Source organism: Nonomuraea africana, assembly GCF_014873535.1.
Classification (GTDB): domain Bacteria; phylum Actinomycetota; class Actinomycetes; order Streptosporangiales; family Streptosporangiaceae; genus Nonomuraea; species Nonomuraea africana.
In genome coordinates, this window is record NZ_JADBEF010000001.1 from 5365362 (window position 1) to 5421781 (window position 56420).

The following is a 56420-nucleotide window of genomic DNA, read 5'->3' on the forward strand; positions in this document are numbered from 1 at the left end:
CCCGAGGACCCCGTGCCCACGCCCACCGACATCGCCAGCCCGCTGTCCAGCCCCTGACCGCCGGTCACCAGCGCCCGGTGCGCGCCTGCACGACCGCGGCCGCCGCCACCCCCGCCGTGGAGGTGCGCAGCACGGTCGGGCCGAGCAGCACGGGGACGGCCTTCGCGGCCGTGAACCGGTCGAGCTCGTCGGCCGAGATCCCGCCCTCGGGCCCCACGACGAGCACGATGTCGCCGCTCACCGGCAACTCGGCCGTCGCGAGGGACGTGGCGGCCTCCTCGTGCAGCACCAGCGCCAGCGCCGCGTCCGACAGCAGCTCGGCGACCCGCGCGGTGGAGTGCGGCTCCGCCACCTCCGCGGCGTGGAACCTGCGGGCCTGCTTGCCCGCCTCACGCGCGGTGGACCGCCACCTGCCGAGCGCCTTGGCGACCTTGTCGCCCTTCCACTGGGTGATGCTCCGCGAGGCCGACCACGGGACGATCACGTCGACGCCCGCCTCGGTCATCATCTCGACCGCCAGCTCACCCCGATCGCCCTTGGGCAGGCCCTGCACGACGATCAGCCGTGGCGCGGGCGCGGGCACCTCGTAGCGGCGCAGCACCTCCACGCGCAGGGAGTCCTTGAAGACCTCGCGGGCCACGCACTCGGCGACCTGTCCCGCGCCGTCGGTCAGGTCGAGCCGCTCCCCCTCACGCAGGCGCCGCACCGCCGCCGCGTGCCGCCCCTCGGGTCCGCCCAGCACGAACTCGCCGCGCGCGAAGTCGGCGGCGTCGGCCAGGAACACGGGAACGGTCACACGCATCTCCCCCTACACGGGCGATGTGACGGCGGCCCGCCGAAGTCGCGCTGGAGCAGCGTGATGGACGGGCGCCAGCCCCGTGACCGCACTGGCGCCGGACCGGCGGGCCGTACAGAGAGAACTATCGGTCATCGGCCGTTGAAAGCATCACGGAGCCGGGAGAAAAAACCCTGTTGTCCAGGGGCGAACTTGCCGGGGGGCCGTTCCTCGCCGCGGAGCTTGGACAGCTCCCTGAGCAGGTCCTCCTGCGCCTGGTCGAGGCGCATCGGGGTCTCGACGTTGACGTGGATCAGCAGATCGCCCCTGCCGGTCTCGTTGAGGCGCTGGACGCCGCGGCCGAACATCGTGATGACCTGCCCCGACTGGGTGCCGGGCCGCACGTCGATCTCCTCGGCCCCGTCGAGGGTCTCGACGGTCAGCGACGTGCCGAGCGCGGCCGCCGTCATCGGGATCTGCACCGTGCAGTGGAGGTCGTCGCCGCGCCGCTCGAATATCTCGTGCGGCTTCTCGACGATCTCGAGGAACAGGTCTCCGGGCGGGCCGCCGCCCGGACCGACCTCGCCCTCGCCGGCCAGCTGGATGTGGGTGCCGTCCTCGACGCCGGCGGGGATGCGGACCTTGATCGTACGGCGGGTGCGGACCCGGCCGTCGCCCGAGCACTCCTGGCAGGGGTGCCTGATGATCGAGCCGAAGCCGCCGCACTGGGGGCACGGCCTCGAGGTCATGACCTGGCCCAGGAAGGACCTGGTGACCTGGGAGATCTCGCCGCGCCCCTGACACATGTCGCAGGTGTCGGGGTGCGTTCCCGGCGCCGCGCCCGAGCCCGTGCAGACCTCGCACAGCACCGCGGTGTCGACGTTGAGCTCGCGCGTCGTGCCGAACGCCGACTCGCGGAGGTCGAGCTCCACCCTGATCGTGGCATTGCGGCCGCGCCTGGCCCGGCTCCTCGGCCCGCGGGCGCCGCCCGCCGAGCCGAAGAAGGCGTCCATGATGTCGCTGAAGGGGAAGCCCGCGCCGAAGCCGCCCGCACCCGCTCCCGCACCGGCGCCGGCGAAGGGATCGGCGCCGAGGTCGTACATCTGGCGCTTGTTGGGATCGGACAGGACCTCGTAGGCCTGCGTGATCTCCTTGAAGCGCTCCTGCGTCTCGGGATCGGGGTTCACATCGGGGTGCAGCTCGCGGGCCAGCCGACGATAGGCCTTCTTGATCTCGTCCTGACTGGCGTCACGGCGCACCCCGAGGGTGCCGTAGTAGTCGTTTGCCACTTATCGACCTCTTATGAAGCAGCCAGGATCTGGCTGACGTAGCGTGCCACGGCGCGCACAGCGCCCATTGTCACGGGGTAGTCCATCCGGGTGGGGCCGAGCACGCCGAGGCGGGCACCAGAACCGTAGCCGGTCGCGACGAGGGAGGTGCCACGCAGTCCGGTGTAGGGGTTTTCCGAGCCGATCCTGACGGTGAGGGCGGTCGGCATGTCGGAGGTCTCACCGAGCAGGCGCATGAGCACGACCTGCTCCTCGAGCGCCTCGAGAACGTCTCGCAGGCCCGTGGTGAAGTCGGCGCCCGCCAGGTTGGCGGCCCCCGCGAAGACGATCTTCTCATCATGGCGCTCGACGAGGGTCTCCAGCAGCACCGACAGGATCGTCGCCGCGGCCGGGCGGTCTTCGACGGGCAACCGTTCGGGCAGGTCGGAGATCTGGTCGGGCACCTGGCTGAGCCCGCAGCCGTCGAGGCAGGCGTTGAGCATCGCGCGCAGGTGCGCGATCCTCGACTCCTCGATCCGCTCGGGCAGCTCGATCACGCGCTGCTCGACCCGGCCGGTGTTCGTGATCAGCACGAACATCACCCGCCGGTCGGTCAGCGGCACCAGCTCGAGGTGGCGCACCGTCGACTGCGACAGCGTGGGGTACTGCACCACCGCCACCTGCCTGGTCAGCTGCGCGAGCAGCCGGACCGTGCGGGTCACCACGTCGTCGAGGTCGACCGCTCCAGCGAGGAAGGTCTCGATGGCCCTGCGCTCGGCGGCGGACAGGGGTTTGATCTGCGAGAGCTTGTCGACGAAGAGCCGGTAGCCCTTGTCGGTCGGCACCCGACCGGCGCTCGTGTGCGGCTGGGTGATGTATCCCTGCTCCTCCAGCGCGGCCATGTCGTTCCTGACCGTGGCCGGAGAGACGTTGAGGTTGTGGCGATCGGCCAGCGCCTTGGATCCCACCGGTTCATTGGTTGAGACGTAGTCCTCGACAATGGCGCGGAGCACCGCCAGCTTCCGATCATCGAGCACGTGCTCACCTCCCTGCCTCTTGAGGAAACGACAGGTCTAGCACTCTGTGTTCCCGAGTGCCAAGTGTACGGCTCTCGCCCACAGGGTGCGATAACGCGCACAGTCAAGCCGGCTGCAAGCCGTACGCCGACAATACTGCCCATGACCGACGTTCCCTCCCGTGCCGGCGGCACCCGCGACGACGGGGTGATTTGCTACGGTCCCCCCATGTACGAGCGCGACGTGCTTGCGGGGAACTGGCGGCGCCCCGGCAAGGGAACCATCCCTTCGGTGCCCGCCGAGCGCGACCTGGTCGTGGAGGACGCCGACAGCGGCTTCTGCGGCGCGGTGGTGGCCTGCGACAAGGAGGCGGTCACCCTGGAGGACCGCTTCGGCAGGCGCAGGCTGTTCCCCCTCGCTCCCGCCGCCTTCCTGCTCGAGGGCAAACCCGTGACGCTGGTACGGCCGGCCCCTGCCTCGGCGGGGGCTCCCCGCCGCAGCGCCTCGGGCTCGGTCGCGGTCGAGGGCCTGCGCGCCCGCGTCGCCAGGGAGAGCCGGATCTACGTCGAGGGCGTGCACGACGCGGCGCTGGTCGAGAAGATCTGGGGCCACGACCTGCGCGTGGAAGGCGTGGTCGTGGAGTACCTGGAGGGCGTCGACGACCTGCCCGCCATCGTCGAGGAGTTCGGGCCTGGGCCGGAGCGCAGGCTCGGCGTGCTGGTCGACCACCTCGTCGAGGGCTCCAAGGAAAGCCGCATCGCCGCCCGGGTCACCTCGCCGCACGTGCTGGTCGTCGGCCATCCCTTCGTCGACATCTGGCAGGCGGTCAAGCCTTCCGTCCTGCGCATCCCCGCCTGGCCCGACGTGCCGCGCGGGGTGCCGTGGAAGGAGGGGGTGATCGCGGCGCTGGGATGGCGGCTCGAACCCGCCGACGCCTGGCGCAGGATCCTCGGCGCGGTGTCCACCTATTCCGACCTCGAACCCTCGCTGCTGGGCAGGGTCGAGGAACTGATCGACTTCGTGACCAGTCCTGAGGAGGACGGATGACGAACCAACCGCCCGAGGGCACTCCCCCGCCACCCGGCTACGGGCAGACACCGCCGTCGAGCCCGGGATACGGCCAGGCGCAGGGCTACGGCTCCCAGCCCGGGTACGGCTCCCAGCCCGGATACGGCCCGCCGCCCGGTTACGGCGCGCCCCCTGGCTACGGCGCGCCGCCCCCCGGCTACGGCCCGCCCGGTTACCAGCGCCCGCCGCACGTGCCGGGCCAGTACGGCCCCAGGCCGGGCAGCGACGACACCAACCTGGCGATGCTCGCCCACCTGCTCGGCATCCTCACCGGCTTCGTCGGCCCGCTCATCCTCTACTTGGTCAAGAAGGACGAGTCCCCCTACGTCCGCGACCAGGCGGCGCAGGCGCTCAACTTCCAGATCACGGTGTTCATCGGCTACATGGTCTGCACCGTGCTGGCGTTCGTGCTGATCGGCTTCTTCCTGATCCCGGTGCTCTGGATCGCCGCGCTGGTCTTCGAGATCATCGCCGCGATGGCCGCCAACAGAGGCGAGAACCACCGCTACCCGATCAACATCAACTTCGTGACCTGACGGTCCTGAAGCCGCAGTTGCCGCTGGCGGAGTCGGGCGTGTTCGCCGAGCGGGCCGCCACGCGGTAGCGGTGGCAGTAGGAGTCGTGGCAGAGGTAGGAGCCACCCCTGATCACCCTGCGCCAGCCCGTCTCGGGGCCGCGCGGGTCCAGGTGGGCCGAGGTGGCGTAGGCGTCGGCGGCGAACCAGTCCGCGCACCACTCCCACACGTTGCCCGAGACCTCGTGCAGGCCGTACCCGTTGGGCGGGTAGGCGCGCACCGGCGCCGTCGCGAGCCATCCGTCCGCGCCGGTGTTGCGCAGGGGGAAGTCGCCCTGCCAGATGTTGCACCGCCACCGCCCGTCAGGCGTCAGCTCGTCGCCCCAGGCGAAGCGGCGGCCGTCGAGCCCTCCCCTGGCGGCGTACTCCCATTCCGCCTCCGTCGGCAGTCTGCGGCCGGCCCACTCGCAGTAGGCCATGGCGTCGTGCCACGAGACGTGCACCACGGGGTGGTCGGGCTCCGCCTCCGACAGCGGCCCGAACGGGTGCCGCCAGTCGGCCCCTCGCACCACCGTCCACCAGGGCGCCCCGGGGTCGACGCCGACGATGTCGGCCCTCCTCGCCGCTACGGCGAGGCCGAACACCGCCGAGGCGCCGTCGCGCTCGGCGCCGGTGACGTGGCCGCTCTCCTCGGCGAAGTGGGCGAACATCGCCACCGTTACCGCCGTCACGTCGATCAGGAACGGCGCCAGCCGTACGGCGTGCACGGGGGTCTCGCCATCGGCGGGATAGCCCTCACCGAACGCATCGCCCATCTGGAACTCCCCGCCGGGCAGCGCCACCTCGTCGTGTTCGGGAGGGGCCGCGGACCGGCGCACGGGGACGGCGGGGGCCGCGCGGGAGCCGCCCTCCGGTGAACAGCAACCCATTGACGTCGCCATCCCTTCAGTATATGAATCGATGCACATAGGTGCTCACACACATAAGGACTGATGGGTGAAGTTCGAGTACGTCCTGCTCGCGTTGCTGTCGTTCCGCCCGTACAGCGGCTATGACCTGCGGAAATGGCTGGAGGTCGAAGGGCAGTTCCTGCGGTCGCGGGCCCACCACAGCCAGATCTACCGGCTGCTGGCCCGCATGGTGGCCGACGGCTGGGTCGAGTTCGAGGTGGACCCGCGCGAGGGACGGCCCGACGCGAAGGTCTACCGGCTGACCAGCGAGGGCCGGCGGGTCCTGCTGGAGTGGGTGCGCTCGCCGTACGAGCCGCCGAGCAGGTTCCAGGACGCCGACTTCATGGCGCGCTTCGGCTTCACCGTGGCCCTGGACCGGCAGGCGGCGATGGTCCTGGTCGGCACCGAGTTCGACTACCGGCGGGCGCAGGTGGCCAGGTTCAGGAACCGGCCGAGGACGCTGCGGTTCGAGCAGCCCGTCCCCGAGGTCGACCCGGAGATGGCGCGGGCGGCCTTCGAACGCATGCACGAGCACGGGGCGCGCTCCGTCGACCTGTGGATCACGTGGCTGGAAGAGACGATGCGGTGGCTGGAGGCCGGATGAAAGCGATCATGGTGATGTTCGACAGCCTCAACAGGCACCTGCTGCCGCCGTACGGGGGCGACTGGACCCACGCGCCGAACTTCGCGCGACTGGCCGAGCGGGCGGTGCGCTTCGACAACTGCTACGCGGGCTCGATGCCGTGCATGCCGGCGCGCAGGGAGATCCACACGGGCCGCTACAACTTCCTGCACCGCAGCTGGGGGCCGCTGGAGCCGTTCGACGACTCGATGCCCGAGCTGCTCAAGCACAGCGGCGTCTACACCCACCTGGTCAGCGACCACCCGCACTACTGGGAGGACGGCGGCGCGACCTACCACGGCCGCTACAACACCTGGGAGTTCTTCCGCGGCCAGGAGGGCGACCCCTGGAAGGGCCAGGTGGCCGATCCGCCGATGCCCGACGACCTGAAGCAGATGCGCTTTCCCGTCTACCGCCAGGACTGGGTCAACCGGCAGCACATGGCCACCGAGGACCGGCACCCGCAGACGCTGACCTTCGACGCGGGGCTGGAGTTCGTCCGGCTCAACCACGGCGAGGACCGCTGGTTCGTGCAGATCGAGACGTTCGACCCGCACGAGCCGTTCTTCTCCCACCAGCGCTTCAAGGACCTCTACCCGCACGAGTACGCCGGCCCGCACTTCGACTGGCCCGACTACAAGCGGGTGGTGGAGACGGCCGAGCAGGTCGAGCACGCCCGGATGGAGTACGCGGCGCTGCTGTCGATGTGCGACCACTCCCTCGGCAGGGTGCTCGACACGATGGACGAGCTGGGCCTGTGGGACGACACCATGCTCATCGTCTGCACCGACCACGGCCTGCTGCTCGGCGAGAAGGGCTGGTGGGGCAAGAGCGTGCAGCCCTGGTACAACGAGCTGGTCCACCTGCCGCTGTTCGCCTGGGACCCCCGCGCGGGGGTCGCGGGCGAGCGGCGCGAGTCGCTGGTGCAGACCATCGACCTGGCGCCGACGCTGCTCGACTTCTTCGGCGTGGACCTGCCACCCGACATGCAGGGCCTGCCCCTGCCTGTCGGGACGGACGAGCCGGTACGCGAGGCAGGGCTGTTCGGCATGCACGGCGGGCACGTCAACGTCACCGACGGGCGCTACGTCTACATGCGCGCCCCCGTCGCGGCCGAGAACGCGCCGCTGCTGGAGCACACGCTGATGCCCACGCACATGCGGGGCCGCTTCTCCCCCGCCGAGCTGGCCGACCTGGAGCTGGCCGAGCCGTTCGGCTTCACCAAGGGGGTGCGGACGCTGCGGATGCCCGGCCGTACCTTCTTCAACCCGCATCGGCACGGCACGCTGCTGTTCGACCTCGAGACCGATCCCGAGCAGCGCACGCCGATCGTGGACGACGCCGTCGAGCTGCGCATGGCGCGGTTGCTGGTCGAGCTGATGCGGGCCAACGAGGCGCCGCCGAGCCAGTACGAGCGGCTCGGCCTGCCGTCCACGGGGGAGGTCACCGAGGCGCACCTGCTCGCCGCCGCCCAGCGGGAGCTCGCGGCGCAGGCCGCCGAGCCGCTGCCCGACCCCGACGACTACCCCTCGGGACGCTTCTCCCTGCGCAGCCCGGTCGCGGCGCTGCTGGCCGACCCCGTCGCCGTCGAGGTGCTGCGCAGGCACGTGCCCGGCGTGGCCGACTCGGAAATGCTGCAGATGGTCGGCGCGACACCGCTGATCGGGCTGGCCGCCATGGCGGGCGGCCTGCTCCCACCCCCCAGACTCCGCCTGATCGCCGAGGAGCTCGCCACGCTCTGACGCATCACCGGAGCCGGTGACGGGGCTGCATCCCCGTCACCGGCGCACCTTCCCCCTCCGGTCAAGAAAGAGGTGGCGCGTGACAACTATCGCACCTCCTGCCAAAGTCAACGGACGCTGGCCGCAGCTGTCGCTGCTGGGCGGCGCCATGCTCGTCGACAACACCGAGGCGAGCCTGGTCAGCAGCCTCTTCCCGGTGATCAGACAGTCCCTGGGCATGTCGTTGAGCGCCCTCGGCGTCCTCACCGCGGCCAGCAAGATCGTCGGGGTGTTCACGGGACCGTTCTGGGTCTGGGCGGCCCGCCGCTGGTCCCGCAAGGGCGTTCTGGTGCTCGCGACCGGCCTCTGGGGCGTCTGGGGCATCGCCGCGGGCTTCTCACAGAACTTCGAGCAGCTGCTGATCTTCTACACGATCCTGGCCGCCGGCTACGCCGCGGCCCATCCGATCATCACCGAGATCATCGGCGACCTGTTCGACTCCTCGGCCAGGGGCCGGGCCGTCGGCCTCCTGTACGGCACGATCGCGCTGGTCGGCTCGGTGCTCGGGCCGATCAAGGGCCAGCTGTCCAACGTCGACGACGGCTGGCGATGGGGCCTGTGGGGCGTCGGCGCGTTCAACGTGCTGCTCGGGCTGGCCATCTGGGTGTGGTTCCGGGACCCTGGCACGGGCGCGGCCGAACGACAGCTCGCCGACCTCGACGTGGCCACCCGCGAGGCGCACGCCAAGCTCACCTGGGCCAAGGCGGTCGCGCTCGTGCGGATCCCCAGCTTCGCGATCCTGTTGGTCTCCAGGTTGCTCTCGGGGCACCTGCTGGTGGGCACGTTCGGCGTGGTCTTCCTCGTCGACGTGTACGGCTTCAGCACCGCGGTCGCCTCGGTCGTGCTGCTGCCGTTCGGGGTCGGCTACTTCCTCGGCAACCTCGTGGGCGGCTTCCTCGGCGACGTCGCCGAACGGCGCAGCCCGCGCCACGGGCTGGTCGCGGTACTGCAGGGCGCGCAGTTCGCCTTCGCGATCGTGGCCTTCCTCGGCACCCAGTTCGACTACGGCGACATCGCGGTCTTCGGCCTGTTCTTCGCGCTCATGGGCGCCGCGCAGGGCGTCAACCCGGGCATCAACCGGCCGATCGTCATGGCGATCACGCCGCCCGAGCTGCGGGGCGCCGCGTTCGCCATCTACATCTCGATCTTCGAGGCGATCGGCTGGGCGGTGTTCAGCCTGGGCGCGGGCTTCCTCGGCGACCAGCTCGGTCTCAAGACGGTGTTCCTGTGGGTGCTCGTCGTGCTCATGCTGGTCAACGGCGCCGTGCTGAGCCTGCTCTACCGCTGCTACGCGCGCGACGTGGACCGCGTGCAACACGAGCTCGACGCCCGCAGGGCCGCCGCGCTACATGGTCAGGTCACGGATCAGGGCATCGGCTAGCAGCCGTCCGCGCAGGGTGAGGACCATGCGTCCCGCCTTGAACGGCTCGGTCTGCAGCAGCCCGTCGCCCAACGCCCTGGCGACGGCGGTGCGGGCGTGGGCAGCCACGTCCGCCACCGGGTAGCCGGAGACCAGCCGCAGCTCCAGCATCAGCCGCTCCACCTCACGGTCGTCGGCGGTGAGCACCTCGCGCGCGTGCGCGGGCGAGGTGCCCGCCGCCAGGCGCTGGGCGTACGCGGCCGGGTGCTTGACGTTCCACCAGCGGGTGCCGCCCACGTGGCTGTGCGCGCCCGGACCGACGGCCCACCAGTCGCCGCCCGTCCAGTAGAGCAGGTTGTGCCGGCAGCGCCCCGCCTCGGAGGTGGCCCAGTTCGACACCTCGTACCACTCGAACCCGGCCGCCGACAGCATCTCGTCGGCGATCAGGTAGCGGTCGGCGGCCACGTCGTCGTCGGGCATCGGCAGCTCGCCGCGCCTGATCCTGGCGGCCAGCCTGGTGCCGTCCTCGACGATCAGCGAGTAGGCCGAGACGTGATCGGGCTCGGCCTCGACCGCCTTCTCCAGCGACGCCCGCCAGTCGTCGTCGCTCTCCCCCGGTGTGCTGTAGATCAGGTCGAGGTTGACGTGGTCGAACCCGGCCTTCTTCGCCTCCTGTACGGCCTGCCCGGCCCGTCCGGGGGTGTGGTGCCTGTCGAGGACCTTCAGCACGTGCTCCCGCGCGCTCTGCATGCCGAAGCTGACCCGGTTGAACCCGCCTTCGCGCAGCTTCTCCAGGTAGGCGGGGTCGACCGACTCGGGGTTGGCCTCGGTGGTCACCTCGGCGCCCTGGGCGAGACCGAACTCCTCGTCGATGGCGCGCAGGATCCTGGCCAGGTCGCCGGCGGGCAGCAGCGTGGGGGTGCCGCCGCCGAAGAACACCGTCTCGACGGGGAGACTCGCGTCGCCGAGCACGCGGCGGGCCAGCCGTACCTCCTCGATGGCGGTGTCGGCGTAGTCGCGGTGCGACGCACCCGGTCCGAGCTCGGCCGCGGTGTAGGTGTTGAAGTCGCAGTAGCCGCAGCGGGTGACGCAGAACGGGACGTGGACGTAGAAGCCGAAGGGCCGCTCGCCCAGGCCGCTCAGCGCGCTCGCGGGCAGCTCACCTGAGGCGGGCGCGGGATCGCCGTCGGGAAGGGTGGATGGCACGCTTCCAGTCTGCCCTGTGCCGCGGACCACCATTGACGTGCCGATCGACCCGGCCTACGATCCGGTGAACTTAAAGGAAAGTTTCCTATAAGTTGCGCATCGGGAGACGCCCGTGAAGAAAGCCCTCATCACCCTCTCGGTCTTACTTCTGGCCCTCACGGCCACCGCGCTGCCCGCCGAGGCCCGCGGCGGCTTCAAGCGGGTCGCCTACTTCATCCAGTGGGGGATCTACGGCAGGAACTTCCACGTCAAGGACATGGACACCAGCGGCGCCGCCGCCAAGCTGACCCACGTCAACTACGCCTTCGGCTTCGTCGGCGCGGACGGCACCTGCATTTCGGCCGATCCGTGGGCCGACTGGCAGCGTCCCGTCCCCGCCGAGCAGAGTGTGGACGGCGTCGCCGACGCGCCGGGCCAGGCGCTCAACGGCAACCTCAACCAGCTCCGCAAGCTCAAGGAGAAGCACCCCGGCCTGCGCGTGCTGCTCTCCCTCGGCGGCTGGACCGGCTCCCGCCACTTCTCCGACGCCGTGCTCACCCCCGAGTCGCGCGCCAAGCTCGCCACCTCCTGCGTCGACATGTGGCTGAAGGGCAACCTGCCGGGCCTGGCGGCGGGCGCGGGCGAGGGCGTGTTCGACGGCCTCGACCTCGACTGGGAGTGGCCGGGCTCCGAGGGCGCGCCGGGCAACGTCATCCGGCCGGAGGACAAGCAGAACTTCACCCTCTTCCTGTCCGAGCTGCGCGCCCGGATGAGTGCCTTCTCCCGTACGGCGGAGCTGACCGCCTTCCTCCCCGCCGCCACCACCAAGATCGACGCCGGCTTCGACGTGCGCCAGGTCTTCCGGCACCTCGACTTCGCCACCATCCAGGGCTACGACCTGCGCGGCTCCTGGGAGACGCGGACCGGGCACAACGGCAACCTGCTCACCGATCGCCGCGACCCCAACCCCGTGCGGTACAGCGTCGACCAGACCGTGCGCGACTACCTGTCCCGCGGCGCCCCGGCCCGCAAGATCGTGGTCGGCGTGCCCGCGTACGGGCAGGGCTGGACCGGCGTGACCGCGGGCGGCGACGGCCTCTACCAGCCGGCCACGGGCCCCGCGCCCGGCAGGTGGGCGGCCGGGTCCGAGGACTACAAGGACCTGGTGACCAAGCCGGGCAAGCGTTACCGCGACCTGCGGACGGGGACGCTGTGGCTGTATGACGGGAACGAGTTCTGGTCCTACGACGATCCTGCGGTGATGGCGCAGAAGGCGGCCTACATCCGGCTCAGGGGACTCGGCGGCTCCATGATGTGGTCGATCGACCAGGACGACGCCCAGGCCTCCCTCACCTCCGCCCTGTACCGCATCCTCCGCTGACCGTCTCGCCGATGTACCGCATCCTCCGCCGACGTCCCCTCCGGTCGCCCAGGCAACCCCGCACGGAGCGGGTTCCGCCTGCGCGACCGTCTCGACGTCACCGCGGGTTCGACCCAGCGGAGGAGCGGCACGGAGCAGTTCGACCCGGCGAAGGCCCTGCCGATCGCGCAGCCGATCGGCGAGCCGGAGCCGATCAGGCGCGTCCGTCTCGACATCGCCGCAGGATCGACCCAGCAGAGGATCAGCCCCAAGGTTTCGCACGCTGTACGGCCCCACCGCTGGGTCCGGCTCCCTCTGGGATCCGGCACCCCTCGACTCGCGGGGACGGCGGCCGGGTTCACCCCGTCCCCGCGACTCATCCCAACGCCTCCCTCTGACCGACTTGCTCGTTGGGTTGTGACAGGGTCAGCAGGCCGGGCGGTTCAGGAGGGAGTCGTCTTCGAAGCCGGCCAGTTGTAACAAGCTGTCGAGCGCCTCCTGGTGGTTCTGGCCGAAGCACTCGGCCGCCACCTCCAGCACCGTCTCCACCACCGCCGAGTCGGGATAGGGCACCTCGACGTGGACCCTCCCATCGGCGCCCACCTCGGCCGGGGCGAAGTGCAGCCGGAGCAGCCGCCTGGTCTCCTCGGCCACGGCGACCCCCAGCAGGGCAGCCTTGACGAACCGCTCGGATTCGGCGCTGTCGCCGTCCATGCCACCTCCACAATCGGACACCTGTTCGATCCGAGAAGCTACGGCACGGCACCGACAGAATCGGGGACGCTCAGAAGCCGACCCGTACGTCCAGGCCCCCGAGGGGAAGGGGCGTGGCGTGGAGGTCCGCGTCGTGGACGGCATGAGAAAACGACTGGCGCTCTACGCCGCCGCCCTCCTGGTGGCCTGCGTTCCCACGGCGGCCCAAGCCACCGCCCACGCCGATCCCGCCAAGGACTTCAGTGCCTGCGTGCGCTCGAACGGGGTCCCCGACTTCCCCGACGTCAGGATCGTCAACGGGGCGATCCAGCTCGGCAAGGGCGTCGACCCGTTCGCCGAGAAGCTCAGGGCGGCGGTGGAGTCCTGCGACCACCTGCTGCCCGAGGGCACCACGCTGCCCGCCCGTCGATCCCTGAGGTGGAGCTCGGCAAGCCGCCCGAGATCACCTGCTCCTGAACGCGACGGGGTCCGGCGCTCGGAGCGAGCGCCGGACCCCGTGAGCGGCCGGTGTTACTTCTTCGGCTTGTCGGTGCTGGACTCGGTGGACAGCGCGGCGACGAAGGCCTCCTGCGGCACCTCCACGCGCCCCACCATCTTCATCCGCTTCTTGCCTTCCTTCTGCTTCTCCAGCAGCTTCCGCTTACGCGAGATGTCACCGCCGTAGCACTTGGCGAGGACGTCCTTGCGGATCGCCCTGATGTTCTCGCGAGCGATCACCCGCGCCCCGATCGCCGCCTGGATCGGCACCTCGAACTGCTGCCGCGGGATCAGCTCGCGCAGCTTCTTGGCCATCTCGACGCCGTAGGCGTAGGCCTTGTCCTTGTGCACGATGGCGCTGAAGGCGTCGACCGGCTCGCCCTGCAGCAGGATGTCGACCTTGACCAGGTCGGACTCGAGCTCGCCCGCGGGCTCGTAGTCGAGCGAGGCGTAGCCGCGCGTGCGCGACTTCAGCTGGTCGAAGAAGTCGAAGATGATCTCGCCGAGCGGCAGCGTGTAGCGGATCTCGACGCGGTCCTCCGACAGGTAGTCCATGCCCTGGAGCTGGCCGCGCCTGCCCTGGCAGATCTCCATGATCGCGCCGATGAACTCGGAGGGCGCCAGGATCGTGGACTTGGTGACGGGCTCGAAGACCTGCGCGATCTTGCCGCCGCTGGGGAACTCGGACGGGTTGGTGACGGTCAGCTCCTTGCCGTCCTCCATGACGACCCGGTAGACCACGTTCGGCGCGGTGGAGATCAGGGACAGGCCGAACTCCCGCTCGAGGCGCTCGCGGATGATCTCCATGTGCAGCAGGCCGAGGAAGCCGACGCGGAAGCCGAAGCCGAGCGCGGCGGAGGTCTCTGGCTCGTAGACCAGGGAGGCGTCGTTGAGCTGCAGCTTGTCGAGCGCCTCGCGCAGCTCGGGGTACTCGTCGCCGTCGATGGGATAGAGGCCGGAGAACACCATCGGCCTGGGGTGGTCGTAGCCGGCCAGCATCTCGGTGGCGCCGTGCGCGGCCGAGGTGACGGTGTCGCCGACGCGCGACTGGCGCACGTCCTTCACGCCGGTGATGAGGTAGCCGACCTCGCCGACGCCCAGGCCCTTCTCGGCCGGCTTCGGCTCGGGCGAGATCACGCCGATCTCGAGCGTCTCGTGGGTGGCCTGCGTGGACATCATGGTGATGCGCTCGCGCTTGCCGAGGTGGCCGTCGACGACCCGGACATAGGTGACGACGCCCCGGTAGGTGTCGTAGACCGAGTCGAAGATCAGCGCGCGGGCCGCCGCGTCGGCGTCGCCCACGGGCGGCGGCACGGTCTCCACAACGTGGTCGAGCAGCTCCTTCACGCCGACGCCCGTCTTGCCGGAAACCCTCAGCACGTCGGAGGGGTCGCACCCGATGAGCCCCGCGAGCTCCTCGGCGAACTTCTCCGGCTGCGCGGCGGGCAGGTCGATCTTGTTGAGCACCGGGATGATGTGCAGGTCGTTGTTCATGGCCAGGTAGAGGTTGGCCAGCGTCTGCGCCTCGATGCCCTGGGCGGCGTCGACCAGCAGGATCGCGCCCTCGCACGCCTGGAGGGAGCGCGAGACCTCGTAGGTGAAGTCGACGTGCCCCGGCGTGTCGATCATGTTGAGGACATGGCCGTTCCACGGCAGGCGGACGGCCTGCGACTTGATGGTGATGCCGCGCTCGCGCTCGATGTCCATCCTGTCGAGGTACTGCGCGCGCATGGAGCGTTCGTCGACCACGCCGGTGATCTGCAGCATCCGGTCGGCAAGCGTCGACTTGCCATGGTCGATGTGCGCGATGATGCAGAAGTTGCGGATCAACGCGGGGTCGGTCTGGCCAGGCTGAGTGCGCACCGAAGTCCGTTTCGACAGGGTTGAGGTCAAGCGTCTTTCATGGTGACATGCCCGGGTGAATCCCCGAACCGTCATCCGCCGCGGCCTGCGCGCCCTCGCGCTGGCTTTAGCCGTCGTAGTCGCGCTCGCCGTCGTGGTGGCAGTCGCGCTCCGCCTTCAGTTTACCGGGGCGCCGGAGGCGTGGGCGAAGAGCACGGGCAACGACGCCCTGTGGCTGGGCCACGCGTGGGTCGACGGCCGCCGCACGGAGCACGATGTCGAGAAGATGGCGGCACGGCTGCGGGCCACCGGCGTCAAGGATGTCTTCGTGCACGCGGGCCCCTTCGAGTGGAACGGCGCCCTCGACCCCGCGAAGCACCCCAACGCGGCAAACTTCCTGAAGTGGTGGCGCACGCACCTGCCTGGAGTGCGCGTCTCCGCCTGGCTCGGCCAGGCCGTCAAGAACGGCCTCGACCTCGACGACCCCGCCGCCCGCGACCGGGTCCTCGCCGGCGCGAAGCACATCGTGGACCTCGGCTTCGACGGCGTCCACTACAACTTCGAGCCCATTGGCGACGGCGACACCGACTTCCTCGACCTGCTCGACCGCACCCGCCCGCTGACCAGGCTGCTGTCGGTCTCGACCCCGCAGATCGAGCCCTATCCGCTCATGCGCCTGGGCGCCCGCGCCGTGCTCGGCCACGACAAGTACTGGTCGCAGGGCTTCTTCCGGGAGGTCGCCCGCCGTACCGACCAGGTCGCGATCATGACCTACGACTCCTACCTCCCCTCGCAGTCCCTCTACGGCGGCCACGTCGCGCGGCAGGCGAGCCTGGCCCTCGACCTGGCCCCCGCCACCACGGCCGTCTTCATCGGCGCCCCCGCCTACCACGACCACGGCATGCCCTACAACGACGCCTCGGAGAGCGTCGCCATGGCCGCCGAGGGGGCCAGGCTCGCTCTCTCCTCGTACGGCAGGCGCGACCGCTTCGGGCTGGCGCTCTACGTCGACTTCGCCGCCACGGAGGCGGACTGGAAGGAGTACACCGATCGCTGGATGGCGAACTGAGGCGCGCCGAGGCGGCCCGATCCGGCGCGACACCCCGTATGCTGGTGCAGCGAGGTCGCCGATTTGAGCGGTGCCCTCGATTATTGGTAACCTGTTCAACTGCGTGTGGCGCGCCCTCTCATCGAGCCCGCGCGCCCCATCCGATTTCTGACCTTCACCGAGGCTTCTTCGTGGCGAACATCAAGTCCCAGATCAAGCGCAACAAGCAGAACGAGAAGGCTCGTCTGCGCAACAAGGCTGTCAAGTCTTCCCTGAAGACGGCGATCCGCAAGTTCCGCGAGGCCGCCGACCAGGGCAACGTCGACGAGGCCGTGGCGCTGCAGCGTGTCGCCGCCCGCCAGCTCGACAAGGCCGCGAGCAAGGGCGTCATCCACAAGAACCAGGCCGCCAACCGCAAGTCGGCGATCGCCGCGCGCGCCGCCGCGCTGCAGGTCGCCCAGTAGTAAGCAAGAAGCGCCGCACTCCCTACCGGAGTGCGGCGTTTTCGTGTGCGCTCAGCCAGATATCCAGATTTCTTCCGGAAACTGTCACAGTTTCGACATAACTGCAGCGTATCGGCTGTGTCACCGTTAAGAAGATCGGCTTGCCTACCCGCCCTTCCATCCCCAAAGGTTCACTCAACGGGGGGAGCCAGATAGGCGGGGGACGATATGCGGGTGCGCGTTCCGCTGGTGGTCGGACGCGACCTGGACCGCCCGGCCCCGGCTCCGTTCTTCGAGTAGGTGACCCGTGACGAACATCCCCACCATGTCCGACCTGGAGGCGCAGGCCACGCGCGAGCGGGCCGCCTTCGGCGGCGACGCGCACATCGTCTGCGACAACCTCGTCCGCATCTACAAGACGGAGGGGGTCGAGGTCGTCGCCCTCCAGGGCCTCGACCTGCTCATCCAGAAGGGCGAGCTGATCGCCATCGTGGGCGCGTCGGGTTCGGGCAAGTCCACGCTGCTCAACGTGCTGTCGGGCCTCGACGTGCCGACCGCGGGCCTGGCGCGGGTGGCGGGCATGGACCTGCTGTCCATGACGGCCAAGGACCGCCTGCGCTACCGCCGCGAGGTCGTCGGGTTCATCTGGCAGCAGACCGCGCGCAACCTGCTCTCCTACCTGACCGCCCGCGAGAACGTCGAGCTGCCGATGCGGCTGGCGGGCAGACATCGCAGAGACCGCGCGATGGAGCTGCTGACGCTGCTCGGCGTCGACCACTGCGCGGACAAGCGGCCGGCCGAGATGTCGGGCGGCGAGCAGCAGCGCGTGGCGATCGCCGTGGCGCTGGCCAACTCCCCCCAGCTCATCCTGGCCGACGAGCCGACCGGCGAGCTCGACAGCGACACCTCCGAGGAGGTGTTCGAGGCGCTGCGCCGAGCCAACCGCGAGCTGGGCGTCACCGTGGTCATCGTCACGCACGACGCGCTGGTCTCCGAGCAGGTCGACCGTACCGTGGGCATCCGCGACGGCCGCACCAGCAGCGAGACGCTGCGCAGGGAGGGCGCCGAGGGCGAGATCATCGCCGAGGAGTACGCCGTGCTCGACCGTGTCGGCCGCCTGCAGCTGCCGCGCGACTTCATGAACGCCCTCGACATGGAGCGCAGGGTGCGCCTCGAGCTCGAGTCCGACCACATCGGGGTGTGGCCGTCCCGTGAGGAGTCTGCCGATGAGCGATGAGCCGTTGGTCGTCGTGGAGGGCCTGCGCAAGGTCTACGGGTCCGGCCCCAAGGAGGTCGTCGCGCTGCGCGAGGTCTCCTTCGCGGCCTACCCCGGCGAGCTGGTCGCGATCCGCGGCCGGTCGGGTTCGGGCAAGACCACGCTGCTGAACCAGATCGGCGGGCTGGACCGGCCCGACGCGGGCCGCGTGGTGGTGGCGGGGCAGGAGGTGACCGCCCTGCCCGAGGAGGCGCTGCTGGCGTTGCGCCGCGACGTGGTGGGCTTCGTCTTCCAGTCCTTCGGTCTGATCCCCGTCCTGTCGGCGGCCGAGAACGTCGGCGTGCCGATGCGCCTGGCCCGCACGCCGGTGGAGGAGCGGGAGAAGCGGGTCCGCATGCTGCTGTCGCTGGTCGGCCTGGAGCAGCACGTCAACCAGCGTCCGTACGAGCTGTCGGGTGGTCAGCGCCAGCGTGTGGCGATCGCCAGGTCCCTGGCCAACCGGCCGCGCCTGCTGGTGGCCGACGAGCCGACGGGCCAGCTCGACTCGCAGACCGGCCGCCAGATCATGCAGCTGATCAGGGCGCTGGTGCGCAGCGAGGGCGTCACCGCGCTGGTGGCCACCCACGACCCGAGCCTGATCACGCTGGCCGACAGAGTCCTGGAGATCAGCGACGGGGTGCTGAGAGAAGCGGCTCTGCAGGACTCCTGACCTCCTTCACGACCAGCACGCTGAGACTCGCCGCGGCCACCGCGAACGCGGCGATCCACAGCGGCGGCGCCGTACCCGCCCAGCCGGCCAGCGGCGCGGCGACGGCGAAGCCGAGCGGCCTGGTGGCGAAGGAGATCAACGAGTCGAACGAGCGCACCCTGCCCAGCGCCTCCACCGGGATCCGGTCGGCGACCGCGGTCTCCCACAGCGGGACGAGCAGGCCCAGCCCGAACATCGCGACGGCGTACGCCGCCGCCACCGCCCACCCGCTCAACGGTACGGCCAGCGCCGCCAAAGGCGCGGCGTAGAGCGCGGCCCCGACCGCGCATCCGGCCAGCGGCCTGCGGATGGGCAGGCGAGGGGCGGCGAAGACGCCCGCGAGCATGCCGATCGTGCCGCACTGCACGATGACCACCCACATCGCCTCGCCGCTCTTGATGGTGATCAGCGGGCCGAGCGTGAGGAACAGCCCGGCGCAGAAGTGCCAGACGCCGTGGCCCATGACGCTCACCAGGAACCAGGGACGCCGCCTGATCTCCCGCCAGCCGCTGGTCAGCGCGTGCTTGCCCATGGGGGTGGCGGCTCTCGCCGTACGGACACCACCAAGGGTGAAGGCGGAGGCGGCGAAGAGGGCGGCGGTGAACAGCGACGCCCACCCCGGCCCCGCCCCGAGGACCAGCGCGCCCGCGATCGCGGGCGCGCCCACGGCGGACAGGCTGGTGGCCAGGCTGATCCGCCCGTTGGCGCGCAGCCTGGCCGGTCCTTCCACGGTCGCGGCCACCAGCCTCGGTACGGCAGGCGTGCCGAACGCGACCGCGGCGCCCGTGACCGCCGCGAGCACCGCCAGGTCGGCGATCCGCGCCACCCCGAGCAGCAGTTCCACACCGATCGCCGCTTGGGCCGCGCATCGCGTCAGGTCGGCGAACAGCACGACGCGTTCGGGCCGGAAGCGGTCGGCGATCACTCCGCCGACCGGCAGCAGCACCAGCATCGGCACCAGCTCGCAGGCCAGCACGACGCCCAGGTCGGCGGCGTCGCCGGTGACCCTGAGCACGACGAGGGTCAGTGTGGTGGGGATCAGCGCGGTCGCCAGCGCCGAGAGCGCGCGGCCGATCACTAGTCTGGTCAGCATGGCCCCGGAGACTAATTCGCCAGCCAATATTTCGTCAACGTATGATTCGGTGGACGAACATCTGGCGCGCTGGCATGGCAAGGCGCCCTACGACGAGCGGGTGGAGGCGATCATCACGCGTATGCAGCTCCTGGTGAAGCATGTCCGCCACGCCAAGGAGGTCGCGCTGGCCGAGGTCGGGATCCAGGACTTCGAGTTCGAGACGCTGCACCGGCTCGCGGCGCGCGACTCGCGGCAGGCGACGCCGTCGGAGCTGGCGAGCGAGCTCCTGCTCTCGCCCGCCGGGATGACCGGCCGCGTCGACACGCTGGAGAAGGCCGGGCTGGTGCGCCGGATCCGCAGCGAGGAGGACAGGCGCAGGGTCGACGTGGAGCTCACCGAGAAGGGCCACCGGCTGTGGTCGGCGGCGATGAACGTGCGCGCCATGGCCGAGGCGGCGATGGTGAGCGCGCTGGCCCCCGAGGAGCGGGAGACGCTCGACGGGCTGCTCAAGCGGATGCTGGTCAGCGTGGAGACCAGGCCGTGATCGGCCGCGCTACCTGCCGTTCCTGCTCGCGACGATCGTCTGGATGGCGTGCTCGAGGGCGTAGGCCGGGTCGGCGCCGCCGCCCTTGACCTGCTCGTCGGCGACCGCGACCGCGCGCAGCGCCGCGGACAGGCCCTCGGGGCCCCACCCTCTGAGCTGCCGCTTGGCGTTGTTGATCTGCCAGGGCGCCATGCCCAGCTGCGCGGGCTGGACGTTGCGCCCCGCGCCGCCGACCTTGGCCAGCGACCGCAGCGAGCGGGCCAGCGCGCTGACCAGCAGCACCGAGGCCACTCCCGTGCTCAACGCCCAGCGCAGCTGCTCCAGCGCGTCGGCCAGGCGCCCCTCGACCGCGGCGTCGGCCACCGTGAACCCGCTGACCTCGGCCCTGCCCTTGTGGTAGCGGGAGACGGCGTCGAGGTCGATGCTCTTGCCCTCGGTGTCGAAGGCCAGCTGCCCGCAGGCCGCGGCCAACTCGCGCAGGTCGCTGCCGACCGCGTCGAGAAGCGCCTGGGCCGCGTCGCCGGTGATGGTGCGGCCGGCGCGCCTGATCTCGCCCCTGATGAACTCGAGGCGCTCGGCGGGCTTGGTGAGCTTGCTGACGGTGACCACGTCGGCCCTGGTCTTCTTGACGCCGTCGATCAGCGCCTTGCCCTTGACGCCGCCCGGATGCACCAGCACGAGCACGGTGTCGTCCGCGGGGTTCTTCGCGTAGCCGACGACCTCCGCGATGACGTCCTTCGACAGGTCCTGCGCGGACCTGATCACCACCACGGACGTGTCGCCGAACAGCGAAGGCGAGGCCAGCCTGGTCAGCTCACCCGGCTCGACCTTCGAACCGACCAGGTCGTGCACCTCCGCGCCCGAGTCGCGCGCCTTCGCGGCGGCCACCACCTCGCCGACCGCGCGCTCGGCGAGCAGCTCCTCGTCCCCGACGACCAACGTCACCATGCTTCACATTCTCCTGGCTCTCTCGTACCGCCGCCGCCTCACGCTACTGCCGGTCCACCCCGCCGGGGACCAAGCCGCCGGTACTCCCCCGGCGTCATCCCGCACCACTGCCGGAAGGCCAGATGGAACCCCACGCCCGAGCGGTAGCCGACGCGCTCGGCGATGCGCCCGTGCGCCAGGGTCGACTCCTTCAGCAGCCGCGCCGCCTCCTGCATCCGGCGCGCGGTCAGGTGCCGCATCGGCGCCTCCCCGACCAGCTCCCTGAAGCAGGCCGCGAACGCCGACCGCGACAGCCCCGCCTCCTCCGCCAGCGACTCCAGCGTCCACTGCTCACCGAACCTCGTGTGGACGGCGAGCAGGGCCCTGCTGATGCCGGGATGGCGCAGGGCGTGCAGCACGGGAGTGTCGAGATCGGCCAGCGCGACCCGCAAGGCCAGCACGAAGACCAGCTCGAACGCCCGCAACGCCACCAGCACCGCACCTGGCTCGCCGCCCGCCCACTCCCCCGCCAGCCGGTCGAGCGTGCCCGACAGCAGCGGCTGGCGCTCCAGCATCTCCCTGTCGAGCACCAGCACCGGGGGCAGCGCCCGGTAGAGCGGCGCCGCCGCCGAGTCGTCGTAGTGCAGCCCTCCGCAGAGCATCGTCGTGGCGGGACCCGGCCCGTCGATCTCGACCGTGCGCACCGCGCCCGGCTGCCGGTCCGGTAGCAGCGACGCCAGCGGCACGGTCGGCCGGCCAGGGCTGTCGGCCAGCCGATGGGCGGTGCCGTGCGGGAAGACGGCCAGGTCGCCCGCGTTCAGCCGTACGGGCTCCGGCAGTTCGGGCAGCTCCACCGTGCACGTGCCCTCCTGCACGTAGTGGAGCAGGGCGCAGTGCTCCCGCTCCCCCGCCACCCCCCACGGCGCCCGCGCCGACCAGCGGCTGTGGAAGACGCCGTGCAGGCGCAGCGGGGTGAGCAGCTCGCTCAGCAGATCTCCCACGGACGATCCTTAAAGTTCGGAAGACTCGGCTTTATCGATCGTAGCCTGCGCGTGGGGCATGCTCGGGTGCCATGGACATCCTCGTCATCGGCGCCAGTGGCGCGCAGGGCGGCGCCGTGGCCAGGCGCCTGGCCGACTCCGGGCACGCGGTGCGCGGCCTCACCCGCTCGGGCGCGGGGCTTCCCCCCGGCGTGACCCCGGTGGCCGGCGACCTGGCCGACGCCGCCGCGGTGCGGGCCGCCTTCGACGGGGTGACGCACGCGAGCGTGGTGCTGCCCATGGTCTTCGAGCCTTCCACCGTTGACGCCTACGTCCGCAACATCGCCGAGGCGGCGGTCGCGGCGGGGGTGCGACGCCTGGTCTACAACACCGCCAACCGCATCCCGCCGGTCCCCACGTCCGTGGCCGCCTTCGAGACCCGTCGAGCGGCCGCGTCGCTGCTGGGGGCGAGCGGGGTGCCGACGGTCGTGCTCAGGCCGCCCGTCTACCTCGACAACCTGTGCGCGCGGTGGGTGGCGGGGCCGCTGGTGCACGAGGGGGTGCTGCGGTACCCGCTGCCGGCCGACCTGCCGGTGTCCTGGCTCAGCCACGCCGACCTCGCCAACGCCACCGTCGCCGCCCTCACCCTCCCCTTCCCGAACGGCTCTCCCGCCGGACGCACGGCAGCCTCCTCGGGCGATTCCACCGCCCCCACGCCCACCCAAGACCCCCAGGTCAGCCCAGCCCTCACCCCACGCGCGCCCTCTTTGAGCGGCCCCACCATCACCTCGCGCACGGATGAGGGACCCACGCTCGGCTCGAACGGTTCCGCCTCCCCCTCACACCCAGGGGAAGGGCTCACGCTCGACCTGGGTGGAGCCGATGTGGTGACGGGGGACGAGCTCGCCGCCGCCTTCTCGGTCGCCCTCGGCCGCCCTGTCCGGTACGTCGCCCAGGACCTCGACGAGTTCGAAGCGGGCCTGACCCATGCGCTCGGCGCCCCCACCGCCGCAGGCGTCGTCTCGACGTACCGCTGGATCGCCGAGCACGGCCACGACCTGTACGACCTCGACCCAGCCGCACTGGAGAAGACCCTCGAGATCCGGCTCACCCCCCTGAGCACGTGGATCGCCGCCCAGCCCTGGACGGAGCTCGCCCGATGAGCGCCCCCACACCCGCTCCGGCCCCCGCCGACGACGCGAACGCCTGCCACGCGGAGATCGTCCGCCACCACCGGGTCATCGAGGACTGGCTCGCAGGACGCATGTCCCGCGCCGACCTCCCCGCCTTCGCCGACGCGCACACGCCCGGCTTCACCCTCATCACCCCGGACGGCGAGACCCTGCCGCTGCCGCGGGTGCTGTCCATGATCGAGCCCGCACACGGCGCCGCGCCCACCCTCACGATCACCATCCGCAACGTGAAGATCATCGCGAGCGCGCAACCTTTCGTGGTCGCCACATACGAGGAACACCACGGCGGCCAGGACCCGAGCATCCGCCGAGCCACCGTGGTCTTCACCCGCGATGCCGACACCCCCCACGGCCTGCGCTGGACCCACCTGCACGAAACCTGGACCCAGACCCCGTCATCCACCTGACGCCGAAAGCCAACAGACAGCGACCCCAGCCCCGACGCCCCACCCCGGCCAACCGGACACCAACCCCACGCAGTCACCGGCACGACCTGGCGTCAGCCGCAGCCCAGGCACGAAGGGCGGTGCCCAATGAATAGAGCCACGCGGCCACCCTCACCGACCGGTGCCACCAAACCGCACACCCGACCCACCGCCCCACACCGGACTGCAGGACCGCAGCTCCCTCACCGGCCCGCCCAACGACCCCACGGCCGCACGCCCGGCCGCCCGCAAGGCCGCCGCCCACACCGAAAGCCCGCAGCTCACTCCCCGATGCGACTCCAGGAACCACCCCGCACACCCGGTCGGCCGCGAAGACGTCGCCCACACCTCGGGGTTCACTCATTGGTCCTGCCTCTGGAGACCACTGCCAGCCGTCCCGACTGATCGATGACCGCCAGTGCGCCCGACTGGTCCGTGCGGTAGACGCGCATCCCCAGCCGGTGCAGCATCCCCAGCGTCGGCGGCGCCGGATGCCCGTACCCGTTGTCGGACCCCACGCTGATCAAGGCCGCCCGCGCCCCCGTCGCCGCGAGGAAGCGGGCGTCCTGCCGAGCCGATCCGTGATGGGGAACCTTCAGCAGGTCGGCCCGGGGCAGCCCCGCGCGGAGCAGTTCTGCCTGCGCCTCCGTCTCCACATCGCCGCTGAGCAGGATCGACCCCGCCGCCCAGCGCACCAGGATGACCACGCTCTCGTTGTTGATCGTGCTCCCCTCCCCAGGACCGCCCGGCATGCCCCCGGGCGCGGGCCCCACGACGGTCACCTCCGACGGGCCGAAGCGCCAGCGGGCCCCGGGGGACGCCACCCACTCGGCGACCCTGCGGCGGCCCAGGGCGGCCGAGATCCGGGCGGACTCGTTCGCGGGCGCCCGCCCCGGGCTGACGATCACCGCGCCGACCCGGCGGCCCGATCTGAAGACCCCGTCCAGGCCGCCCACGTGATCGCGATGCGGATGCGTGAGGATGACGAGCGGGACCTCGCGGACGCCGAGATCACGCAGGCACCGGTCCACCAGCGTGGGGTCGGGACCGGTGTCCACGACGACCGCCCGCCCCGCCCCCGCCGCGACGGCGAGGGAGTCGCCCTGCCCCACGTCGCACGCGACGAAGAGCCAGCGAGGAGGCGGCCAAGGGGCGATCACGGGACCGGCGACCAGGACTGCCGCCAGGCCTGCCGTGCCCATGGTCATGACGATCAGCCGCGCGCCCGCGCGGCGCAGCAGTGGTACGGCCAGCGCGACCGCCGCGGCGAGCAGGAGCAGACCGGGGAGCCCGCCCGGCCACGGGAGGCCGGCCAGCGGCACGCGCGCGGCGTGCTCGGCCACGGTGATGATCCAGCCGACCGCGTAGCCCGCGGGCAGGACGAGCAGCCTGGCCACGTCCATGGACAGCGGCGCCACCAGCGCGGCCGCGAACCCGAGCACCGTGGCGGGGGCGACGGCCGGACCCGCCAGCAGGTTGGCGGGAACCGCGACCAGTTGCAGCTGTCCGGCCATGAGCACCAGCACCGGCGTCACCGCCGCCTGCGCCGCGGCCGGTACGGCGATCGCCTCCGCCGCCCAGCGCGGCATCCTGGCCGACATCCTGTCGCGCCAACCGGGCGCGAGCAGCAGGATGCCGCCCGTGGCGCAGACCGACAGGGCGAAGCCGTACTCGCGGGCCAGCCCTGGATCGAACATCACCAGCAGCAGCACCGTCGCCGACAGCGCCGCGACGCCGTCCCTCGGCCGCCCCGTGCCGAGCGCGATCGCCCCGACCAGCCCCATGAGCAGCGCTCTCAGCACACTCGGGGACGGGCGCGCCACCACCGCGAAGGCCAGCATGGCGAGCGCCGCGAACCCGGCCCGTACGGCGAGCGGCAGCCCCGCCAACCGCGACACCGCCACCACCGCCCCCGCCACGATCGCGAGATTGGCCCCGCTGACGGCGGTCAGGTGACTGAGCCCCGCGTCCCTGAAGTCGGCGCTGACCTCGGGATCCATGCGCGACACATCGCCCACCACGAGCCCGGGCAGCAGTCCTCGCTGGTCGGGCGGCAAGCCGTCCACCGCCTCGCGCAGCCCCGCCCGCAGCCGTCCCGCCACGCTCTGCGGTCCTGAGGGCTCCGACAGCACCGTCGGCGGCCCGCGCACCAGCAGCACCGCGCCGACGAGCTCACCGGGGTCGGCGCTGCCCAGCCTCCCCGCCACCCGCAGGCGCTGGCTGGGCAGGAGCGACCGCCATCTGCTGCCCGACCCGAACACCACGACAGGGGTGTGGACGGCGAGGCGTCCGGTGGGGGTGTCCAGCGACTCCAGCGTGGCCTCGACGACCACGCTCTCGCCCCTGAAGGCCGCTTTGGCCTGCCGTACCTTGGGGTCGCCGGTGAGCACGATCTCCCCACGTACGGCGGCCCCTCTGGCGGCGAGCTCGGCGACCGGACCGGTGCTGACGGCGTGCACGCGAAAGGCCACGCCGGCGGAGGTGGCCGCCGTGCACCCGAGCACCGCTATGGCGACTTTCACCCAGACTCCGGCAGCCTGCCACCCGTGTCCACTCGCACGACGCCTCCTGGCCGCGAGGGGGACCGCTGCCGCGCCCAAGGCCGCTATCACCGCGCAGGCTGCGCCGACGGGGGCCGGACAGCCCAGGAGGATCAACGCCGTAGCCCATGACGCGAGCGCAGGCAGAACCAGAACCAGCGTGTACGCCGACCACCGATCCTCAGCCCCACTCACCGCCCGAACCTCAGCCTCGCGCGCCGCCCGAGCCTGAGCCTCGCCCGACCCCCGAGGCTCAGCGCCACTCGACGCCCGAGCCTCGACGCCGCAGCCAGGCCGGCCTACCCACCGGCCCTCAGCCTCGCCCGCCGCCCGGACCTCAGCGCCACCCGACCACCGGGTCTCGCCGCCACCCGACGCGCGGATCTCGGCGCTACCCGACCACCGAGCCCCGGCGCAGCCCGACGACCGGATCTCGGCGTCGGCTGGTCGCTGGGGCTCGGTGTCGGCTGAGGGGCCGGGCTTTGCGTCGGGCGGGGGTGTGGGAGGGTTCTGGTCCTTGGCCGACGAGTGTGCTGCCACATCACTCCCATGCGGGTGGAGTCAAACTCTGACCTTGTCCTTGAGTTCGGCGTATTTTCTTTCGCCGATCCCCGAAACCTCGCGTAGTTGCTCGACGCTTCGGAAGCCGCCGTGAGTGGTGCGGAACTCGGCGATGCGGGCCGCCAGCACCTCACCGACACCTGGTAATTCCTCCAGTTGCTCGGGCGTGGCGCTGTTGAGGTCGAGGACGGCCGGGGGCGCGGCGACCACGCCGCCGCCCGCACCGCCGGGCGCCCCGACGACGATCTGTTCGCCGTCGACCAGGCGTCGGGCGAGGTTGACGGAGCCGGTGGGAGCTCCCGAGCGCACCCCACCGGCCGCCTCGACCGCGTCGGTGACCCGGGAGCCGCCCGGCAGGGTGTAGACGCCGGGCCTGCGCACCTTGCCGGCCACGTGCACCATCACCTCGGGTGAGGTCGAGAGGGCGGCGGAGGCGGAGGCGGAGGTGGCGGGTGGGGGCGCGGCCGAGCCGCTGATCGGGGACGGCGCGGCGAGAGGCTCGGGAGTGGGGCTGGCGCGCCAGACGTAGAAGCCGCCGACGACGGCTGCCACCACACCCAGCACCAGCAGGACGCGCAGCCCAGGGCGTCCTGGATCGAGGCCGGGAGCCTGGGCGGAGACCGCGGCGCGGAAGGCGGCGAAGGATTGGGGGATCCGTGGGGAGAGACCGGAGGGGCCGTCAGACGGCGGGTCGTCGGCGGGCGCTCGACCCTGCACCGGCTCCTCATCGAAACCAGGGCCACCCAAGGACGCCAAACGACCAGACCGATTCCCGACCCCTGCCGCGCCAGCCCCCGGGCGACCCGAAGACGCCGCGCCGAAGCCAGGATGATCCAAAGACACCGAACGACCTGACCCGCTCCCGACCCCTGCCGCGCCAGCCCCCGGGCGACCCGAAGACGCCGGGCCCAACTCAGGACGCTCCGCTGCCTCGTCTGGCCCGGGGCGCTCACGAGACGTGCAACGACGGCCGACCCCCTCCGCCGCCGGCGAGCCACCCGAAGGCGTCTCTTCGGGGAAGCCCGCCCAAGGCGGAACACCCCGAAGCAAGGATCCCCCAAGGCCCGGCGGCTGCCCTGGGGCCGCCGTCACCCCGAACGTGCCCGGAGGCTGCCCTGGGGTCACCCTCACCCCGAACGTGCCCCCAGGTGGCCCCACGGCGCGCCACAGCCGCCTCTCGGCCACCTCGCGCTCCACGTTCTCCTCAGAGTTCCGCACAGCCCGAGACCGTAAGCCAAGCCTCTACCGGCCAACGCCGCCGAACCCCGTTCTGTGGACAGACGGGAAACAACCGTCAGTCGCTCGGCGACACCGTGATGCCCAGCGCCCCCGGCCCCACGTGGACGCCGATCACCGCCCCCACCTCGACCACGCTCAGCCGTACCAACGCAGGCAGTCGGCGGGAGAGCCGCTCGGCCAGCGCCTCGGCCCTGCTCTGCGCCGACAGGTGCTGGACCGCCACCTCCACCGGCCCCGTGCCCGCCGCCGCCACCGCCAGGTCCTCCAGGCGCGACAGGGCGCGCGTGGCCGTACGGACCTTCTCCAGCGGCACGATGCGCCCGCCCTCCAGATGGAGCAGCGGCTTGATCAGCAGTGCCGACCCGACGAGTGACGCCGCGGCGCCGATGCGACCGCCCTTGCGGAGATATTCCAGCGTGTCGACGTAGAAGTACGTCTGCGTGCGAGCCGCGAGGGCCCTGGCGACCGAGGCCACCTCCTCCATCGACCGCCCGTCGGCGGCGGCGCGGGCGGCGGCCAGGACGGGAAAGCCCAGGCCCATGGCGATCGACCTGCTGTCCACCACCTCGACAGGGACGGAGGCCGATTCGGCGGCCAGGCGCGCCGCCTCGACTGTGCCCGACAAATCCCCCGACAGATGAATAGCGACAATTCCCGAAATATCAGACAAAGAATCGTAAATGGCGGAAAAGCGGGCGGGAGAAGGGCGCGATGTCGTCACCGGGGTCCATTCGCCGATCGTCACGGAATCGCCCTCGTCATACGGCCGACCACCCACGATCACCTGCAAAGGCACCACGGTCACACCGGAGGGAACGGAAGGCAGATAAGCCGTGGAATCGGTGACGATCGCGACCGAAGGTGACATGACCCCGAGACTAGCTACTGGACCGGGATTCCGCCCCGCCAGACCCTGCGCGGCTTCAACCCGAAGGACCAGGCGAAGGCGCCCTCGTGGTCGGCGTCCCACTGGACGATGTCGGCCAGCCGTCCCGGAGCGAGCACGCCGCGGTCGGGCGCGCCCAGCACGGTGGCGCCGCCCAGCGTGGCGGCCCGCAGCGCGTCGCCCACGCTCATTCCGAACGCCGCCACCGCCAGGCTGATGACCAGCGACATCGAGGTGATGCCGCAGTGGCCGGGGTTGTGGTCGCTGCCTAGGGCGATCGTGACGCCCTGCGAGATCATGCGGCGGACCGGCGGAAGGCTGCCGCGCTGCATCGCGGTGGCGGGGCAGAGCACGGCCGGCACGCCGTAGCGGGAGAGAACCGAGATGTCCTCGTCGGAGGTGTGGTGGAGCAGGTCGGCCGAGGCGCAACCGAGCTCGGCGGCCAGCTGGACGGCGCCGCGGCGGCTGTAGGCGCCCGCGTGGACGCGCGGCAGCAGGCCGACGTTGCGCCCCGAGGCCAGCACCCAGCGGGACTCCTCGGTGGTGAAGTGGCCCTCGTCGCAGTAGACGTCGACGCTGTCGGCCCCGGCCGCCGCCGCGTCGGCGCACCAGGCGCCCACGGCCTCGACGTAGTCGCGCTGGCGGCCGAAGTACTCGGGAGGAACGACGTGCGCCGCGAGGAACGTGACGTGCACGCGCGGCATCATCGGCTCCTTCTCCAGCTCGCGCAGCAGTCGCACGTCGGCCAGCTCGCCGTCGCGGGTGAGGTGGTAGCCGGTCTTGGCCTCGACCGTGGTGGTGCCGCTGAGCAGCCAGGAGCGCAGCCGCTCGCGCACGCCGTTGCAGAGGGTCCAGGGGTCGGTGCCGCGGGTCACGGTGACGGTGGAGCCGATGCCGCCGCCCGCCGCGTTGATCGCCGAGGAGGTGGAGCCGCTGGACCGCATCGCCATCTCGGCGTAGCGGTTGCCCGCGTAGACGGGGTGGGTGTGCGCGTCGATGAGGCCGGGGGTGACGAGCGCGCCGCTGAGGTTCTCGACCTGGTCGACGTCGACGATGTCGTCGACGACACCGGGGACGCTCTGCGGGAGGTCGGCCGCCCGCCCCACCCAGGCGATGCGGTCGTTGTGCACGAGGAGGGCCGCGTTGCTGATGACATCGTTTCCGGTCCACATGCGGCCGATGTTGGTGAGCAGCCGAACAGTCATCGCACCACCCCGCACGCAGGCAGCGGCAAGCGGACGGCGGCTACCGCGCCCACTGAGCCCGCTCCTGGTCCGGCCGACATCGGGGGTCTCCTGCTCTCATCCGCATTGATCCTGCGGTGACCGATCGCCGGGCTCATGATCCGGCGATTTCAGTTCAGTTACGTTATTTCACAGGTCGGCTCGCTGTACAGGGTTATCCGGAAGAAAGCCCTCGCATCAGAACGACTCATGCGTCTCTTGAGGCAGCTCAGCCTCGCATTTCCGCTCTGGCCCCCGCATGCGGCATCACTCGCAGCAGCCATCTCGATACCCGCGCCATTAGTGTCGTAAGGCTTGCCTTATCGTAGCAATCCCAGCGGGGAACGACCACTGTCGTGTTCATCCCCTAACGCGAAGAACGGCCCGCGCCACATGGCGCGAGCCGTACTTTCGATCGGATATCAGCCGACGCGCTCGACGGGCTTGCCCACCCGCTCCAGCTCGTGGAAGAGGCTGGGCAGCACGCGGGCGTGCAGCACCGTGCCGTCGCCGACGTGCTCGAGCGAGATCACCTCGCCCTCCTTGTGGGCGCGCGAGATCAGGTCACCCCTGTCGTACGGCACCAGCATGAGCACCTCGTGGTCGAGCCTGGGCAGCTCGCGCTCGACGAGCGCCATCAGCTCGTCGATCCCCGCGCCCGTGCGCGCCGAGACCACGACGCTGTTGCGCTCGCGCCTGGCGATCCTGTCGAGGACCTCCTGGCCGGCCGCGTCGGCCTTGTTGATCACCACGATCTCGGGCACGTCGAGCGCGCCCTCGATGTCGGCGAACACCTCGCGGACCGCCGTAAGCTGGCCCTCGGGGTCGGGGTGGGAGCCGTCGACCACGTGCAGGATCAGGTCGGCGTCGGCCACCTCCTCCAGCGTGGAGCGGAACGCCTCGACCAGCTGGGTCGGCAGGTGCCTGACGAAACCGACGGTGTCGGCGATCGTGAAGAGCCTGCCCTCGGGCGTACGCGCCTTGCGCACGGTCGGGTCGAGGGTGGCGAACAGCGCGTCCTCGACCAGCACGCCCGCACCCGTGATGCGGTTGAGCAGCGAGGACTTGCCCGCGTTCGTGTAACCGGCGATCGCGACCGCGGGGACCTCACGGCCCTGGCGGTGCGCCCGCATGGTCTCACGCGAGGTGGACATACCGGAGATCTGCCTGCGGAGCTTGGCCATGCGCTCGCGGATGCGGCGCCGGTCCAGCTCGATCTTGGTCTCACCGGGACCGCGACCACCGATGCCCACGCCGCCGGCGGCGCGGCCACCGACCTGCCTGGACAGGTTGCCACCCCAGCCGCGCAGGCGCGGCAGCAGGTACTGCAGCTGCGCCAGCTCGACCTGGGCCTTGCCCTCGCGGCTCTTGGCGTGCTGGGCGAAGATGTCGAGGATCAGCGCCGTACGGTCAATGACCTTGACCTTGATGATCTCCTCGAGCTGCCGCAGCTGTCCGGGGCTCAGCTCTCCGTCGCAGATCACGGTGTCGGCGCCGGTCGACTCGACCACGTCACGCAGCTCGAGCGCCTTGCCCGAACCGATGTACGTGCCGGGGTCGGGCTTCTGCCGCCGCTGGATCAGGCCGTCGAGCACCTGGGAGCCGGCCGTTTCGGCCAGCAGCTTGAGTTCTAGAAGGGAATTGTCGGCGTCGTCGGCCGTGCCGGAGGTCCAGACGCCGACCAGGACGACCCGCTCCAGCCTCAGCTGGCGGTATTCGACCTCGGTGACATCCTGGAGCTCGGTGGAGAGCCCAGCCACGCGCCGGAGCGCCTGGCGCTCTTCAAGGTCGAACTCGCCTACTTCGAAGTCGTTGTGCATTCGTGTCATCTCTAATGGGGAACGTCTGGACGTACCAGAATCATCCCCGAACGGCGCCCGTCCAGTCACCTGGTTAAAGAGGCAGTACCTTCACATCGCCCGCGCCCGACGAAATCGAGACCTTTCGCGGCGCGGCCGCGTCGTCGGTGACCTTCACGTCCGCGCTGCCCGCGCCGGTGTCGGTGGTGACGTCGTAGGCGCCCTGCGGGAGGTAGAGGGTCGCGGTGCCCGCGCCGGTCTCGAGTTCGACGCTGTCGGGCGCGCTCGCGTACTTCAGCTTGATGTCGCCCGCGCCCGTCTCGACGAACAGGCGCTTGCCCGTCAGCCCGTTGGCGTCGATGTCGCCGGCTCCCGTGGTGACGTCGAGGTCGCCTGCCAGCGAGCGCAGCGTGATGTCGCCCGCGCCGCTGTCGGTCTTCACCCGCATGCCCTTCGGCACCTCGATGGTGTAGTCGACGTAGCAGGAGGCGTTCCAGGTCCTCTTGCAGTCGTAGGAGAGCTCGAGGGTGTCGCCCTTCACCTCGTGCCGCACCTGCGGCTGGTCGCTGCGCCAGTGCATGTTCTCGGTGACCTTGATGCCGGTCCGGTCGGACCCGGTCACCACGATGGCGCCCCCTTCGCCCTTGACGCTCAGCCGGACGACATCGTCCTTCACCTCGTAGGAGGCGGTCTTCTTCTCCGTGGGCCCGCCGATGCCCGCCAGTCCGCACCCTGTCAGCAACGTCACGGAGGCCAGGAGTCCGCCTACGGCGATCACGCCCTTCTTCTTCATGCCGCCGATCCTCCCGCCGGGACGGCCGAGCGGCATCGGGGATCACCCCTACCTTGTCCCGGACCGACCCCGTGAAGTAGCGTCACTTCCATAATTCAGAAGTATTTTTCCATTATGCGGAAAGAGGCTCCGATGGAGATCACCGGCCCGATGCTCGACCGGTTCGAGGAGATCCTCACGCCGGAGGCGCTGGCCTTCGTGGCGGAACTCCACAGGAAGTTCGACGCCAGGCGGCTGGAGCTGCTGGAAGCCCGGCAGGTCAGGCAGGCCGAGCTGTCGGCGGGCGGCACGCTCGACTTCCTCCCCGAGACCAAGGCGGTCCGTGAGGGCGACTGGCGGGTCGCGGCGCCCGCGCCCGGTCTGGAGGACCGCAGGGTCGAGATCACCGGGCCCGTGGACCGCAAGATGACCATCAACGCGCTCAACTCCGGAGCCAAGGTGTGGCTGGCCGACTTCGAGGACGCCAACTCCCCGCTCTGGGAGAACTGCGTCAGCGGCCAGCTCAACCTGCGCGCCGCGCTCGACCGCGCGATCGACTTCGAGGCCGGCGGCAAGAGCTACGCGTTGAAGCCCGACGCCGAGCTGGCCACCATCGTGGTCAGGCCGCGCGGCTGGCACCTGAACGAGAAGCACGCGCTGGTCGACGGGCAGCAGGTCTCGGCCTCGCTGTTCGACTTCGGCCTCTACTTCTTCCACTGCGCGGCCCGGCAGATCGCCAAGGGCAAGGGCCCGTACTTCTACCTGCCGAAGATGGAGTCGCACCTGGAGGCCCGCCTCTGGAACGACGTCTTCGTGCACGCCCAGGAGGCGCTCGGCATCGACCACGGCACGATCAGGGCGACCGTCCTGATCGAGACCTACCCCGCGGCCTTCGAGATGGAGGAGATCCTCTACGAGCTGCGCGACCACTCCGCGGGGCTGAACGCCGGACGCTGGGACTACCTCTTCAGCGTCATCAAGAAGTTCCGCACGCGGGGCAGGGAGTTCCTGCTTCCCGAGCGCAACGCGGTGACGATGACGGCTCCCTTCATGCGCGCCTACACCGAGCTGCTCGTGCGCAGCTGCCACAAGCGCGGCGCCCACGCGATCGGCGGCATGGCCGCCTTCATCCCCTCGCGCAGGGACCCCGAGGTCAACGCGGTGGCGCTGGAGAAGGTGCGCGCGGACAAGACCCGCGAGTCCGGCGACGGCTTCGACGGCTCCTGGGTCGCCCACCCCGACCTGGTGCCGATCTGCCGCGAGGTCTTCGACTCGGTCCTCGGCGAGCGCCCCAACCAGCTCGACCGGCTGCGCGAGGACGTCGAGGTCTCGGCCGCCGACCTGCTCAACGTCTCCGCCACTCCTGGCGACATCACCGAGAACGGCCTGCGCAACAACGTCGACGTCGCCCTGCGCTACCTGGCCGCCTGGATGGGCGGGCTCGGCGCGGTCGCCATCCACAACCTCATGGAGGACGCGGCCACCGCCGAGATCTCCCGCTCCCAGATCTGGCAGTGGATCCACAACGGCATCGAGCTCGCCGACACCGGCGCCCTGGTGACCAAGGAACTGGTCGAGCAGATCATCGCGGACGAAATGGCCAAGATCGCCGAGGAGCCCGGCTACGACGCGGCCCGGTACGGCCAGGCCGAGGCGCTGTTCAAGGAGGTCGCCCTCGACGACGACTTCGCCGAATTCCTCACCCTGCCCGCATACGCCCGTATGCCGTAGTCTGCGAGTTTTCGAGGAGGTGGCGCGGTGCTGGCGGAGCTGATCGGCAGGCTCGGTGAGGTGCTGGAGCCTGGGGCGATCATCACCGATCCCGTACGGCTGCGCACCTACGAGTGCGACGGCCTCACCTACCACCGCGCCATGCCCGGCGTCGCCGTCCTGCCGGACACCGCCGAGCAGGTCGCGGGGGTGGTCAGGCTCTGCAACGAGTACGGCGTGCCGTTCGTGGCCAGGGGCTCGGGCACCGGTCTCTCCGGTGGCGCGCTCCCCCGCACCGACGGCGTGCTGATCGTGACCTCCAGGATGCGCGCGATCGTGGAGATCGACCTGCCGAACCGCAGGGCGGTCGTCGAGCCGGGCGTGACGAACCTGGCGATCACCGAGGCGGTCCGCGACCAGGGCTACTACTACGCGCCCGACCCCTCCAGCCAGCAGGTCTGCTCGATCGGCGGCAACGTGGCGGAGAACTCCGGCGGCGCGCACTGCCTGAAGTACGGCTTCACCGTCAACCACGTCGAGGCCTGCGAGATCGTCACCCCCGACGGCGACATCGTCACCCTCGACCGCACCGATCCCGGCTACGACCTGCTCGGCGCCTTCATCGGCGCCGAGGGGACCCTCGGCATCACCACCAAGGTCACCGTACGGCTCAGCCGTACGCCCGAGGCCGTGACCACGGTGCTGGCCGCCTTCGACAGCATCGAGCAGGGCGGCGAGGCGGTGTCGGCGATCATCGCCGCGGGCATCCTGCCTGCCGCGATCGAGATGATGGACGCGCTCGCCATCGCGGCCGCCGAGGCGGCCGTGGCCTGCCGCTACCCGGAGAACGCGGGCGCCGTGCTGATCGTCGAGCTCGACGGGCCGCTGGCCGAGGTCGAGAGGCAGTTCGCGCTGCTGACGCAGATCTGCGCGAAGGCTTTCGAACTGCGGGTGGCCGACGACGCCGCCGAGCGGGCGGCGATCTGGAAGGGCCGCAAGTCGGCCTTCGCGGCGGTCGGGCGCATCAGCCCCGCCTACATCGTGCAGGACGGCGTGGTGCCGCGCACCTCGCTCCCTCAGGTGCTGGCGGGGATCGACGCCCTGTCCCGCGAGCACGGCATCAGGGTCGCGAACGTCTTCCACGCCGGTGACGGGAACCTGCACCCGCTGGTGCTCTTCGACGACACCGAGCCGGGCGCGGGCGAGCGGGCCGAGATCGTCTCGGGCCGGATCCTCGACCTGTGCATCGAGCACGGCGGTTCGATCACCGGCGAGCACGGCGTCGGGGTGGACAAGGCCCGCTACATGCCCAGGATGTTCACCGCCGCCGACCTCGACACCATGCAGCTGGTCAGGTGCGCCTTCGATCCTCGCGGGCTGTCGAACCCCGGCAAGATCTTCCCGACGCCGCGGCTGTGCGGGGAGGTCCCGGGCGTGCGCAAGGGTGTGCATCCGCTGGTCGAGTCGGGAAAGGCGGAGCAGTTTTGATGCCTTCGGGGGTCACCGTGCGGCAGGCGGGGGCGGACGACGAGGTGGCGGGGGTGCGCCCGACATGGGTGGCGCTGCCCGAGACCACCGAGGAGGTCGCCGCCGTCCTCTCCGCCGCGGCCGAGCACGACCTCGCGGTCGTCCCGGTCGGCGGGGGCTCCAAGCTGCACTGGGGCCCGCCGCCCGAGCGGTGTGACGTGCTGCTCGACACCTGCTGCCTCAACCAGGTCCTCGAGCACGCCGAGGGCGATCTGGTGGTGCGCACCCAGGCGGGCGTCACCATGGAGGCGCTGGCCGACACGCTCGCCGCGCGGGGGCAGGAGCTCGCGCTCGACGTCCAGGTGGAGGGCGCGACCGTCGGCGGCACCCTCGCCACCGCGCTCCCCGGCCCCCGCTCCTTCCGGTACGGCGGCGCCCGCGACCTGCTCATCGGCATCACGGTGGTCCTCGCCGACGGCACCGTCGCCCGCTCGGGCGGCAAGGTGGTCAAGAACGTCGCGGGCTACGACCTCGGCAAGCTCTTCACCGGCTCCTACGGCACCCTCGGCGTGATCGCCGAGGCCACCTTCCGGCTGCACCCGCTCGCCTCCGAGCGCCGCTGGATCCGCGCCCGCCTTCCCGTACGGCCGGCCGTCCTCCTCCAGGCCCTGGCCGCCGCCCAGGCCGAGCCCACCGCCATCGAGATCAACCAGGCAGGCGACGACGCGCACGCGGAGCTGGCCGTCCTGGTGGAGGGGTCGGCCGCCGAGCCCCGCGCCGAGGCCGTCGCCGCCCTGATGCCGAACGCGACGGTCAGCGCCGAGCCGCCCTCGTGGTGGGGCGCGCTTCCCGGCGGCGACGTGCTCATGGAGCTGCGCTTCCCGCCTTCGCAGGGGGAGGCGGCGCTGGAGGCCGTCCACGGGCTCGGCGCGACGGTCAGGGGCTCGCTGGCCTCCGGCATCCTCTGGCTCGCGCTCTCTCCGTCCGAGGGGCTCTCGGGGATCGTGGCGGCGCTCCGGTCGCGGCTGGCCGAGGTGGGCGGACGGGTGAGCGTGCTGGCGGCGCCGTACGAGGAGGGCCTCGACAGATGGGGCGAGATCGGCGCACTGCCGCTGATGCGGCGCGTCAAGGAACGCTTCGACCCCGGGCGCAGGCTGTCTCCCGGCAGGTTCGTGGGAGGGATCTGACGAGATGGACCCCGAGCTGATCAAGGACTGCGTGCACTGCGGGTTCTGCCTGCCCACGTGTCCGACCTACGTCCTGTGGGGCGAGGAGATGGACTCCCCACGCGGCCGCATCCACCTGATGAGCCAGCACGTCGAGGGCACCCCGATCACCCCCGAGATGGCCGGGCACTTCGACGCGTGCCTCGGCTGCATGGCATGCGTGACCGCCTGCCCCTCGGGCGTGCAGTACAACCGGTTGATCGAGCAGACCCGCGCCGAGGTGGAGCGGGAGCACGTCCGCGAGCCGAGGGAGCGGGCGGTGCGCGGGCTGGTGTTCGGTCTCTTCCCCTACCCGCGCAGGCTGCGCGCGCTGCGGCCGACGCTCGGGCTGGCCAGACGGCTGCAGCCGCTGCTCGAACGGGCGGACCCCAGCCTGGGCGCGATGATCGCACTCGCCCCTTCCCCGGGGCGGCGGCAGCGGCTGCCCCGCCGGGTACGGGCGGTCGGCACGCGCAGGGCCGTGGTCGGGATGCTCACCGGATGCGTGCAGAACGAGTTCTTCCCCCAGGTCAACGCTGCGACCGCGCGGGTGCTGGCGATGGAGGGCTGCGAGGTGGTCATCCCGCCGCACCAGGGGTGCTGCGGGGCGCTGAGCGTCCACTCGGGACGGGACGACCAGGCCAGAAGATTCGCCAAGCGCACGATCAGGACATTTGAGCGGGCGGGCGTCGACACGGTCGTGGTGAACGCGGCGGGGTGCGGCTCCTCCATGAAGGAGTACGCCGACCTGCTCGCGGACTCCCCCGAGTGGGCGCGGCGGGCACGCGCGATCAGGACCGTGGACCTGGCCGAGTGGCTGGCCGAGCTGGGTCCGGTGGCCCGGCGGCATCCGCTGCCCTTCACCGTCGCCTATCACGACGCCTGCCACCTGGCCCACGCCCAGGGGATCAGGAGCCAGCCTCGCGAGCTGCTGCGCGGCATCCCGGGACTGTCGCTGCGGGACATCCCCGAGTCGGACCTGTGCTGCGGGTCGGCGGGCACCTACAACATCTTCCAGCCTGCCGCGGCGCGTGAGCTGGGGGATCGTAAGGCGGAGCGGGTGCGTTCGACGGGCGCGGACCTGCTGGTGTCGGCCAACCCTGGCTGCACGATGCAGATCGCGGCTGCCATGCGGCGGGCGGGCGGGGAGATCAGGGTGGCGCACACGGCCGAGATCCTGGACGCCTCGCTGCGCGGGGTCACCCCGTCCTTCCTGAACCCTTCCACCGGAAAGCCCCACTCGTGAACCCGCCACCATGGGACAGGCCGGGACATCATGTCGGCGTGGGGGCGGGGTGGGTCGGGTGAGCGTGCAGTCGGTCGACAGGGCGCTGGACGTGCTGGAGGCACTCGCCGCGCACGGCGGCGAGGCGGGACTGTCGGAGATCGCGGCCCGAACCCGCCTGCCGTACGGAACGATCCACCGCCTCCTCCAGACGCTGCTGGCCCGCGGCTACGTGCGCCAGGAGTCGGACCGCCGCTACGCGCTCGGCGGCGCGCTGGTCAGGCTGGGCGGGGTCGCCGAGCGGATGGTCGGGGTGTGGGCGCAGCCGTACCTCACCAGGATGGTCGAACTCTCGGGCGAGACCGCCAACCTCGCGGTGCTGGAAGGTGACTTCATCGTCTACGTCGCGCAGGTGCCGTCACCGCGCAGGCTGCGGATGTTCGCCGAGGTGGGCAGGCGGGTGCTGCCCCACAGCACGGCTGTGGGCAAGGTGCTGCTCGCCGACAGGTCGGACGGCGAGTCGATGGCGCTGTTCGAGCGGACCGGCATGCCCCGCCGTACGGCCAACACGATCACCTCCCACGAGGAGATGCGCAAGGAACTCGCCACGGTCAGGTCCAGGGGGTACGCCATGGACCTGGGCGAGGAGGAACTGGGCGTGCACTGCCTGGCCGTCCCCGTGCGCGATGGGGGCAGGGTGGTGGCCGCCATGTCGGTCTCGGGCCCCGCCGAGCGCATCGACGCGCTGGACAGGGAGGAACTGGCGGAGGGCATGCAGAAGATCGCCCTCGACTTCAGCCGAGAACTCGGCCCCGACGAAGGCATATGACCCCGCCCCGTCGCGCTTGACGGCGCCGCCGAACACCAGATCCAGGACCGGTGGGTCGCCGTCGAATCCCTCACCCGCGAGGCGCGGGATTCAGAGACCACCATCCCAACGGCGACCCCCGTCCAACGCGAGGCTCGGACACTGGACCTCCACCCAACGCGAGACGAGTCGACGTGAAGTGTGGGTCCTTTCGAGGGGTCAGCGTCTTGGGGTGATGTTGATGGCGCCGTCCTGCGGGACGGGGACCACGTCGACCTTGCCGTCCTGGATCGCCTTCCAGAGGATCGCGCCGTTCGGGCCGAGCACGCGCACCAGGTCCTGGATCGATTCCAGTTCGGTCTTCACCTTGGCGTTGATCTGCTGCTGGGCCAGGTTCTGCTGCTTGGCGGCCTGCTCGGCGGCCAGTGCGTTGATGAGGCTCTCGGGCGGCTGCGGCTTCTGGATGGTCAGCACCACGTCACCGCAGTCGCCGACCCCGGCGTAGTTGGGCTGGCAGAAGTAGTCCGCGCCGGCCGTCTCCTTGATGAACTGTCTGGCCAATTGTCCTACACGCTGCTCCCACTGTTGTTTGATCGTGGGATCGTTGAACAACTTCTTCCACTCGAACTCCTGGGAAGCGGCGTCCATCGCCCGGTCGAGCGGCTGCTTGAAGTAGAAGTTGAGCATCTTGGTCCAGCCGCGCGAGTCCCCGTCCTCGAAATACGCGCCGAACTTGCGGCCGATCTTCTCGTGGAACTGCTGCAGCACCTTGCAGTCGGTGTTGAGCGTGAAGGTCGCCGAACCTGCCACCTTCATTTCGACGTTGTCCTTCGAAACGATGCTGATTCCGCCCGACTCGGCGCTGTCGCCGCCGGAGAAGTCGAAGGTCCGCTGGCCGAACGGGTAGTGGTAGTCGGTGTCACCGGGCCCGAGCCAGGTGGCGCCGCTGGAGGGGTTGATGCAGCGCTCGAACTTGATGGCTTCGAAGGTGCCGCCCGCGTAGTGGAGCACCACCTCGTCCGGCTCGGTGCTGACCCGCGAGAAACTGGTGAGGACGGTGATCAGGCCGATGAGAACGGCCACCGCCGCCGCGATTAAGAGTCCTCTTTGCACGCGCCGAGATAATAGTCTGTCGCGCCACCGGCAGCTCTTGATTCCAACGGCGCCGACAGCTCGGTGGTGACCGACGTCAGCGCCCCAGGTCGGTGGTGGGCGAGGCTGCCCTCAGAGCGGGCTGGCAGGGCGGTGGTGACCAGCCAGTGTCTCGCGGGCGTCTCCCTGGTGGCCCGGGAAAGCGTTGGTCGGCTGTGTGCTCGGGTACTGCTGACGAGGCGCATCCGGGTAGCGTGCGAGACATGTGTAGAAGCATCAAGACGCTGCGGCCGCCGTACACCGAGGACGTCACCGAGGAGGACGTGCGCGCCGCCGCCCTGCAGTACGTCAGGAAGATCTCCGGTTTTCGCGCACCCGCCGCGCACAACGCCGAGGCGTTCGACAAGGCCGTGGAAGCGATCACGATGGCGTCGGAGGAGTTGCTCGCCTCGCTGCACGTCCGCGGCGCCCATTGACAGCCCCCATGTGCGGGGGAATGGTCCTGATATGCCCCCCATCAGCGGCCTGTACCGCGGCCAGGACGGTGAATCCCAGCTCGACCTGAGAGTCGACGTCGACGGAGTGAGGCCCACCGGACGGCTCAGCGGCGACCTGTTCACCACGACGGGCTCGACCACCGCCTATCACGGCTCCTTCGTCGTGCACTCCACGACCAGGCAGGGCGACAGGGTCGAGGGTCAGGGTGCCTTCACCTTCGCCGCGCCCGACCGGCACGTGACCGTCACGATCACCGAGGACAGCGCCACGGCCACGGTCGCGGGGCGCACCTACGGGCTGCACCGCGCCTCGCCGTACTTCAGGAGTGTGCTGCTGGAGCAGGACTCGGTGGCCGGAGCGGTGCCGTTCGTGTCCTACGACACCGGCTCGCTGCCCGGCCCCTCCGGCAGGCGGACGCTGACCGTGGCCGAGGCGTACGCCGAGGCGGGGGTGGAGCTGCGGATCGCCGAGCCCGGCGTGATCCCGGTGGACGGTGCGGGCGACGACCTCGCCTGGGACGACTCCGAGCTGCACAACGCGATGACCCAGCAGTTCGCCTCGTTCGGCGACCAGGCGGCGTGGCGGCTCTGGCTGCTGGTGGCCAGCAAGCACGTGGGCGGCTTCCGGGGCATCATGTTCGACTACAACGACGCCTGCCAGCGCCAGGGCGCCGCTGTCTTCCACGACGCGATCAAGGGTGAGTCGCCCGAGGCCCAGCGCGCCCAGCTGCGCACGTACGTCCACGAGCTCGGGCACGCCTTCAACCTGCTGCACTCCTGGCAGAAGAACCTGGCGCGGCCGCCGCAACCCCTCGGCCCGCACGGTGGCTTCGGCGACCTGTCGTGGATGAACTACGTGCAGAACTACCAGCCCGGCGGGGAGCGCGCCTACTGGCAGGCCTTCCCCTTCCAGTTCACCGACCCCGAGCTGGTCCACCTGCGCCACGGCTTCTTCCGCGACGTCGTCATGGGCGCCAACGCCTTCGGCACGGGCGCCGCCGAGATCGACCCCTTCGAGCAGCCGGTCTCCGACCAGTCCGGACTGCTGCTCGAGGTGCGGGCCAAGGACTCCTTCGAGTACGGCGAGCCCGTCGTGGTCGAGCTGAAGCTCTCGTACACGGGCGAGGCCAGGACCACGCACGGCCACCTGCACCCCGACACCGAGTTCACCCAGATCTCGATCACCCAGCCGTCGGGCAGGACCGTACTGTACCGGCCGATGATGCGGCACTGCGTGGACGACTCCCCCGAGATCAGGCTCGACTCCGGCAACCCAGCGATGTACCGCAGCGCGTACATCGGGCACGGGCGCGACGGGCACTACTTCCAGCAGCCCGGCGACTACCAGGTGCGCGGGCAGTACATCGCCGCCGACGGCTCGCGCATCGTCTCCATGCCGTGCCTGGTGCGGGTCCGCCACCCGATCACCACGACGGACGCTCGGGTCGGCGAGCTGATGCTGGGCGAGGAGCAGGGCAAGCTGTTCTCGCTGCTCGGCTCCGACTCGCCGACGCTGCGCTCGGGCAACGAGGCGCTGGGGGAGGTCATCGACCGGTACGGCGACCACCCGCTGGCCGTCTACGCGCGGCTGGTGAAGGGGCTGAACGCCGGGCGCGAGTTCAAGGACCTGGGTGCGGACAAGAAGCTCCACGTGCGCCCGGCCGACACGGGCGAGAGCATCGAGCAACTCGGCGCGGTGGCCAGGGCGGCGACGATCGACAACATCACGCTGAACATGGTCATGCGCAGGCTGGCCGGTGCGGTGGCGCGCAGGGGCGATCTCGAGCTGGCGCACGGGGTGATGGACGACATGGTAGCGACGTTCGCGGCGAAGGGGATCAACCCCATCGTGCTGGGGCGGATCAGGCAGCAGGCGGAGCTGACGAAGCGGGCGCTCACCGCCGAGACGTCATGAGGGGGCGATCCTCGGCGTCACAGCGGATCTCGACCTCGACCTCGGTTCTCGACGACTGACTCAGCAGGAGGACAGGATCCCGTCCATCGCGGCCTTCTCCGCCGCCGTGACCCACAGCGCGTACTTCGTCTTCACCTGGACCTGCCTGGCGATGTAGGCGCACCGGTACGCCTTGCGCGGCGGCAGCCAGGTCGCCGCGTCGGCGTCGCTCTTCTGGTTGTTGAGCGGCCCGTCCACCGCCAGCAGGTTCAGCGGGTCGTTGGCGAACTGCTTGCGCTTGTCCTTGCTCCACTGCTGCGCGCCCTTCTGCCAGGCGTCGGACAGCGGGATCAGGTGGTCGATCTGCACGGCCATGCTGGTGTCCTGGCCGCGCTTGAAGTGGATGGTCTTCCCCGAGTACGGGTCGTCGAGGATCCCGGTCAGCACGATGCAGTCGTGCGTCCCCTTCTTGAACGTCTCCTCGCGCAGGTCCCGCTTGAGAATGTCGTTGCGCGTGTCGCACCCGTTGCGGTCGACGTCGGCCCAGGCGGGGCCGAACTCCTCGCGCTCGAAGCCGGTCTTCGGGGCACGCCCCTTGACGGCCAGCTCCTTGAGGTCTTCGCGTGCCTTGGCGATGTCGGCTGAGGGTGGCTTGCCGGCATCGGACTCGAGGTCGGCGGCCTGCGTGGGCCCGCATCCGGCGATCAGCACCAAAGAGGCCAGACCCACCAAGAGTTTCCTATTCACGATTAAAGTCTAGGCAATAACACCAAGCCTTCCCTCAATCGGATGAAAAGCACAGGCCAAGCAGGGGTTTACGGGGCGATGTAACGGCGGGCACCGGCACGCACGAGGAGCGTCGACCGGGCAGACGTCAGCCGGTGACCACGGCGGAGCTTGACGGGGCTTGCCGTATGGGACAAAGGACGGCGACGGCCCGCACCCCGAGAAGACGCACCCTAGAAGCCGCACCCCGAGAACCTACGCCCTGAGAAGCCGGGAAGCTGCGGCGAGAAGACGGCGGGCGTCTTGAGACGGGCCCTGGATGCGGCGGAGGTCAGGTGATGAGGCTGCCGTCGGAAGGCAGACGGCAGACGCCGGGAGACGGATCCCAAAGCAGCGGGGCCAGATGGTGAGGAGGCCGCCGTTGCAGGGAGATGGCGAGCACTCGGAGAGACGAGCCCCGACGCGGGTGAGGTGGTGAGAAGGCCGCCGTCGACGAGAAACCGGCGGGTGGGCGCTCGGGGGCGAGGAGGTTGTCGTCGGCGGGGAGATGGATGCCGGTTCAGGTGGTGAGAAGGCCGCCGTCGACGGGGAGGGTGATGCCGGTGATGTAGGAGGACGCGTCGCTGGCCAGGAAGATCGCGGCGGCCACCAGCTCCGCCGGGTCGCCCGCGCGGCGCATCGGCACCCGCGCCTCGAGCATCGCCTCCAGGTAGCCCGCCTGGTAGCTCTCGGTCATCTCCGAGTGGAAGAAGCCCGGCTCCAGGCAGTTGACCCTGATGCCCTTGCGTCCCGTCCACTGCTGGGCGAGATCCCGGGTCAGCCCGATCACGCCCGCCTTCGAGGCGCTGTAGGCGGCCTGGGGCAGCCCCGCCGTCGTCTCGCCGAGCACGCTGCCCACGTTGATGATCGACGACCCTGGCCGCATGACCCGCCCGCAGGCCTGAGCCATCCAGTAGGTGCCGTGCAGGTTGATGTCGACGACCTGCCTGAACTCCTCGGGCGTCTCCCGGGTGGCGGGCACCGCGGTGCCCACCCCCGCGTTGTTGACCAGCACGTCGACCGCGCCGAAGGCGGACACCGCCGCCGCCACCAGCGCGTCGCAGTCGGCGACGACGCTCACGTCGGTGGGCACGGCCACGCAGCGCCGCCCCGTCGCCTCCACCAGCTGCCGCGTCGACTCGAGCCGGTCCTTGCGACGGGCGCCGATCACGATGTCGGCGCCCGCCTTGGCCAGCCCCCGCGCGAAGGCCACCCCGAGCCCTGACGAGGCTCCGGTGACGATGGCGACCTTTCCCTGAAGGCTGAACCGTTCGAGCATCTAGAGACCGTACTCCTTGGTGATCCGCTCGTGCCGCTCGACCTCGACGTCGACCTCGCGGGCCAGGTCGAGCCAGGCCAGCGGGTGCACCCAGCGCTCGGTGGCGTCGTCGAGCAGCGCGTCGACCTCGACCGGGGAGACGTTGGGCGGCACCGCGACCCAGCCGAACACGCCGGGCAGCTGCTCACCGGTGGTCGGGTGGGTGACGCGGTAGTTCTCGTCGCTGTAGACCCACATCGGCCAGCCGCGCTCGGCCATGACCTCGGTGAACTCGGCCCAGTCGGACTCGCTCGGCGCGGCGCCGTCGAAGAAGTAGCTGGTGTAGCCGCCGGGACGGAGCATGCGCACCGCCGCGAACGGCGGCACGAAGTTCTGCTGCTCCTCGGGGTCGTCGGGGACCGGCTCGAGCAGCTGCGGGTCGAAGACGACCAGGTCGCCCGCGTTGTACTCCATGCCGCGCGGCTGCGGCAGGGCCAGCCTGGCGGTCGCGGGCCCGGTGCGGATGGACAGCACCTGGCGCTGACCGCCGTCGGGCGCGGGCAGGATGATCCGGACCAGGCCCAGCTCCTCCTCGATCGGCCCCTCGGTGGACTTGATCGGCATGCCGATCCGCTTGGCGCCAATGCGGACGGTCTCCCAGTCCTCGGCGGAGGTGGCCAGGACGATCATGCGCCAGACGTCCTCGTCGGTCATGTCGTCGCTGTCGAGGGCCTCGCGCAGCGCCTGGGCGCCCTTGGCGTCCTGGTCGAGCTGCTGGGCGGCGCCCGCGAGGGCGCGCCTGGCCTCGATGCCCGCGCCTGCCGCCAGCGCCTGCTCGGACTCGGAGACGGCCTGCTCCCAGCGCTCGCGGGCGATGTGGAGCCGGGCGAGCGCGAGGTGCTTGGCCGCCGGGGGCAGCAGCTCGGCCATCTGCTCGAGCCGCTCGTCCTGGCGCGCCTCGACGAGCAGGTTGGTCAGGAAGTCGATGTCCTGGGCGTCGGCGGTGGCGATCTCGCCGGTGTCGACGAGCATCTTCCAGTAGATGTCGGCACCGGTGGCCGGGTAGCCGAGGAAGCCCAGCGTGGTGGTGTGGCGGCGGGTGGCCTCGATGTCCTGGCCGGACAGCGGCGCCAGCCAGCCGACCCACTCCTCGGGGTTGGCGTTGATGCCGTCGGCGGCGTCGAAGTAGGCGACGCGCTCCTCCAGCGGGCTGGTGGCCTCGGGCGCCGTGGTGGCCGCGGCGGCGGCGCGCAGGGCGGCGACCCGCTCGGCCACGCCCTCGTCCGAGCGGAGCTCGGCGGCGGCCTGCTCGGCCAGGTCGGCGAGCAGGCCGGCCTGCCAGACGCCCTGGCGGGCGACCGCGAGGTCGCCGGCGACCAGCGCGAGCTCGACGCGGGCGCGGTAGCCGCCCATCATGCCGAAGTAGTCGATCCACTGGCGCAGGACACGGCCCAGCTGCCAGGTGTTGGTGATCTGCGCCGAGCCGGCCAGCTTGTCGACGGCCTGCGCCCACTCCACGAAGTCGCGCGGGTGGTCGCCGACGACGTCGAGGTCGGGCAGCGCGTCGACGGCCTCGGCCGTGCGCCCCAGGGTGGCGAGGATCAGCGAGCGGCGCACGCCCTCGCGGTGGGGCTTGGCGACCGGGTCGTCGGGCTTGAAGTCGGCGGCGGCCTGGATGGCGACGAGCGCGTCGTCGGCGCGGCCGGCGGCCAGCAGCGCGCGCGAGCTCTCCGCGCCCAGCTCCCAGCTCGTCTCGCGGCTGACCGCGCCGAGGCGCTGGATGGCGTTCTCGGCGTAGGAGACGGCCTCGTCGGCGCGGCCCGCGTCGGTGAGCGCGGAGACGTACTGCGTCACCAGGCCCGAGTAGGCGGCGTCGGTCGGCTCGAGCGCCTCGATGGCCGGACCGAGGAGCGCCAGGCGGTCGGCGGCGTAGCCGGGGCCGTCGGCGTTGGCCTGCGCGATGGCGAGCGCCTCGATGGCCGCGGGGGCCGAGGGGCACTCGCGCACGTCTTCGCGCTGGGCGAACGCCACGAGGCTCTCGGCGTCGCCGATGGCGACGGCGCCCTGCGCCCGGTCGCCGACGCGGCCGATGAGGTGCCAGTAGCGGGCGTAGAACTCCAGCCAGGCCAGGCCGAGGCTCTCCGCCTGCTGCGCGATCGCCGGGGCCATCACGTCGAGCTGCGGGTATCGCCCCTCGTAAGCCTGTGCGGGCAGATCACCCAGCGCCATGGCGAATCCGGCGTTACCTGCCTCAGAAAGCTGCTGCTGGGTTTCGCCGACCCAGGCCCAGATGTCCACGTCCATGGGCAGTCAGTCTGCCAGGTCAATGGACATGCCCCAAACGCATCGAGGTGACGACCTCGTCGCGTTCCGCGTCGGTCAGGACGGCGAAGGCGCTCGCCATCAGCTCGTCCGTCAGTTCCTCGGCCGCCCGCCTGCGCGCGATCGTCTCCTCGTCGAGCTTCGGGTACGGCTCGGGCCAGGTGAAGAACCGCGCCATGCTCTCGCCTGAGGAGATGCCGAGCGGCGTGCCCTCGTGGTCGGCCGCGAGGGTCGCCACCAGCGGATCGAGGCCCTCGGCGAGGACTGCCACCGCGTGCAGGCCGCCGCGCAGCTCCCGCACGACGTGCATGAGCTGGGTAGCTCGCGCGATGGGCTCGTCCGGCAGCGGCACCGCCCGCCATCCGGCGAACAGCGGCGCTCCCAGCACCGGCGCGGCCGTCGCCACCTTCTCCAGCAGCTCGGCCAGGCGTCCGCAGGCCTCGGCGTCGCTCAGCTTGCGCCTGCCCCACGCGTGGCAGGCCTCGGTGTAGAGGGCGACGGCCTCCTCGACGGGCAGCTTGCGCCCGCCCTCCCAGCTCTCGCGCACGTGGGCGGGAGGGAAGAAGACGGCCACCGAGGTGACCACGTCCGCGTCCACCTCGCCGAGGACGCCGCACCTGCCGCGGAAGTAGAGCTCCCGTGGGCCGAGTCCGGTGCGCGCGCAGAGGTCCTTGGCCTCGCGGGAGACCATGAAGCCGCCGCCCAGCCTGCCGATCGGGCCCTTGACCGCCGCCGCCGTGCTCTTGGAGTCCGCCATGCGGTCAGCATCGCTCAGCAGAACATCGTTCTGCAAGGCCCGCTAGAGAGTCAGTTCGCCCGAGGCGACGATCACCGCGGGTCCGGCGAGGTAGCTGGTGTCGTCGTCCAGCGTGACCGTGAGGTGGCCGCCGGGCACCTCGATGTTCCAGGTGCCGGTGCTCTCCCCCGCCAGGTGCGCGGCGGCCACGGCGGTGGCGACGGTTCCCGTGCCGCACGAGCGGGTCTCGCCCACGCCGCGCTCGAAGACCCGCATCAGCGCCCTGCGCGGCCCGACCGCGTTGAGCAGCTCGATGTTCACGCCGGTGGGGAAGACCCTCGGGTCGAAGCCGGGCTGGTGGCTGAGGTCGAGTTGGGCCACGGGGTCGCCGATCGCGCACGCGAGGTGCGGGTTGCCCATGTCGATGTGCAGGCCGGTGTACTCGTGGCCGCCGACGGTGGCGACGCTCTCGCCGAGCACCACGGGCTTGCCCATGTCGACGCGCACGTCGCCGTCGGCCTCGAGCCTGACGAGCTTGGGCCCGCCCCTGGTGGCGACGGCGAACTCGCCTGGCGCGGCCAGACCGGCCGAGATCAGGTAGCGGGCGAAGACGCGCACGCCGTTGCCGCACATCTCGGCGACGCTGCCGTCGGCGTTGCGGTAGTCCATGAACCACTCGGCGCGGTCCGCCTGGTCGGCCACCTCGGGGGCGGCCTTGGTGCGGACCACGTGGAGCACGCCGTCGGCGCCGATGCCCGCCCTGCGGTCGCAGATGACGGCCACCCTGGCAGGGGGCAGGTCGAGCTCTCCGTCAGGGTCGGGAAGGATGACGAAGTCGTTCTCTGTGCCGTGCCCCTTGAGAAATCTCATGCCCCAACCCTATCGAGGGCCAGCTGGAGCAGGTCCTCCGCGTCGAAGGGCAGCCAGACCACCCGGGGGTCGCGGCGGAACCACGACTCCTGCCGCCTGGCGAACCTGCGCGTGGCCCTGACCGTCTCCTCGAAGGCCTGCTCCTCGCTCCACTCCCCCTCGAGGAAGCGCAGCACCTGCGCGTAGCCGAGGGCCCTGCCGGCCGTACGGCCCCTGGCCAGGCCGAGCGGGAGCAGCCCGCGCACCTCCTCGACCAGGCCCGCCTCCCACATCCGCCGGACGCGCAGTTCGATGCGCTCGTCGAGGACCGGCCTCGGCACCTCCACGCCGATCTGGACGCTGGGGTAGAGGGCGTCGTAGGAGGGCATGTTCGCCGAGAAGGGCCGTCCGGTCAGCTCGATGACCTCGAGGGCGCGCACGATCCTGCGCCCGTTGCTGGGCAGGATCGCCTCGGCGGCCTTCGCGTCGAGCCCCTTCAACCGCTCGAACAGCGCCCCCGAGCCTGACTCGGCCAGCTCCGACTCCAGCCTGGCCCTGATCGCGGGATCGGTGCCGGGGAAGTCGAGGTCGTCGAGGGCGGCGCGGACGTAGAGGCCCGACCCGCCGACGAGGATCGGCACGTCGATCGCGTCCATCAGCGGACGGACCAGCCGCTGGTACTCCGCGACGCTCGCGGTGACCGTCACGTCCCAGATATCCAGAAGGTGGTGTGGCACCCCTCTGCGCTCTTCTTCGGTGAGCTTGGCGGTACCGATGTCCATTCCTCGGTAAAGCTGCATGGAGTCGGTATTGATGCACTCCCCGCCCAACCGGAGTGCCAGATCCACGGCGAGATCGGACTTTCCGGCCGCGGTCGGTCCGACGACGGCGATCACTGGCTGCTTCCCCACACGGATAAGTGTGACAACCCGCGGGGTATGACTCGTCCCAGTGCATCGACACAACATCGGGGGATTTGCCATGTCGATCTTTGACAAGGTCAAGGAGATGCTGAGCGGCGAGGAGAAGCCGCGCAACGTTCCTGAGCAGGCCACGAACGCCGACGGGACACCCGCGCAGGGGCAGGACGCCTCTGGCGACCCGCTCGGCGGGCTCAAGAGCAAGGCGGAGGACACGGCGCAGGGCGGCGTCGACCAGGCCGCGGGAGCCGCGGACTCCGCCACGGGGGGCAAGTACACCGACCACATCGACAGCGGCGCCGACCAGGCGAAGGACGCCGCCGACCGGATCGACGGCCAGCAGGGCTGACGACCGGGGCCGGGGCCGTCGCGACGCTTGGCGGCCCCGGTGACCGTCAGAGGTCGAGCAGCGTCGGCTGCAGGTAACCCTCATGGGTGAGCAGCCAGCGCTTGGTCTCCACGCCCTCGCCGCCGCTGAAGCCGCCGAGCCCGTTGCCGGCCACCACGCGGTGGCAGGGCACCACGATCGGGAGCGGGTTGGCTCCCATGATCGATCCGATGCCGCGGGCCGGCACGCTCGAAGCCGCGCGCCGCGCCAGCTCCCCGTAGGTCACGACCGTGCCGAAGGGCACCTTGTGCAGCGCCTGGAGCACCTGACGCGGGGTCGGCGAGACGAGCCGCCAGTCGACCGGCGTCTCGAACACGCGAAGCCGTCCGGCGAAATAATCAGTCATCTCCGACACGATGCCGGCCGTACGATCCGGGTCATGAACCTCGACCAGGTCCTTCAGGCGCGGCCTGGAACCCCAGCCAGTCGCGACGAGTCCCTCCTCGGAGACGGCCAGCGTGAAGCGGCCCACCGGCGTGGGGATCTCGGCGAAGGCAACGGTGCCGCCAACGGTGGTCATCGTGTCCTCTCGTGAACTCGTGGTGCTGGGCACCTCGAGCGCGGTGCCTACCCGCCACCGTAACCACAACGGCTACCTTCTGCGATGGGACGGCCAGGGCCTGCTGTTCGACCCGGGCGAGGGCACGCAGCGGCAGATGGTGCACGCGGGCCTGAGCGCGCACGACATCCACTGGATCTGCGTCACCCACTTCCACGGCGACCACTGCCTCGGCGTGCCGGGCGTGGTGCAGCGCATCGCCCGCGACCGCGTCACCCACCCGGTGCGCGCCGTCTTCCCCGCCTCGGGCGAGGCCTACTGGCGAAGGCTCAGGCACGCGGCCGTCTTCGCCGACACCGACAAGATCGCCGAGCATCCCGTCTCGGGCCCGGTCGCCGAGGTCGCGCCGCTGACCGCCCGCCGCCTGTCACACCCCGTCGAGTCGTACGGCTACCGCCTGCAGGAGCCCGACGGCCGCCGGATGCTCCCCGACCGGCTCAGGGCCCACGGCATCACGGGCCCCGAGATCGGCGAGCTCCAGCGGACGGGCGCGGTGCGCGGCGTCACCCTCGAGCAGTGCAGCGTCCCCCGCCCCGGGCAGTCGGCCGCGTTCGTCATGGACACCAGGCTCTGCGACCCGGTCTTCGAGCTGGCCGACGGCGTGGACCTGCTGGTGATCGAGTCGACGTTCCTGTCGTCGGAGGCGGCGCTGGCCAAGGACTACGGCCACCTGACCGCCTACGAAGCAGGGCTGGTCGCCGCCCGCGCGGGCGTGCGCAGGCTGGTGCTGACCCATTTCTCCGAGAGGTACGGCCTGGCCGAGGAGCCCGCCTTCCTCGAGGAGGTACGGCGCAGCTACGACGGCGAGGTGGTGCTGGCCCGCGACTTCACGAGGGTGCCGGTGCCCAAGCGGCGCTGAGGGTTCGTGGGCGGCCTCAGGTCCAGGTCGCCACGAAGTACCCGACTCCGTAGGGCGCGCTGTCCTCCAGGAGCTCGGGCCGCAGCTCCACGCCGTCGGCCGCGCCCGCCAGCACCTGCAGGGCGGCCCGCCCGCCGACCCAGAGCTCCGCGGCCCGCTCGGGATCCATCGCGGCCAGCGCGCCCGCGTCCGCCTCCGCCAGCGCCCGCGCGATCTCGTCGTTGTACGGCCCGGCGGCGGGATGCAGGAACCCAGGCGACTTCTCGGTGAGACAGGCCGAGCCGTCGCCCATGACCAGCAGCGCGATCCTGCGCCCGTCGACCAGCGCCGCGCCCAGGGCGAGGCACTCTTCCGCGCTCGCGCCGGAGGCCACCCCCTGGAAGGCCACCTCCCCTGTGGTTCCCACGCCGGTCCGTTGCGCGTCGAGGAGCCAGCGGCCGATCGTCAGCGACAGCGGCAGGACGGGCTCGCCCTCGCCCACTCTCACGTCGACTCCCCAGGGGGCGAGCGTGCCCGCGGGCTGCCCGCCGTACGCGGTGGTCCGCTCGTCGCCGCCGACGACGACGAGCAGGTCGTGATCCACGGCGAGCACCGCCCTGATCGCGGCGGCGCAGGCGGCGCGCAGGCCGTCGAGCTCGGGCGCGGCGGCGCCCGCGAGTTCGGGCACGATCAGCGGCGGATGCGGGCACACGGCCGCGGCGACAAGCATTCGGCCAGGCTAACCGCCACCGCGGCCGATCGGCGTCACGCGTCGCGCCGGTAGGGGTCGTGGCCCTCGCGGACCGCCGCGAACAGGCCCTCGGCGTAGGCGTGAGCCGCCTGGTGCAGGCCGTGGCCGTAGCTCACTCTGACGACGCCGAGCGCGGCCAGTTCGGCCAGCGAAGGGGCGCCGGGGCGGAACAGGACGTTGATCGGCAGCTGGGCGGCCAGGGTCCCGATCTCCTCGGGGTCGGTCAGGCCGATGGGATAGACGCAGTCGGCGCCCGCCTTCAGATAGCGGCCGCCCCTCGCCAGGGCGTCGGAGGTGGTGCGGTCTCCCGCGACGTAGGTGTCGACGCGGGCGTTGACGACCAGGTCGCCGCCCGCCGCCGCCCTGACGGCGGCGAGGAAGTCGGCCTGCTCCTCCATGTCGACGAGGCCGCCGTGGCCTGAGTCCTCGAGGTTGCAGCCGACCGCGCCGGTCTCCAGCAGGCGCTCGACCAGCTCGGCCGGCGGCAGACCGTAGCCGCGCTCCATGTCGGCGGTCACCGGCACGCTGACCGCCCTCGCGATCCTGGCCACTGCGGCGAGCATCTCACCGGGCGGGGTGTGCTCGCCGTCCTCGTAGCCGAGCACCGCCGCCATCGCCGCGCTGCCGGTGGCGACGACGGGGAAGCCCGCCGCCTCCACCGCCCTGGCGGAGGCGGCGTCCCAGGCGTTCGGCAGGATGAGCGGGTTCGTCCTGGTGTGGAGCTCGCGCAGGCGGGCCGCTGTCTCGGTCGTCATGCGCGGACCCTACGGCGGGGACGCCGCGTGCTGAAGGTCCACTCCGCCCGGATACCGATGAGCCACCCGCGGAGCGGTCCCCGAGGTGCCGCCGGTACGGCCTCAGCAGCCGTCGGCGGCGCACTGGCCGGCGACCTCGCCCGCGGGACCGTCGGCGGGGCCGCTGCTCTCCTGCTGGCCGGTGCCGCTCTCCGACCCCTTGGAGGTGTCCTTCGAGGTGCCCTTCGACGTGTCCTTCGAGGATGCGCCGTTGCCGCCCGTGGCCTGGCCCGCCGAGCCGGTGTCGGAGTCGTCGGCGGGCGGGTCGGCGGGGAGGGCGTCGCCCTCGGCCGACTCGCCGCTCTCGACCGGCAGCGCGTCGCCCTCCGCGGACTCGCCCGAGTCGCCGAGGTCCTCTCCGGGGCCCGAGTCATCCTCGGCGCCTGTCTCGGACTCGGATTCCGCCCCTGGCCGCTGGGCCTGCTCGCCGGTCTGGGAGGTGGACCCGCCCGGAGCCGCGTCGTCGCCCAGGAGCGTGACGCCGACACCGCCGGCCACCAGGAGGGCGGCGAGCGCCGAGGCGGCGATGACGAGGGGCTTCCTGCTCTTCTGCGGTCGCTGATCATGACCAGGCCCGGAAAGGATCTCCAGGCGATCCTCGTCAGGCTGGCCCGTCGGTGAGGGGACGTGCCCGTGCATGAGAAAACTCCCTGCGGTCGTATCGGGGGGAAACGCGATGGCTTCCGCGGGCGATGGACCACACTAACCGCAGGAGTGGAATGCCCGCACACCAATCACAAAGGAATCACGACTTGTCTACTCTTGGACCCATACGCCCAGGTTGGCGGACCAGGGCGGTTCCGGTGGCGGGCGTGGCCGGTGTTCTCGGCACCGCTGGACTAGGCGTTTTCCTGGCGTTTTCCGGGATTTCCGATGATCGTTCGGAGATTTCCGAGCCGGTGCGGATAACCCGGCTTACCCCGATTCCGGAAATATCAACTTCCGTGGAGGCGGCGCTCCTCGGGCCGGCGCCGTCTCGCGACAGCCGCTGGGTCAGGCCGGTGCCCGCGCCGCCGTACGGGAGGGGGAAGGCGGCGCGTGAGCGCACGGCGGTGCCGCCCGGCAGCGCGGCGACACCGGAGACACCGGACAGCGCGCAGGACAGCGCCGTGACGGCGGGCAACGCGGGCGACATGGGCAACATGGGAAACACGGTGGCGCCGCGCGGCGGGACCCCGCGCTCGGCCCAGCCGCGGGTGGAGCGCGGGCGGCCGGACCCGTGCGCGACCTTCAAGGACGTCCGGCGCGACTACTGCTACCAGGTCCTCGACGACCTCACGAGGTGACGGCGCACCCCGAGGGCTCGACGGGAAGCGGCGCGGGACGGCCGATGGAGGGCATGCCGAGGGAGACGCCCTTCGCCTTCGCCGGAGCGCCCTGGCGGGCCTCCCACGCGTCACCCGCGCGGGTGCGGCGCAGGCCGAGGGCGCGATCGGCGACCAGGTGGTGCGGAGCGGCGTAGGTGACCTCGACCGTCACCATGTCGCCCGGCCTGGGCGTCTCGTCGCCCACCGCGAAGTGCACGAGCCGGTTGTCGGCGGCCCGGCCCGAAAGACGCCTGGTGGCCTCGTCCTTGCGGCCCTCACCTTCGGCGACCAGCACCTCGAGGGTGCGGCCCACCTGCTTCTTGTTCTCCTCCCACGAGATCTCCTCCTGGAGCGCGACCAGCCGCTCGTAGCGCTCCTGGACGACCTCCTTCGGCACCTGGTCGGCCATCGTGGCGGCAGGCGTGCCGGGGCGGATGGAGTACTGGAAGGTGAAGGCGTTGGCGAAGCGGCTCTGGCGCACCACGTCGAGCGTGGCCTGGAAGTCGTCCTCGGTCTCGCCGGGGAAGCCGACGATGATGTCGGTGGAGATGGCCGCGTCGGGCATGGCCGCGCGGACCCGCTCGATGATGCCCAGGTAGCGCTCGGCCCGGTAGGAGCGGCGCATGGCCTTCAGCACCCTGTCGGAGCCCGACTGGAGCGGCATGTGGAGCTGGTGCATCACGTTGGGCGTCTCGGCCATGGCGGCGATGACGTCGTCGGTGAAGGCGGCGGGGTGCGGCGAGGTGAAGCGGACGCGCTCGAGGCCCTCGATGTCGCCGCAGGCGCGCAGCAGCTTGCCGAAGGCCAGCCGGTCGCCGAACTCGACGCCGTAGGTGTTGACGTTCTGCCCGAGCAGCGTGACCTCGAGGACGCCCTGCTGGACCAGCGTCTGGACCTCGGCCAGCACGTCGCCGGGACGCCTGTCCTTCTCCTTGCCGCGCAGCGAGGGCACGATGCAGAACGTGCAGGTGTTGTTGCAGCCGACCGAGACCGACACCCACGCCGCGTACGGCGACTCGCGCTTGGTGGGCAGCGTCGAGGGGAAGACCTCGAGCGACTCCTTCAGCTCGACCTGGGCCTCGCCCGCGATGCGGGCCCGCTCCAGCAGCACGGGAAGCGAGCCGATGTTGTGGGTGCCGAAGACCACGTCGACCCACGGCGCCTTGCGGACGATCTCGCCCTGGTCCTTCTGCGCCAGGCAGCCGCCGACGGCGATCTGCATGTCGGGGTTCTTCACCTTGGCGGGCCGCAGATGGCCGAGGTTGCCGTAGAGGCGGTTGTCGGCGTTCTCACGGACGGCACACGTGTTGAACACGACCACGTCGGCGGTCTCGCCCTCGGGAGCGGGCACGTAGCCGGCGTCCTCCAGCAGGCCCGAGAGCCGCTCGGAGTCGTGCACGTTCATCTGGCACCCGTAGGTGCGCACCTGATAGGTCCTCATGGCACTCTCAAGGGTAGGCGTCCCTCGCAACGCTTGCGACCGAGAGTAAAATGAGGCTGCCGTGATCGGATCGGTACCACCTGGTTAGTGACCGGTGCATCTGGCCCCTCTACGTTGTCATCCATGACGGACCACTCGACTCCGCTGGTCAAGCTGGAGAACGTCAACAAGCACTTCGGGGCGTTGCACGTTCTGAAGGACATCAACATGACCGTGTCCAGGGGCGAGGTCTTGGTCGTGATCGGCCCTTCGGGAGGTGGCAAGTCCACCCTGTGCAGGGCGATCAACCGCTTGGAGACCATCGACAGCGGCCAGATCGTCTTCGACGGCAGGCCACTGCCCGCCGAGGGCAAGACGCTGGCCGCGCTGCGCTCCGAGGTCGGCATGGTCTTCCAGTCCTTCAACCTCTTCGCGCACAAGACCATCCGCGAGAACGTGACGCTGGGCCCGGTCAAGGTGCGGGGCATCGCGAGGGACAAGGCCAACGCGCGCGCGATGGAGCTGCTCGAACGCGTGGGCATCGCCGCGCAGGCGGACAAGTACCCCGCTCAGTTGTCCGGCGGCCAGCAGCAGCGCGTCGCGATCGCCAGGGCGCTCGCGATGGACCCGAAGATGATCCTCTTCGACGAGCCCACCTCCGCTCTCGACCCCGAGATGGTTCAGGAGGTGCTCGACGTCATGGTGGCCCTTGCTCGTGACGGGATGACCATGGTGGTCGTCACGCACGAGATGGGCTTCGCCCGCAAGGCGGCCAACAGGGTGGTGTTCATGGCCGAGGGTCAGATCGTCGAGGAGAACACCCCTGACGAGTTCTTCACCAACGCCCGCACCGAACGGGCCAAGGATTTCCTGTCCAAGATTCTCACGCACTAGAAGAGGTGTCACACATGCGAATCCAACGTGCGGGAGCCGCTCTCGCGGCCGCCGGCGTCCTGGTAGGCAGCCTGGCGGCCTGCGGCGGCGGCAGTGAGCAGACCTACGCCAGCGTGGTCGAGAAGGCGCAGGGTGGCGGCACCGTCGTGGTCGGCACCAAGTGGGACCAG

The 56420-nt window shown here is 70.9% G+C and carries 54 protein-coding genes (2 of these 54 cut by a window edge); 26 read left to right on the forward strand and 28 right to left on the reverse strand.

The features are described from left to right. Positions 1-57: the end of a hypothetical protein gene (locus H4W81_RS25415; protein ID WP_192777114.1), read on the forward strand. It extends 567 nt beyond the left edge of the window; only the last 57 of its 624 coding nucleotides appear in the window; its start codon lies off the left edge, out of view; its stop codon occupies positions 55-57. Positions 58-64: 7 nt separating this feature from the next. Here H4W81_RS25415 and H4W81_RS25420 read toward each other — a convergent pair whose 3' ends face one another. The 3 genes from H4W81_RS25420 to hrcA all read right to left on the reverse strand — a co-directional run bounded on the left by H4W81_RS25420 (position 65) and on the right by hrcA (position 3080). Beyond that, a complete protein-coding gene (locus H4W81_RS25420; protein WP_192777115.1) occupies positions 65-796 on the reverse strand; it encodes a 16S rRNA (uracil(1498)-N(3))-methyltransferase in 732 nt (243 codons plus the stop codon). 131 nt (positions 797-927) lie between these two features. Continuing rightward, the gene (dnaJ, locus tag H4W81_RS25425) at positions 928-2064 is read right to left on the reverse strand and encodes a molecular chaperone DnaJ (protein ID WP_192777116.1); all 1137 of its coding nucleotides are present in this window, start codon (positions 2062-2064) and stop codon (positions 928-930) included. Between the two features lie 11 nt (positions 2065-2075). Continuing rightward, entirely contained in the window at positions 2076-3080 is a 1005-nt protein-coding gene (hrcA, locus tag H4W81_RS25430; RefSeq protein ID WP_192777117.1) for a heat-inducible transcriptional repressor HrcA, read from the reverse strand. Between the two features lie 207 nt (positions 3081-3287). Here hrcA and H4W81_RS25435 point away from each other — a divergent pair, with 207 nt between their 5' ends. Beyond that, complete coding sequence (locus H4W81_RS25435; protein ID WP_192781029.1) at positions 3288-4106, forward strand: DUF3097 domain-containing protein; 819 nt, start codon at positions 3288-3290, stop codon at positions 4104-4106. Beyond that, entirely contained in the window at positions 4103-4663 is a 561-nt protein-coding gene (locus H4W81_RS25440; protein ID WP_192777118.1) for a DUF4870 domain-containing protein, read from the forward strand. The genes H4W81_RS25435 and H4W81_RS25440 overlap by 4 nt, the downstream gene beginning before the upstream one ends. On the opposite strand, the gene H4W81_RS25445 is transcribed toward H4W81_RS25440, so the two are convergent. Further along, a complete protein-coding gene (locus tag H4W81_RS25445) occupies positions 4647-5582 on the reverse strand; it encodes a formylglycine-generating enzyme family protein (RefSeq protein ID WP_225958789.1) in 936 nt (311 codons plus the stop codon). The genes H4W81_RS25440 and H4W81_RS25445 overlap by 17 nt on opposite strands. 55 nt (positions 5583-5637) lie before the next feature. Between H4W81_RS25445 and H4W81_RS25450 the strand changes: the two genes are divergently transcribed. The 3 genes from H4W81_RS25450 (at position 5638) to H4W81_RS25460 (ending at position 9375) form a co-directional block, all read left to right on the forward strand. Continuing rightward, on the forward strand, positions 5638-6195 hold the full coding sequence (locus H4W81_RS25450; RefSeq protein WP_192777119.1) for a PadR family transcriptional regulator: 558 nt from the start codon (positions 5638-5640) through the stop codon (positions 6193-6195). Beyond that, positions 6192-7955 (forward strand): sulfatase, encoded by a 1764-nt coding sequence (locus H4W81_RS25455; protein WP_192777120.1) that lies wholly within the window; start codon positions 6192-6194, stop codon positions 7953-7955. The genes H4W81_RS25450 and H4W81_RS25455 overlap by 4 nt, the downstream gene beginning before the upstream one ends. Before the next feature lie 79 nt (positions 7956-8034). Further along, positions 8035-9375, forward strand: coding sequence for an MFS transporter (locus H4W81_RS25460; RefSeq protein WP_192777121.1), 1341 nt, complete (start codon positions 8035-8037; stop codon positions 9373-9375). On the opposite strand, the gene hemW is transcribed toward H4W81_RS25460, so the two are convergent. Next, a complete protein-coding gene (hemW, locus tag H4W81_RS25465; RefSeq protein ID WP_192777122.1) occupies positions 9340-10560 on the reverse strand; it encodes a radical SAM family heme chaperone HemW in 1221 nt (406 codons plus the stop codon). The two genes, H4W81_RS25460 and hemW, sit on opposite strands and share 36 nt — an antisense overlap. A 112-nt stretch (positions 10561-10672) precedes the next feature. Here hemW and H4W81_RS25470 point away from each other — a divergent pair, with 112 nt between their 5' ends. Then, positions 10673-11920 (forward strand): glycoside hydrolase family 18 protein, encoded by a 1248-nt coding sequence (locus H4W81_RS25470; protein ID WP_192777123.1) that lies wholly within the window; start codon positions 10673-10675, stop codon positions 11918-11920. 405 nt (positions 11921-12325) lie between these two features. Here the strand turns inward: H4W81_RS25470 and H4W81_RS25475 are convergent, their stop codons facing one another. Next, complete coding sequence (locus tag H4W81_RS25475) at positions 12326-12613, reverse strand: hypothetical protein (protein ID WP_192777124.1); 288 nt, start codon at positions 12611-12613, stop codon at positions 12326-12328. A 510-nt stretch (positions 12614-13123) separates the two neighbouring features. Next, on the reverse strand, positions 13124-14953 hold the full coding sequence (gene lepA / locus H4W81_RS25480) for a translation elongation factor 4 (protein WP_318781942.1): 1830 nt from the start codon (positions 14951-14953) through the stop codon (positions 13124-13126). Between the two features lie 55 nt (positions 14954-15008). Between lepA and H4W81_RS25485 the strand changes: the two genes are divergently transcribed. The 4 genes from H4W81_RS25485 to H4W81_RS25500 all read left to right on the forward strand — a co-directional run bounded on the left by H4W81_RS25485 (position 15009) and on the right by H4W81_RS25500 (position 18348). After that, a complete protein-coding gene (locus H4W81_RS25485; RefSeq protein ID WP_192777126.1) occupies positions 15009-16001 on the forward strand; it encodes a glycoside hydrolase family 18 protein in 993 nt (330 codons plus the stop codon). Positions 16002-16171: 170 nt separating this feature from the next. Next, a complete protein-coding gene (gene rpsT, locus H4W81_RS25490) occupies positions 16172-16444 on the forward strand; it encodes a 30S ribosomal protein S20 (RefSeq protein WP_192777127.1) in 273 nt (90 codons plus the stop codon). 286 nt (positions 16445-16730) lie between these two features. After that, a complete protein-coding gene (locus H4W81_RS25495; RefSeq protein WP_318781943.1) occupies positions 16731-17660 on the forward strand; it encodes an ABC transporter ATP-binding protein in 930 nt (309 codons plus the stop codon). Next, positions 17650-18348, forward strand: a complete 699-nt coding sequence (locus tag H4W81_RS25500) for an ABC transporter ATP-binding protein (protein ID WP_192777128.1) — start codon at positions 17650-17652, stop codon at positions 18346-18348. The genes H4W81_RS25495 and H4W81_RS25500 overlap by 11 nt, the downstream gene beginning before the upstream one ends. Here the strand turns inward: H4W81_RS25500 and H4W81_RS25505 are convergent. Continuing rightward, positions 18305-19480, reverse strand: coding sequence for an MFS transporter (locus H4W81_RS25505; protein WP_192777129.1), 1176 nt, complete (start codon positions 19478-19480; stop codon positions 18305-18307). The two genes, H4W81_RS25500 and H4W81_RS25505, sit on opposite strands and share 44 nt — an antisense overlap. Before the next feature lie 49 nt (positions 19481-19529). Between H4W81_RS25505 and H4W81_RS25510 the strand changes: the two genes are divergently transcribed. Continuing rightward, complete coding sequence (locus H4W81_RS25510) at positions 19530-20006, forward strand: MarR family winged helix-turn-helix transcriptional regulator (RefSeq protein ID WP_318781944.1); 477 nt, start codon at positions 19530-19532, stop codon at positions 20004-20006. Between the two features lie 9 nt (positions 20007-20015). Here H4W81_RS25510 and holA read toward each other — a convergent pair whose 3' ends face one another. Together holA and H4W81_RS25520 are read right to left on the reverse strand one after the other, a co-directional pair. After that, positions 20016-20954: a DNA polymerase III subunit delta gene (holA, locus tag H4W81_RS25515; protein WP_192777131.1), complete on the reverse strand. Its 939-nt coding sequence runs from the start codon at positions 20952-20954 to the stop codon at positions 20016-20018. Between the two features lie 38 nt (positions 20955-20992). After that, a complete protein-coding gene (locus tag H4W81_RS25520; protein ID WP_192777132.1) occupies positions 20993-21934 on the reverse strand; it encodes an AraC family transcriptional regulator in 942 nt (313 codons plus the stop codon). A gap of 71 nt (positions 21935-22005) precedes the next feature. On the opposite strand from H4W81_RS25520, the gene H4W81_RS47630 reads away from it, so the two are divergent. Together H4W81_RS47630 and H4W81_RS25530 are read left to right on the forward strand one after the other, a co-directional pair. Then, positions 22006-23076 (forward strand): SDR family oxidoreductase, encoded by a 1071-nt coding sequence (locus H4W81_RS47630; RefSeq protein WP_225958790.1) that lies wholly within the window; start codon positions 22006-22008, stop codon positions 23074-23076. Next, on the forward strand, positions 23073-23513 hold the full coding sequence (locus H4W81_RS25530; RefSeq protein ID WP_192777133.1) for a DUF4440 domain-containing protein: 441 nt from the start codon (positions 23073-23075) through the stop codon (positions 23511-23513). Before H4W81_RS47630 ends, H4W81_RS25530 begins: the two co-directional genes overlap by 4 nt. 374 nt (positions 23514-23887) lie before the next feature. On the opposite strand, the gene H4W81_RS25535 is transcribed toward H4W81_RS25530, so the two are convergent. The 6 genes from H4W81_RS25535 to H4W81_RS25560 form a co-directional block, all read right to left on the reverse strand. Further along, positions 23888-26053, reverse strand: coding sequence for a ComEC/Rec2 family competence protein (locus H4W81_RS25535; RefSeq protein WP_318781945.1), 2166 nt, complete (start codon positions 26051-26053; stop codon positions 23888-23890). A gap of 579 nt (positions 26054-26632) precedes the next feature. Further along, a complete protein-coding gene (locus tag H4W81_RS25540) occupies positions 26633-27349 on the reverse strand; it encodes a ComEA family DNA-binding protein (RefSeq protein ID WP_318781946.1) in 717 nt (238 codons plus the stop codon). Positions 27350-27926: 577 nt separating this feature from the next. Then, positions 27927-28739: a DegV family protein gene (locus H4W81_RS25545; RefSeq protein WP_192777135.1), complete on the reverse strand. Its 813-nt coding sequence runs from the start codon at positions 28737-28739 to the stop codon at positions 27927-27929. Positions 28740-28753: 14 nt separating this feature from the next. Further along, positions 28754-29962, reverse strand: a complete 1209-nt coding sequence (hutI, locus tag H4W81_RS25550) for an imidazolonepropionase (protein WP_192777136.1) — start codon at positions 29960-29962, stop codon at positions 28754-28756. A gap of 440 nt (positions 29963-30402) precedes the next feature. Next, positions 30403-31809, reverse strand: a complete 1407-nt coding sequence (hflX, locus tag H4W81_RS25555; protein WP_192777137.1) for a GTPase HflX — start codon at positions 31807-31809, stop codon at positions 30403-30405. Between the two features lie 64 nt (positions 31810-31873). Continuing rightward, the gene (locus H4W81_RS25560) at positions 31874-32608 is read right to left on the reverse strand and encodes a DUF4097 family beta strand repeat-containing protein (RefSeq protein ID WP_225958793.1); all 735 of its coding nucleotides are present in this window, start codon (positions 32606-32608) and stop codon (positions 31874-31876) included. A gap of 78 nt (positions 32609-32686) precedes the next feature. Between H4W81_RS25560 and aceB the strand changes: the two genes are divergently transcribed. The 5 genes from aceB to H4W81_RS25585 are packed head-to-tail and all read left to right on the forward strand — an operon-like array spanning position 32687 to position 38987. Continuing rightward, on the forward strand, positions 32687-34282 hold the full coding sequence (gene aceB, locus H4W81_RS25565; protein WP_225958794.1) for a malate synthase A: 1596 nt from the start codon (positions 32687-32689) through the stop codon (positions 34280-34282). 27 nt (positions 34283-34309) lie between these two features. Continuing rightward, a complete protein-coding gene (locus H4W81_RS25570; RefSeq protein ID WP_318781947.1) occupies positions 34310-35749 on the forward strand; it encodes an FAD-linked oxidase C-terminal domain-containing protein in 1440 nt (479 codons plus the stop codon). Further along, positions 35749-36915 carry an FAD-binding oxidoreductase gene (locus H4W81_RS25575; RefSeq protein ID WP_192777138.1) on the forward strand — a complete coding sequence of 389 codons (1167 nt, stop codon included), beginning with the start codon at positions 35749-35751 and terminating at the stop codon, positions 36913-36915. Before H4W81_RS25570 ends, H4W81_RS25575 begins: the two co-directional genes overlap by 1 nt. 4 nt (positions 36916-36919) lie before the next feature. Next, positions 36920-38179 carry a (Fe-S)-binding protein gene (locus H4W81_RS25580; protein WP_192777139.1) on the forward strand — a complete coding sequence of 420 codons (1260 nt, stop codon included), beginning with the start codon at positions 36920-36922 and terminating at the stop codon, positions 38177-38179. Positions 38180-38237: 58 nt separating this feature from the next. Further along, positions 38238-38987, forward strand: coding sequence for an IclR family transcriptional regulator (locus tag H4W81_RS25585; protein WP_318781948.1), 750 nt, complete (start codon positions 38238-38240; stop codon positions 38985-38987). Positions 38988-39185: 198 nt separating this feature from the next. Here the strand turns inward: H4W81_RS25585 and H4W81_RS25590 are convergent, their stop codons facing one another. Then, positions 39186-40079: an SPFH domain-containing protein gene (locus tag H4W81_RS25590; protein WP_192777141.1), complete on the reverse strand. Its 894-nt coding sequence runs from the start codon at positions 40077-40079 to the stop codon at positions 39186-39188. 242 nt (positions 40080-40321) lie between these two features. Here H4W81_RS25590 and H4W81_RS25595 point away from each other — a divergent pair, with 242 nt between their 5' ends. Both H4W81_RS25595 and H4W81_RS25600 read left to right on the forward strand, forming a co-directional pair. Further along, positions 40322-40534: a DUF2277 domain-containing protein gene (locus tag H4W81_RS25595; protein ID WP_192777142.1), complete on the forward strand. Its 213-nt coding sequence runs from the start codon at positions 40322-40324 to the stop codon at positions 40532-40534. A 31-nt stretch (positions 40535-40565) separates the two neighbouring features. Next, the gene (locus H4W81_RS25600; protein WP_192777143.1) at positions 40566-42470 is read left to right on the forward strand and encodes a hypothetical protein; all 1905 of its coding nucleotides are present in this window, start codon (positions 40566-40568) and stop codon (positions 42468-42470) included. Positions 42471-42530: 60 nt separating this feature from the next. Here H4W81_RS25600 and H4W81_RS25605 read toward each other — a convergent pair whose 3' ends face one another. The 6 genes from H4W81_RS25605 to miaA all read right to left on the reverse strand — a co-directional run bounded on the left by H4W81_RS25605 (position 42531) and on the right by miaA (position 49275). After that, entirely contained in the window at positions 42531-43196 is a 666-nt protein-coding gene (locus H4W81_RS25605; RefSeq protein ID WP_318781949.1) for an HNH endonuclease family protein, read from the reverse strand. 538 nt (positions 43197-43734) lie between these two features. Continuing rightward, positions 43735-44493 (reverse strand): SDR family NAD(P)-dependent oxidoreductase, encoded by a 759-nt coding sequence (locus tag H4W81_RS25610; protein ID WP_192777144.1) that lies wholly within the window; start codon positions 44491-44493, stop codon positions 43735-43737. Next, a complete protein-coding gene (locus tag H4W81_RS25615) occupies positions 44494-46776 on the reverse strand; it encodes a tetratricopeptide repeat protein (RefSeq protein WP_192777145.1) in 2283 nt (760 codons plus the stop codon). It abuts the gene before it with no gap. Positions 46777-46795: 19 nt separating this feature from the next. Further along, complete coding sequence (locus H4W81_RS25620; RefSeq protein WP_225958795.1) at positions 46796-47551, reverse strand: SCO6745 family protein; 756 nt, start codon at positions 47549-47551, stop codon at positions 46796-46798. A gap of 42 nt (positions 47552-47593) precedes the next feature. Continuing rightward, positions 47594-48400 carry a diaminopimelate epimerase gene (gene dapF, locus H4W81_RS25625; protein WP_192777146.1) on the reverse strand — a complete coding sequence of 269 codons (807 nt, stop codon included), beginning with the start codon at positions 48398-48400 and terminating at the stop codon, positions 47594-47596. Next, a complete protein-coding gene (gene miaA, locus H4W81_RS25630; RefSeq protein WP_420538756.1) occupies positions 48397-49275 on the reverse strand; it encodes a tRNA (adenosine(37)-N6)-dimethylallyltransferase MiaA in 879 nt (292 codons plus the stop codon). Before miaA ends, dapF begins: the two co-directional genes overlap by 4 nt. A gap of 85 nt (positions 49276-49360) precedes the next feature. Between miaA and H4W81_RS25635 the strand changes: the two genes are divergently transcribed. Further along, complete coding sequence (locus H4W81_RS25635; protein ID WP_192777148.1) at positions 49361-49648, forward strand: antitoxin; 288 nt, start codon at positions 49361-49363, stop codon at positions 49646-49648. 46 nt (positions 49649-49694) lie between these two features. On the opposite strand, the gene H4W81_RS25640 is transcribed toward H4W81_RS25635, so the two are convergent. Next, positions 49695-50207, reverse strand: coding sequence for a methylated-DNA--[protein]-cysteine S-methyltransferase (locus tag H4W81_RS25640; RefSeq protein WP_192777149.1), 513 nt, complete (start codon positions 50205-50207; stop codon positions 49695-49697). Between the two features lies 1 nt (position 50208). On the opposite strand from H4W81_RS25640, the gene H4W81_RS25645 reads away from it, so the two are divergent. Beyond that, entirely contained in the window at positions 50209-51105 is an 897-nt protein-coding gene (locus H4W81_RS25645) for a ribonuclease Z (protein WP_192777150.1), read from the forward strand. 16 nt (positions 51106-51121) lie between these two features. Here H4W81_RS25645 and H4W81_RS25650 read toward each other — a convergent pair whose 3' ends face one another. The 3 genes from H4W81_RS25650 to H4W81_RS25660 form a co-directional block, all read right to left on the reverse strand. After that, the gene (locus H4W81_RS25650; RefSeq protein WP_192777151.1) at positions 51122-51814 is read right to left on the reverse strand and encodes a class III extradiol ring-cleavage dioxygenase family protein; all 693 of its coding nucleotides are present in this window, start codon (positions 51812-51814) and stop codon (positions 51122-51124) included. Positions 51815-51849: 35 nt separating this feature from the next. Continuing rightward, positions 51850-52590, reverse strand: a complete 741-nt coding sequence (locus tag H4W81_RS25655) for an isocitrate lyase/PEP mutase family protein (RefSeq protein WP_192777152.1) — start codon at positions 52588-52590, stop codon at positions 51850-51852. A gap of 102 nt (positions 52591-52692) precedes the next feature. After that, entirely contained in the window at positions 52693-53268 is a 576-nt protein-coding gene (locus H4W81_RS25660) for a prolipoprotein diacylglyceryl transferase (protein WP_192777153.1), read from the reverse strand. Between the two features lie 305 nt (positions 53269-53573). Here H4W81_RS25660 and H4W81_RS25665 point away from each other — a divergent pair, with 305 nt between their 5' ends. After that, positions 53574-53915 carry a hypothetical protein gene (locus H4W81_RS25665; protein WP_192777154.1) on the forward strand — a complete coding sequence of 114 codons (342 nt, stop codon included), beginning with the start codon at positions 53574-53576 and terminating at the stop codon, positions 53913-53915. Here H4W81_RS25665 and miaB read toward each other — a convergent pair. Further along, positions 53905-55377 carry a tRNA (N6-isopentenyl adenosine(37)-C2)-methylthiotransferase MiaB gene (gene miaB / locus H4W81_RS25670; RefSeq protein ID WP_192777155.1) on the reverse strand — a complete coding sequence of 491 codons (1473 nt, stop codon included), beginning with the start codon at positions 55375-55377 and terminating at the stop codon, positions 53905-53907. The two genes, H4W81_RS25665 and miaB, sit on opposite strands and share 11 nt — an antisense overlap. 123 nt (positions 55378-55500) lie before the next feature. Here miaB and H4W81_RS25675 point away from each other — a divergent pair, with 123 nt between their 5' ends. Together H4W81_RS25675 and H4W81_RS25680 are read left to right on the forward strand one after the other, a co-directional pair. Next, positions 55501-56250, forward strand: a complete 750-nt coding sequence (locus H4W81_RS25675; RefSeq protein WP_192777156.1) for an amino acid ABC transporter ATP-binding protein — start codon at positions 55501-55503, stop codon at positions 56248-56250. 14 nt (positions 56251-56264) lie between these two features. Then, a protein-coding gene (locus H4W81_RS25680) for a glutamate ABC transporter substrate-binding protein (RefSeq protein WP_192777157.1) crosses the window boundary here: on the forward strand, positions 56265-56420 show its 5' portion. Its footprint extends 720 nt past the window's final position; only the first 156 of its 876 coding nucleotides appear in the window; it begins with the start codon at positions 56265-56267; the stop codon falls past the right edge of the window.

What these genes read in the sequence shown, in the direction of transcription:
- H4W81_RS25435 (WP_192781029.1), top strand. Translation starts at nt 3,288, where the DNA reads ATGTACGAGCGCGACGTGCTTGCGGGGAACTGGCGGCGCCCCGGCAAG.
- H4W81_RS25440 (WP_192777118.1), top strand. Translation starts at nt 4,103, where the DNA reads ATGACGAACCAACCGCCCGAGGGCACTCCCCCGCCACCCGGCTACGGG.
- H4W81_RS25445 (WP_225958789.1), bottom strand. Translation starts at nt 5,582, where the DNA reads ATGGCGACGTCAATGGGTTGCTGTTCACCGGAGGGCGGCTCCCGCGCG.
- H4W81_RS25455 (WP_192777120.1), top strand. Translation starts at nt 6,192, where the DNA reads ATGAAAGCGATCATGGTGATGTTCGACAGCCTCAACAGGCACCTGCTG.
- H4W81_RS25475 (WP_192777124.1), bottom strand. Translation starts at nt 12,613, where the DNA reads ATGGACGGCGACAGCGCCGAATCCGAGCGGTTCGTCAAGGCTGCCCTG.
- H4W81_RS25500 (WP_192777128.1), top strand. Translation starts at nt 17,650, where the DNA reads ATGAGCGATGAGCCGTTGGTCGTCGTGGAGGGCCTGCGCAAGGTCTAC.
- H4W81_RS25505 (WP_192777129.1), bottom strand. Translation starts at nt 19,480, where the DNA reads ATGCTGACCAGACTAGTGATCGGCCGCGCGCTCTCGGCGCTGGCGACC.
- holA (WP_192777131.1), bottom strand. Translation starts at nt 20,954, where the DNA reads ATGGTGACGTTGGTCGTCGGGGACGAGGAGCTGCTCGCCGAGCGCGCG.
- H4W81_RS47630 (WP_225958790.1), top strand. Translation starts at nt 22,006, where the DNA reads ATGGACATCCTCGTCATCGGCGCCAGTGGCGCGCAGGGCGGCGCCGTG.
- H4W81_RS25530 (WP_192777133.1), top strand. Translation starts at nt 23,073, where the DNA reads ATGAGCGCCCCCACACCCGCTCCGGCCCCCGCCGACGACGCGAACGCC.
- H4W81_RS25545 (WP_192777135.1), bottom strand. Translation starts at nt 28,739, where the DNA reads ATGTCACCTTCGGTCGCGATCGTCACCGATTCCACGGCTTATCTGCCT.
- hutI (WP_192777136.1), bottom strand. Translation starts at nt 29,962, where the DNA reads ATGACTGTTCGGCTGCTCACCAACATCGGCCGCATGTGGACCGGAAAC.
- hflX (WP_192777137.1), bottom strand. Translation starts at nt 31,809, where the DNA reads ATGACACGAATGCACAACGACTTCGAAGTAGGCGAGTTCGACCTTGAA.
- H4W81_RS25560 (WP_225958793.1), bottom strand. Translation starts at nt 32,608, where the DNA reads ATGCCGCTCGGCCGTCCCGGCGGGAGGATCGGCGGCATGAAGAAGAAG.
- aceB (WP_225958794.1), top strand. Translation starts at nt 32,687, where the DNA reads ATGCGGAAAGAGGCTCCGATGGAGATCACCGGCCCGATGCTCGACCGG.
- H4W81_RS25575 (WP_192777138.1), top strand. Translation starts at nt 35,749, where the DNA reads ATGCCTTCGGGGGTCACCGTGCGGCAGGCGGGGGCGGACGACGAGGTG.
- H4W81_RS25580 (WP_192777139.1), top strand. Translation starts at nt 36,920, where the DNA reads ATGGACCCCGAGCTGATCAAGGACTGCGTGCACTGCGGGTTCTGCCTG.
- H4W81_RS25595 (WP_192777142.1), top strand. Translation starts at nt 40,322, where the DNA reads ATGTGTAGAAGCATCAAGACGCTGCGGCCGCCGTACACCGAGGACGTC.
- H4W81_RS25600 (WP_192777143.1), top strand. Translation starts at nt 40,566, where the DNA reads ATGCCCCCCATCAGCGGCCTGTACCGCGGCCAGGACGGTGAATCCCAG.
- H4W81_RS25610 (WP_192777144.1), bottom strand. Translation starts at nt 44,493, where the DNA reads ATGCTCGAACGGTTCAGCCTTCAGGGAAAGGTCGCCATCGTCACCGGA.
- H4W81_RS25615 (WP_192777145.1), bottom strand. Translation starts at nt 46,776, where the DNA reads ATGGACGTGGACATCTGGGCCTGGGTCGGCGAAACCCAGCAGCAGCTT.
- H4W81_RS25620 (WP_225958795.1), bottom strand. Translation starts at nt 47,551, where the DNA reads ATGGCGGACTCCAAGAGCACGGCGGCGGCGGTCAAGGGCCCGATCGGC.
- dapF (WP_192777146.1), bottom strand. Translation starts at nt 48,400, where the DNA reads ATGAGATTTCTCAAGGGGCACGGCACAGAGAACGACTTCGTCATCCTT.
- H4W81_RS25635 (WP_192777148.1), top strand. Translation starts at nt 49,361, where the DNA reads ATGTCGATCTTTGACAAGGTCAAGGAGATGCTGAGCGGCGAGGAGAAG.
- H4W81_RS25640 (WP_192777149.1), bottom strand. Translation starts at nt 50,207, where the DNA reads ATGACCACCGTTGGCGGCACCGTTGCCTTCGCCGAGATCCCCACGCCG.
- H4W81_RS25650 (WP_192777151.1), bottom strand. Translation starts at nt 51,814, where the DNA reads ATGCTTGTCGCCGCGGCCGTGTGCCCGCATCCGCCGCTGATCGTGCCC.
- H4W81_RS25655 (WP_192777152.1), bottom strand. Translation starts at nt 52,590, where the DNA reads ATGACGACCGAGACAGCGGCCCGCCTGCGCGAGCTCCACACCAGGACG.
- H4W81_RS25660 (WP_192777153.1), bottom strand. Translation starts at nt 53,268, where the DNA reads ATGCACGGGCACGTCCCCTCACCGACGGGCCAGCCTGACGAGGATCGC.
- miaB (WP_192777155.1), bottom strand. Translation starts at nt 55,377, where the DNA reads ATGAGGACCTATCAGGTGCGCACCTACGGGTGCCAGATGAACGTGCAC.
- H4W81_RS25675 (WP_192777156.1), top strand. Translation starts at nt 55,501, where the DNA reads ATGACGGACCACTCGACTCCGCTGGTCAAGCTGGAGAACGTCAACAAG.